The organism is Mucilaginibacter koreensis, assembly GCF_054783355.1.
Genome location: NZ_BAAGQS010000002.1, coordinates 276791 through 334461 on the forward strand (window position 1 = coordinate 276791; position 57671 = coordinate 334461).

Consider the following 57671-nt stretch of genomic DNA (forward strand, 5'->3'; position numbering starts at 1 on the left):
CTAATGAACTAATGAACTAATGAACTAATGAACTAATGAACTAATGAACTAATGAACTAATGAACTAATGAACTAATGAACTAATGAACTAATGAACTAATGAACTTTTCTTGCCCGAAAGCAGGTGTATTGTTAAGGCGATTAGAGAGAGTATGATTCCGATACCGCATACGCCATACCATTGATAATTGGTCCAAAGTTGAGTGGCCAAAAAGGTTCCTGCCGAACCGCCAACAAAGTAGGAAACCATATACACCGTATTGATACGGTTACGGGCCTCGGGTTGTAATGAAAAGATAAGCGCCTGGTTGGCAATATGAGTAGCTTGTACACCCATGTCCAATATAATTACACCTATTACCAGCAGGATAAGGCTTTGGCTCGAAAAGATAAAGATGACAAAGGAAAGCGGTATCAGTAATAATGTATAAATAATGAGGCGATAGCTATCCATCTTGTCGCTCAGTCGCCCAATGGCTGATGCGGCCAGTGCACCTGCTGCACCTACTAACCCGAAGGTTCCGGCTTCGGCGCTACCCATATTGAATTGAGGTTGTTTGAGTAAAAACACCAACGTAGCCCAGAAAGCACTAAAGCAGGCAAAGCACATAGCGCCCCTGAATGCAGCCAAGCGTAATACCGGTTCTGTTTTTACCAATTGAATTAATGAGGTAAACAAGGTTTTGTAATTGCCCTTGTATTCCGGCTCTATTTCGGGTAGTAACATAGAGGCCAGCAACCATAGTACACCCATCAGGCCGGCTGCTATATAAAACATGGCGCGCCAGCCCAGGTGTTCGCCTATAAACCCGCTGAGTGTGCGTGAGAGCAAAATGCCAATCAGTAATCCACTCATGACTACGCCAATCTTCTTGCCCCGTTCTTCGGGTTTCGCTAAATGTGCCACCATAGGAATTAATACTTGTGGAATAACAGAAGACAGCCCTACAAAAAAACTGGCTATAGTCAGAATTAAAATATTAGGTGCCCAAGCTGTGACCAGTAACGACGCTATGATGAAAGCAAAATCAATCAGAATAAGTCGCTTACGCTTAAACATATCAGCCAGCGGTACTATCAATAACAGTCCGGCAGCGTAACCTAACTGTGTGAACATGGCAATTTGCCCGGCCCTGGCGTTGTTTACTTTATAAGTATTTGCAATATCACTCAGTAAAGGTTGGGCATAATATATATTGGCCACTACCAAACCGGTGGTAATGGTCATTACCCATAAAATAGAAGAGGTAAGTTGTGGGGCAGCCTTAGCTGATAAATTGTTCGACATGGCTTGTAAGTATACGCCTGCAAAATTGAGCAAAGCTGTGCGATATACATTACAAGTTGTGTGTTATTTAGTTTACTGTATTTGTTAAATGAGTAGTTAACTGTTTTTTAGACACTTAAAATTGTTTTGGTATAAATTTTGTTAAAGATGGTTGAATATTTATTGTATTTGCGTTCTTTTAGATTTGAAGTGGCATTTTTAGGGTGAAATTCCTTACAAATAGTATCTAATCGCATTTTGTACAGATATATTGTATAGTTTGGGGTTAAAAGTTTGTAAGTTTTGGATTAATCTTCAAAAGATGTTTCAGTAATTAAGGTTAATTGCAAGAAATACGAAGAGGTGTAAATTAATCTGCATATTTAATTATAAGTTGAATTGTCATGATTAAGTACTTTGTAAACTTTTTTGAAAATAATTTGTATTAATTCAAAACTTAGTGTTACTTTTACACCATATTAAAAAAGACACAAGATCTCTTCTCATAATTTAGGTTTATAATTGGTTAGTAAAGGCCTCCTGCCCATCAGGAGGCTTTACTTTTTTAAAGATTTTTGCTAATCGGTTTTGGAGTTGAGAAAATGAAATAAAAGTTTGGCGGTATATAAGTTCTTTATATATTTGCCCTCCGCAACGGGGGATTAGCTCAGCTGGCTAGAGCGCTTGCATGGCATGCAAGAGGTCATCGGTTCGACTCCGATATTCTCCACTTCAAAAAGCCGCTTACATTTTTTGTAAGCGGCTTTTTTATTTCCAGTCTGTATTTGGCTGATGTATTCACTTATCTTACTCAAACTAAAGCTGCCCTTCTAAGTTTGAATAGCGTATTAATCAGCCTACATGGAATATACTTGTAACGTTATTGGTATTGGTTTATCAGCGGGCGGAATGCAGCCCCTGCTCGAAATTGTGGCTGACCTTCCTGAAAACCTTAATGCAGCTTTAGTGATCATTATGCACCTGCCTATTGATGCGCATAGCAATCTTAATATTATTCTTTCAAAGAAAACGCCTCTTGATATTGTGCCGGTAAGTACAATTGAGTACCTCGAATGCGGGAAAATTTATGTGATGGCAGAGGGTAAGGAAATGATACTAAGCAATGGTTTTCTGCAAATCAGAGACAGAAACAGTGAAGAGAAAATCAATAATACAATTAACACCTTTTTTAAATCACTGGCTATAGATGCCGGAGAGAAAGGCATGGGCATTGTTTTATCGGGCGCAGGTTATGATGGTATTGAAGGGGCTAAATTAATTGAAGATTACCATGGCTTGGTCATCGTTCAGGATCCGGACAGTGCCCAGTTCCCGCTTATGCCCGCTAATCTTATTGCTAATGATCATCCTGATTACATACTTACGCCTAATGAAATCGCAAAAAAGATTGTTGCTAAAGTTCAATAAACCTTAACACCAATCTTTTAACTGTGTGATAGACTTGGATTAAAGAAAAGCAATAAGAAGCTGCGTATTCAATTTAATAGTAAATTATCCCTTCAATACAGGCAACGAAAAACTAAAAGTGCTGCCCTCGCCTATAGCACTTTCTACCCATATTTTGCCATTTTGTGCTTCAATAAAATCTCGGGAAATAGCCAGTCCCAATCCTGAACCTGATTTATTTTGCCCATCGGTAGGGACCTGAAAGTAGCGGTCAAACAATCGTTTTTGGTATTGTTCATCAATACCCTTACCCTGATCTTTAACAGAGAAGGTAACCTGTCCGTTAATGGCCTTTGTACTGATGAATAATTTTGATTTTTCCGGACTGTAGCGTAAAGCATTAGATAAGAAGTTAACCAGTACCCAAGCCGTTTTTTCTACATCTGCATGCACTTGCGACAGGCCATGCTCTGGTATAAACTCCAGTTGCACACCTTTCTGCTCCGCTTGGAAACGTACAGGCGTAAGCGCATAATCCACAATCTGTGCCGGGTCTACATTTACAAAATTTAATTGAATGTTACCGGTTTCCACCTGTGAAAGGTCCAGTAGTTCGCTGGTAATTTTAAGCAGGCGGCTGTTGTCTTCCTGTATATGCTCAAGTAATTGCTGTTGCTCCGTGTTCAGGGTGCCCACACGTTCATCTTTTAGCAGTCTTAAGCTCATTTTAATAGAAGAAATCGGGGTTTTCAGTTCGTGCGAAATGGTGGCAATAAAGTTGGTCTTGGCCTCGTCCCGCTCCTTATATTCAGTAACATTTTTAAGAATAAACACCCGGCCGGCAGACATACCCGCAATGCGCAACGTGTCTTGCGATTGGTCTGTTAGGTTGGGAATGGTAATCTCCCGGTTTTCCAGTTGAAAATAAGCTTCTTTATGTTCTATAACAATTTTAAAGGGTTTGCCTGATGCTTTATTGGTTAAAATGTATTGAAGTAAATCGTTTCCCTGGCTCAAATCATTAATGTTTTGGCCAATGATATTGTCCCTATTTAAACTGAGCAAATTGCGGGCTACATTATTAATAAACAGCACTTCTTGCTTTTCATTTACCCCAATAATGGCATCCTGCATTTTTTCAATAATGGTTTCAATGCGCCTTTTCTCCGAAAGTGCAGTGGCCAGATTGCTGTTTTCCCATTCATTGAGTCGCAGTGCCATGTTGTTAAAAGCTTTGGCTACCTCCCCAAATTCATCATCCTGGCTAAAATTAAGGCGCTGACTATAGTTTTTATGGCTGATTTCTTGTATACCTTCTAAAAGCGCACGCAGCGGGCCTGCTACTACGTCCGGAAAGTTCACGCTAAAGCTAAAAAGTACCAGGAAGGTGAAAGTACCTGTTAAGCCCAGCAACAGGGTAGCCCGGTTTACGGCTGCATGTGCGCGGTCGTTTTTGCGTACAATGGCCTGCATATTCAGGGTTTCAATCTGGCGAAGGTGCTTACGCATTTGCCGTTCTGTTTGGGCCAGGGTGGTTACGTTGGTACTCTGCGCCATGCGGTTGAAAGCAACACGTAACTGTTGGGTAGCTTGTTTTTCGCCGGGCTCTGTAATGTTTTGTTCCTGCCTGTTCAGTTGCTGATTGAACTCATTGGTGCTTGCGGCGCTGAGTGGGAGGACATTTTCATCCAATACCGTGCGCATATCCTTGGTGAAATTCAAAGTTTCATAGTTGTTTTTCAGAATAACTTTGGCGCTTTTTGAAATTTCCTGGATATAAAACAGCGACAAACCGCCGTAAAACAGAATAACCACAAACAGAAAGCCGAAGCCTAAGCGAAGTTTATGTTTTATTTTCATGAGAGTATAACTAAATCGGTTTCGGTAGCTGCCATACTTTTTAGCAGCTGGTTAAATACGGTTGTTTTTACGATGACCTGAAACAGGCTCAGGTGTGGTTTGCCGATGCAAATGGTAGTAATTTCGCGCTCGCGGGTTACCTGCATAATGGTTTGTGTTATCTGGTTGCTTCTCAATCGCAGCACTTCGGCTCCAAGCTCGGTAGCCAGTTTCAGGTTGTTAATCAGAAAGCGCTGCTTGTCCAACCTGATGCGGTCACTGCTTTCTTCGCCGGTTTGCACATACAATACAATCCAGGGCGAACGGTAGTAAGAAGCCAGCCGGGCCGTTTTACGGATAACAATTTTAGCCGTTTCTGCATTGGATGAAATGCAAGCCAGAAAGCGCTCAGGGCGCAGTTTTACCTGCTTAGGCACCTCCACATCAATTTTTCGTTCTAAATGATGAGCTACTTCTTTCAGAGCCAATTCACGCAACTGCAAAATCTTTTCACTCCTGAAAAAGTTTTGCAGGGCCAAAGCTACTTTACTTTTATCGTATATTTTACCCTCGTTCAGGCGCTCAATCAACTCATCGGCCGTTAGGTCGATGTTTACAATTTCATCAGCCTGCTGGAGTATTTTATCGGGTATGCGCTCGGTGATAGCTATACCGGTAATGTTTTCTACTTCTTCATTCAGGCTTTCCAGGTGCTGTATATTTACAGCGGTAATAACACTGATGCCGGCTTCCAGCAAATCAAATACGTCCTGCCAGCGCTTGTCATTCTTGCTGCCTTCAATATTGGTGTGTGCCAACTCATCCACAATTACTACTTCGGGGTGCCGGTTCAGTATAGCTTGTAAATCCATCTCGTCCAACTCTTTTCCTTTATAAAAAGTTGTTCGCCTTGGTATAACAGGCAGACCCGCCAGCAGGGCATGCGTTTCGGCCCGGTAATGAGTCTCAATATAGCCTATTTGTATATCAATACCATTTTTAAGCAGGGCGTGGGCTTCCTGCAACATCCGGTAAGTTTTGCCCACACCTGCACTCATGCCAATATATACCTTCAGCTTTCCGCGCCTGGACTTTTTTACCAGTTCCAAAAAGCTTTTTACTGATGGATCTTTATGTTCCTGTTCTGCCGGCATCACCATGTGTTAAAACGAAACGGCAAATGCTGCAGTAATTACCGGGTTGGTACCTACATAGCTGCCATTTTTTAGAAAGATATCGTCTTTACTGTCATATATTTTGCCTTCCAGTCTTATGAGGGCATTGCTCATCGGTGCATAATCTAAGTTAACAGAGTAGCCGGTAGTTTTAAAGCCATTAGGTGTACCGGTAGCAATGATAACCCCATGCTGATCGCGATAGTATTCTGCCCTTGCAGCAGCAGCCCACTTGTCAGCCAATTGATACCGAACTACTGCCACGGGTGCAATAATATGATAGTACCCGTTGCTGTTATGGTCTTTTTGCTGTATGCCATAGTCAAACCCGGCAGTTAAACCCAGCGCTTTGGTAAGCTGGAAAATACCATAAAAGTTGTTATAGAAACGGCGTACGCCTACTGAATCTGCACCTTCTGAGCCTAAATAATTGCTATAATTCAAAGTGATTTTTGACGATGGTGTATAATACAATTCAATGCCTCCGGCGGGTTTGTTACTTCCATCGGGTCGGTAAATGCGCTGCCAGCCATTGAGGTATAGGGCAGTTAATATCCATCTGTTATCGGCTGTGGTATAAGTTAGCTTTGCCCCTGTTTCGTAATAAGGGGTGTTGTCTGATGCAATGTTGCGGGTTAAAGTCCAGCAGTTTTTGCCGATAGCACTTTCATAGCCAATGTGCGAGGCGAATATACCGGCATCCAGCCACAGGTTAGCAGTTTTGCTCAGTTTTATACCGGCATTGGCTTCAAATATATTTTTTAACACACCAGGTTCTGCAGCCAGGTTAGCATTGGCATACGAACCCGCCATAAGGGCCAGATTGGCCCTTAAGTTGCCATTGTCATACGCGGCTTTGATAAATCCCAGGTTCAGGTTTACTTCGTTGTGGCGATTGTAAGCATATATAAATGATGGCCGGTTATGGTCGGCTGGCTTGTTAAAATCAAAACCGTAGTAAATTTCCGCGTAGCCGCTAATAGTAAGCGGACTGTGTGTTTTAGTAGTGTCCTGTGCATTTGCCATAACTGTACTTAGTGCAGCAATGGCAGTAGCTATGATGAATTTAAATTTCATGTTGGAGTAAATGAAGATAGTTATTTCAGGTGTTCGAGTGCCAGGTTAAGTTTGAGTACATTTACTTTAACCGGGCCAAACATAGGTTTTTCGGTATGCTGAGCCACTAAGTTGGCTACCATATTAGGGTTAAGGTGACGGTTTTGGGCCACACGGTTAATTTGTATTTGAGCGCCCTGGGCAGAAATATCAGGATCCAAACCGCTGCCTGATGCAGTAACCATATCTGCAGGAATTTCGCTGCGTTTGAGGTTAGGGTGATATTTCAATAAAGTATCAATCCGGTTGTTCACCTCTTTTAGATAATCAGCATTGCTGGGGCCTTTGTTGGAGCCTGCAGAACCGGCAGCATTATAACCCACCGCTGATGGGCGGCCCCAGAAATATTGAGGCTGATCAAACTTTTGACCAATGTTGGCATAACCTACCGTTTTGCCGTTTGCAGTTATAGTTTCGCCGTTTCCACCCCCGGTTGAAAATTTACCCAGGCCGGTAATCAGCAGCGGGTAAGCAACACACAACATTAAAGTGAGCACTAAAGTGAGCCTGATGGCAGGCATGATGTACGATTTCATATCGAAAAGTATTTTAATCTGAATGATTTTGATTTTTACTATACCAGCAGGCCTACTACCAAGTCAATTAGCTTGATGCCAATAAAAGGTGCAATTATACCGCCTAACCCATACAGCAGCAAGTTTCGGCGTAACAGGGCGCTGGCACCAATAGGCTTGTATTCCACGCCTTTTAATGCCAGCGGAATCAGCATCGGAATAATGATAGCATTAAAGATGACAGCCGACAGAATAGCCGACTCCGGGCTGTGTAGCCGCATGATATTCAAGCTTTGCAGAGCCGGGATAGAGGCAATAAATAAGGCCGGTACAATGGCAAAATACTTGGCCACGTCATTGGCAATAGAGAAGGTAGTCAACGTGCCACGGGTAATTAATAACTGTTTGCCGATTTCTACAATTTCAATCAGTTTAGTCGGGTCATTATCCAAATCCACCATATTGCCGGCTTCTTTGGCGGCTTGGGTGCCGCTGTTCATGGCTACGCCTACATCGGCCTGGGCCAGGGCAGGGGCATCGTTGGTGCCGTCGCCCATCATGGCAACCAATTTACCTTGTGTTTGCTCATGTTTAATGTAATTCATTTTATCTTCGGGCTTGGCTTCAGCAATAAAGTCATCTACCCCGGCCTTTTGGGCAATGTATTTAGCCGTAAGCGGATTATCGCCGGTTACCATCACCGTTTTTACACCCATTTTGCGCAGGCGCTCAAATCGTTCAGATATGCCGGGTTTGATGATGTCCTGTAACTCCACCACACCCAATACCTGTTCGTTTTGCGATACCACCAGCGGCGTACCACCATTAGATGAGATCGCCTTAACACGCTCTTCTACTTCTGTTGGAAAAGTATGCCCGGCATTTTTGGCAATATTACGAATGGCATCGGTAGCACCTTTCCTGATGCGGATACCATCAGGCGTATTGATACCGCTGGAACGTGTTTCAGCGGTAAACTTTACAAATTCCGCACCTGCTGGTGTAGCAGGTATTTTGTAGTTGGCACTTGCCAGTTCTATAATGGATTTACCTTCGGGTGTCTCATCAGCCAATGAAGACAGTACCGCAGCCATAACCAGGTTACCGGCATCTACATTGGGTGCAGGCCAAAACTGGGTAGCCTTGCGATTACCTATGGTAATGGTACCTGTTTTATCCAATAACAATACATCAATATCGCCCGCAGTTTCAACAGCCTTACCCGATTTGGTAATTACGTTGGCACGCAATGCCCTGTCCATACCAGCAATACCAATGGCAGATAGCAGTCCGCCTATGGTAGTAGGAATGAGGCAAACGAACAGTGAAATTAAAGCTGCAATAGTAATGGGTGTATTGGCATAATCAGCAAAGGGCTTTAGCGTAACGCATACAATAATAAAAATGATAGTAAAGCTGGCCAGTAAAATGGTAAGCGCAATTTCATTTGGTGTTTTTTGGCGTGAGGCACCTTCTACAAGTGCAATCATTTTGTCCAGAAAGCTTTCGCCGGGCTGGGTAGTTACCTCTACCGTGATCTTATCTGATAACACTTTAGTGCCACCGGTAACTGATGATTTATCGCCGCCTGCTTCACGTATCACCGGGGCAGATTCACCGGTAATAGCCGACTCATCAATAGTGGCAATGCCTTGTATAATCTCACCATCGGTTGGGATCGTATCGCCGGGTTCGCAGATGAACACATCGCCTTTGCGCAAATCGCTTGATGATTTGGTGCTGATGGTACCATCGGCTGCCAGTACTTTAGCCGGTGTTTCTTCGCGGGTTTTGCGCAGGCTGTCGGCTTGTGCCTTACCGCGTGCTTCGGCAATCGCTTCTGCAAAGTTGGCAAATAACACTGTAAGCAGCAGAATAACGAAAATGCCCAGGTTATAGGCAAATGAACCCTGCCCCTGGTGGGTTAAGCTGTAGATGGTAACATACAACATAACTACGGTACCAATCTCCACAGTAAACATTACCGGGTTGCGTACCATTACGCGCGGGTCAAGTTTTATAAAAGACTCCTTTAATGCGGTTTGCACTAAAGCAGGTTCAAATAATTTATTGGATTGAGTTTTCACGATGCAATTATTTAATCATAGAAAAATATTCGGCCAGCGGGCCCAGTGCCAGGGCAGGGAAGTAAGAAAGGGCGTTAAGTACCAGTATTACAGCCAGGGTCATGAAACCGAAAGTCAGGGTATCGGTACGCAATGTGCCGGCCGATTCAGGTATATACTTCTTTTTGGCGAGCAGTCCGGCAATGGCTACAGGGCCAATGATGGGCAGGAAGCGACCCAAAATGAGCACAAAGCCGGTAGTTACATTCCAAAAGATATTGTTATCACCCAAGCCTTCAAAACCGGAGCCGTTATTAGCGTTGGCCGAAGTCATCTCATACAACATTTCTGAAAAGCCATGAAAGCCGGGGTTGTTAAGCCAAGCTGATGGTTTAACTGCCCAGTTGGCATTGCCATGTGCTGTGAAAACATAGCTGGCCAGGGCGGTGCCCGCCATAATCAGAAAGGGGCTGAGCAGGGTAATCAGCGCCGCAATTTTTACTTCGCGGGCTTCCACCTTATGACCTAAAAATTCAGGGGTACGGCCTACCATCAAGCCAGAAATAAATACCGCAATAATGAGGTAGATAAAGTAATTGAGTATTCCTACACCGCAACCCCCGAAAAAGCCGTTAATCATCATACCCAGTAATTGCCATGCACCGGTAAGCGGCATAGTGCTATCGTGCATTCCGTTAACTGAGCCGGTTGACACAATGGTGGTCAGTGTGCTCCAGTAGCCTGTAGCCATCGGGCCAATGCGTACCTCTTTACCTTCCATGGCACCGGTAGCTTGGCTGATACCCATTTTGGCAATAGCCGGATTGCCGCCCAACTCGCTGCTAATGGTCGGAATCATGAGCATCAACATACCCACCATCATCATGCTGAATATTACCCACCCTAATTTTTTACGGCGGATAAAGTAACCGAAAGCTATAATCATGGCCATAGGAATAATCATTTGTGCAACGATCTCTACCATGTTAGTTACGTAGCTCGGGTTTTCGAGCGGGTGAGTTGAGTTGGCACCGAACCAACCTCCACCGTTAGTTCCCAGGTGCTTTATAGCAATCATTTGCGCTGCAGGCCCACGTGATACATTTACAGTATCGCCCTGTATCGATATAAACTGGTCTTTACCGGCATAGCTGCTTGGTATGCCATTAAAAGTGAGAATCAAAGCCATCACGATTGACAAAGGCAACAGCAGGCGGGTGATTGATTTGATAAAGAAATCCCAAAAATTACCGATATTATCAGTGGTTTTATCCCTGAAAGCTTTAAATAAACCTACCGCAGCAGCAATGCCGGTTGCAGCGCTGGTAAACATCAAAAACATGACGATAAATTGCTGAGTGAGGTAAGTAAGGCCGCTTTCGCCGGAGTAATGTTGCAAATTACAATTGACCACAAAGCTGATAATGGTATTGAAAGCCAAGTCTGGTGTCATACCCGGGTTACCGTCGGGGTTGAGTGGAAGTTTATCCTGAAAAATAAGTACGAAGAAACCATAAACCAGCCAGAGCACATTGATGGTAAGCATGGCTTTTAAAAACTGCTTCCAATTCATCGGCTCATTATTGTTAATGCCGGATAATTTGAAAATGCCGTTTTCGAGCGGCTTCATAAAGTCGGTCCACACGCGCTCACCAGCAAACATTTTGGCCAGGTAATTACCCAGCGGAATGGCAATGAGCAGTGTAATCAGGAACGAGGCAAGTATGCCTAAAAGTTCAGTGTTCATTTCAATAGTGAATTAGAATTTTTCTGGTTTGAGCAGTACATACACCATGTAGATGAATACCGCGATGGAAATAATGAATAATGCAATCATGGGGAATCAGATTTTTTCGAACCAGTCAACAGATTTAAAAATCACCCAGCAGCAAATGAGCAGTGCCAGGACTAAAAGAAGTGTGAGCATAGTGTGTAAATTTTAACCGCTTGTGGCAAAGGAGGTGCCTTTATTAAGGGGTAGATGGTAATTTATTGTGAATCAGTATTTTATTTACTGATATAATAAATTTAAAACAGGTTATAAAAAACAAACCCTTCCAAAATGGAAGGGTTTGTTTTTCAAAAGGGGAGAATAAGCTTAGAAAATGGTTAATATATTTCTACTGAACTTCATTGCAAGGAACGAAGCAATGAAGCTTTACCAAAAGCTGTATCTTTTTACTTTTAATTAATCAGAATACTTTCACTAAACTTTTGCGAAACGGTGATTTCTGTCTGATTATCAATGCTAATGACTAAGGAGTGGTCGAAAGAAATCTTTTCGAGCACCTGCAGCTTGGTACCAATGCTGATGTTAAGTTTCTTCAGGTATTGCAAAAACTCAGAGCCGGTATCCTTTACGGCAGCCACACGGCAAATGGCACCAATTTTAGATTCTGCCAAAGTAACCGAATGGATAGCCGGCATCTTACCGTTAGCTTTCGGAATAGGATCGCCATGCGGATCGTATTCGGGGAAGCCCAGAAATTTATCCAGCCGGTCGGCCAGGGTGGCATCGCTGATGTGCTCCAGGTCTTCTGCAATGTTATGGATCTCATCCCAACTGTACCCCAGCTTTTCTAACAGGAAAACCTCCCAAAGGCGATGTTTGCGCACAATCAATGTTGCATCGCGCAGGCCGGTTGCAGTAAGTTTTACGCCCTTGCGTTTGTCATATTCAATCAGCTGCTTATCTGTCAGCTTTTTGATCATGTCCACAACCGAAGCGGGATTATTACCCAGCATTTCGGCAACTGCCGTGGGCGTAATTTTTTCGCCCGCACGCTGTGCAAGCCGATAAATGGCTTTGAGGTAGTTTTCTTCGGTAAGCGTATGCATCCGGTTATAATTTTTAATGAAACAAACATAAATAAAAATTGTCCCTTTATTTCAAAATTAGGTTAGTCTAATTTTAATAATTAGAATTGTTGATAATTAATAATATGTTTGCTGTAATATGGAAGGATATATCTACTTGTTGCTTATGCTTTTATTAGTTAATAGTGCCAAGGCGCAAACGCATTTAATAACAGGGACTGTTAAAAATATTGAAACCGGTCAGCCCGTGCTGCATGGAAGCATATGCATAATACCGACGGGCGCAGGAGCAAAAATTAGTGTCGACGGAAGATTTAGTTTAGCCGGCCCTGCACAGGTGTCAGGTTTAGCTTTGCGAGTTTCTTGTGTGGGTTATCAAACCGATACTGTGCAGTTACAGGCCGGGCAACATCTATATCATATTTTATTAAAGCCAATAAGCGCTAATCTCAATGAAGTGGTAGTCACCGGTGTATCTCGGGCTACGCAGGTGCGTGAAAATCCCATTCCTATAGTAGGGGTATCAACCAAAAAGATTGAGCAAAGCAGCCAGAATAATTTGATTGATGTGCTGGTAAAAAGTGTACCAGGACTGAATGCCGTGAAAACCGGGCCTAATATATCAAAGCCGTTCATTCGTGGATTAGGTTATAACCGGGTGCTTACCTTATATGACGGCATCAGGCAGGAGGATCAGCAATGGGGCGATGAGCACGGGCTGGAAGTAGACGCCTATAACATCAGCAGGGCTGAAGTTGTAAAGGGGCCATCAAGTTTAATTTATGGCTCAGATGCGCTGGCTGGCGTTGTTGGGCTCATCCCTGCCATGTCGACAGAACGGGACAGCACCATACACGGCAAATACTTTACTGAATATCAGTCCAATAATCAGCTTATAGGTAATGGCCTGCGTTTAACTTATGGAACTGCGCACTGGCTTTATATCATTAGGGGTTCTTACCGTTTGGCAAAAAACTACAGTAACCCTACAGATGGACGGGTATATAATACCGGCTTTAGGGAAACGAATGCTTCGGCTACTGTAAAGTATACTACGGATAAAGGTTATTCCTCTTTAAATTTTACATTATACGATAACCAGCAGGGTATACCGGATGGCAGCCGTGATTCATTGTCGCGCAGGTTTACTTATCAAGTAAACGAGGGTGATGCCGATGATGTAAAAAAGCGGCCTGTAGTTACTGATGCCATGCTGAATACTTACCAACTAACTCCGTTGGTACAGCACATACAGCATTATTGTTTGTATACCAAAAATCATTACCAATTGGGTAAGGGTGATATTGATGCATTACTTGCATTTCAGCAAAACATCAGGCGGGAGTATAATCACCCTACTCAGCCAGACCAGGCCGGTATGTATGTGCGGTTGAATACCATTAATTATGGTCTTAACTACAATGCACCTGTACTTGCTAACACCGAACTGTCTTTTGGGGTAAACGGCATGTATCAAAACAATAAAAGTTTAGATGCAACTGATTTTCCAATACCGGATTATCAATCATTTGATGCCGGTTTATATGGCTTTGCCAAATGGAAATACCAGTACTTAACCGTGAGCGGCGGCTTACGCTATGATACGCGCTCTTTGCATGGCAGTGATTTTTATACCAATATTGATCCTTCTAACGGTTTTAGCAGGAGGGTAACTGGTGACAAGATACCAGGTGCTTATTTACAGTTCCCGGCTTTTCATCAAACGTTTAACGGCTTGTCGTTAAGCTTGGGAGCCACTTATGCGTTGAACGGGCAAATCAGTGTGAAAGCCAACATTGCACGCGGTTACCGGGCGCCCAGTATCACCGAATATGCTTCCAACGGTTTAGATCCCGGTGCTCACATTATTTATTTAGGGAACCGTGGCTTTAAACCGGAATTTTCCTTACAACAGGATTTAGGGCTGGATGTAACTCTTACTGATTTTTCTTTTACCCTGAGCTTGTTCAATAACAACTTATCAAATTTTATTTACCTCGCCCAATTGGTTGATGGTGCAGGTAACTCCATCAGCAATGCACAAGGCAATAAAACTTATCAGTACCAGCAAGCCAAAGCGCAGCTGTATGGTTTGGAAACCACGTTTAGTTTGCACCCCCAAGCATGGAAAGGATTTGCTTTTGACAACGCGCTTTCACTCACTTATGGTTTTAACCGAAGCCAAGCATTTCAACATGCTGGTTTGCAAGGCGAATATTTACCACTGATTCCGCCCCTGCATGTATTGAGCAGCTTGAACCAAGAAGTAAAGTTGAAGTCGGCTATTTTTAAATCTATTAACTTTAAAGCTGAAGCTGATATCAACGCCGCCCAAAACCGTTACCTGGCGTCAAATAATACAGAAACCTACACGCACGGCTATACGCTTTTTGATATGGGTGCAGGCGCTGAAATACAATACAGTAAAAAGTGTGCCTTGCAGGTACAATTGCAAATCAATAACTTGTTTAATACGGTCTATCAGTCGCACCTTAACCGGTTAAAATATTTTGAATATTACGCCGCTTCTTCTGGCGGTCGAACAGGAATTTACAATATGGGAAGGAATATTTGTGTAAAGGTAGTAGTGCCGTTTTAATGAATAATTTATAAGGGTTTGTTATTGCGAGCGGTAATGTGGCAACCGCTTACTGTACAGAAGCGCTGATGCCTCCGTATGGTTGCCACGCTACAGCTCACAATAATAACCTTAAAACAACAAGAGCCAAGAATCTTTTATCTTGATTCTTGGCTCTTGTTTCTTGATTCTAATAACTTATCCCACCAGTTTTTTATACTTAATACGGTGAGGCGTATGATCGCCTAAGCGTTTTTTGCGGTTCTCTTCGTACTCGGAATAGTTGCCTTCAAAGAAGTACACCTGAGATTCACCTTCGAAGGCGAGGATATGGGTACAAATACGATCCAGGAACCAGCGGTCGTGACTGATGATTACTGCACAGCCGCCAAAGTTGTCTAAGGCTTCTTCCAGGGCACGTAGGGTGTTTACGTCAATATCGTTGGTTGGCTCATCCAGCAGCAATACGTTGGATCCCTTTTTCAGTGTAATGGCCAAGTGTACCCGGTTGCGTTCACCACCCGAAAGTACATTTACCTTCTTCTGCTGATCGCCGCCGTTGAAGTTGAAACGTGATACATAGGCGCGTGAATTTACCGGGCGGTTGCCCAGCATTATAGTTTCCTGCCCGTCAGTAATGTTTTCCCAAACAGTTTTGTTGGCATCCAAATCATCATGCATCTGGTCAACGTAACCCAGTGCTACGGTTTCGCCTACGCGAAAAGTACCTGCATCCGGCTGCTCCTGCCCGGTAATGAGGCGGAACAAAGTGGTTTTACCCGCGCCGTTAGGGCCAATGATACCCACAATACCAGCAGGTGGAAGCGAGAAAGTCAGATTTTCGAATAATACTTTATCGCCATAAGTTTTACTTACATTGTTCACCTCAATTACCACATTACCCAAACGAGGACCGGGGGGGATGAACAACTCCAGCTTTTCTTCGCGCTCTTTGGTTTCCTCAGAGGCCAGTTTTTCATAGTTAGCTAAACGGGCCTTGCCTTTGGCATGGCGGGCTTTGGGAGCCATCTTCACCCATTCCAGTTCGCGCTCTAAAGTTTTCTGGCGCTTGCTTTCGGTCTTTTCTTCCTGAGCTAAACGCTTGGCTTTTTGGTCCAGCCATGAAGAGTAATTACCTTTCCATGGTATACCTTCGCCACGGTCCAGTTCCAGAATCCAACCCGCTACATTATCCAGGAAGTAGCGGTCGTGTGTTACGGCAATTACGGTACCCTTATATTGTTTCAGGTGCTGTTCCAGCCAGTCAATAGATTCAGCATCCAAGTGGTTGGTCGGCTCATCTAAAAGTAGTACGTCCGGTTCCTGCAATAGCAGGCGGCACATAGCCACGCGGCGGCGTTCACCGCCCGAAAGTACTGCAATTTTAGCATCCGGGTCGGGGCAGCGCAGGGCATCCATAGCGCGTTCCAATTTGGTATCCAGTTCCCAGGCGTTGGTAGCGTCTATTTTGTCTTGTAGCTCGCCTTGTCGGGCCAGCAGTTTATCCATCGCATCGGCATCCTCATAGTATTCAGGTAAACCGAATTTTTCGTTTATTTCTTCGTATTCTTTTAAAATGGCGGTAGTTTCGGCTACGCCTTCTTCTACTACTTCTTTTACCGTTTTATTTGGGTCCAGTTCCGGCTCCTGCGCCAGGTAACCCACCGAGTAACCCGGCGAAAACACCACTTCGCCCTGGTAAGATTTATCCAGCCCGGCTATAATTTTAAGCAATGATGATTTACCTGAACCGTTTAAACCGATAACGCCAATCTTAGCGCCATAAAAAAACGACAGGTAGATGTTTTTTAACACCTGTTTTTGAGGCGGGTAAATTTTGTTCACCCCCGCCATGGAGAATATGATCTTTTCGTCGGCCATGCAGATTTGTAATTAGTGTGAGCAAATATCAGGTAAAAACTGTGGGTTTACAAAGGAGTGCTGTTGGCTGGTTGAAATATTTGTGGCGTTGGCAGGTTGAAATATTTGTGGCGTTGGCAGGATAGTACGTGGCGTTAATTAGGAAGCGGAAATTTAAATTAATTCATAATGAAGTGGATGTACAATTTATGATATAGGGGTAAGGGTTAGAGAAATGATTGAAAGTCTTAAATTGTATTAATCGTAGTATTTCATATCATTGGGCGTTGCCTTCGGCCCGGGCTATTCACTCCAAGTCCTCGCTATCGCTGTGGGCTTTACGCTGCTATACCTAACGCAAGAAGCAGAACGGCAATGGTTTTTTAGTCTATTGTCCTTCGTCTCAATATCTTTTATCCCTCTACAAATAAGTTTGTATTCCAAAAGCTTCTTCGGCCAACACCGGCTTCCACTCCTCGATCAGTTTTTTATAGGCCTGGCCAACGGGGCGTATTTTGCGGTTGAGGTCATATAGCCCCAAAGTATTTACATTGCCGGCCGGGTCGCGCAGTGCAGAATCCCAGTCTACCTGGTCTAACAGGCTAAACCAGGTGAAGCCCACAATCGGGAAGCCATCCTGCTTAAAGCGATATAAATTAGCCCATTCCTTTTTAAGCCACATTACAGCGTTAGGTTCGGCAATGTTAGTTTCAGTATGCATTACCGGCAGGCGGTAGCGGTCGTAATATTGCTTGGTAATTACGTAATAGCCAAAAATCTCTCCAGATGCAGAAGTACTGCCATCAGGATGAACCATATGCTCATTGGTTACATAATAATCGGTGCCCATAATACACTTGGCTTTTACCTGATGATCATGAAACCAGGTGTATTCTTCATCTGTCATCCCATTATCCAGTAAGTATTTATACATGCGCACACTTACTGGGTGCCCATAGGAAAGATCGAGCGACAAAAAACGCTTCTCGTTCAGGAAATGAGCCATATGCCGGCAGTCAGGATTTTCGGGGTGAAAGTATTCCGATGATTCGCTTTGTATAAAGCTGGCATTAGGCTGTATCTCCAGTATGGCATGCATGGCCATTACATTGGCTTTGCACAAATGCTTAAGTGCAGTAACATAGGCTTTATCACTGCTTAGGCACTCATTCCACCAGCCATACTGGCCAGAGAACATAGCGGTAATAAAAATTTCGTTAATGGGCGTATATAAAGCGGCATGCGGATAACGGCTGGCAAAAGCTTTGGCATATTCCGCAAAAAGTTGCGGAAATTCGGGGTTTTGAAAATCGCCTATCCAATCCGGAACGCCGAAGTGGCACAGGTCGACAATAGGGCAGATATCCAGCCGCTTTAACTCGGCCATGGTTTGATCAGTAAAATCCCATTCGTACTGGCCCGGGCCGGTATGCACCTTATAGTAAGGCGGACCATAGCGTAAAAATTCAATTCCCATCTCCTTTACTAAAGCGAAATCTTCTTTCCAGCGTTCGTAATGACCGGTCTTTTCAAGTTCATCCACCCTTTGTTTTTGGCCATTTACCATAATGGTGGGATAGCTGTTTTCAATACCGGTGCTGAACATGAACTTGCTTTTCATAAATAGATTTATTGGAATAGTTAACGGAGGCTACTGCTCCTTTATTTAATGTTTATTAACGGAAATAAATGGGATGTATATACTTACAAAATATCAAGGCGACCACCATCTACTACTAAGGTAGTGCCATTAATATATGCGGCATCATCAGAAGCCAGGAAACAAATGGCTGCAGCCAGGTTTTCCGGCTTGCCAATAGCACCCTGAATTTTTTCTTTACCGTCTTTAATATTGGGGTTGTCCCATAACATGGGGGTATCTACGGCACCAGGTGCTACGCAGTTAAAGCGTGCTTGGGTGGAAGGATACTCCAGGCATAAACCACGGGTAAATGCTTCAATGGCACCTTTAGTTGCAGCGTAGGGCAGCACATTTGGTGTAGTTTGGTGGGCGTGTACCGAGCTTAAATTTACAATAGCCCCTCCATGCATATGAGGCAGAGCGTATTTGCAGAATAAAAATATAGAACGCAGGTTCACATGCATTACTTTATCCCAATCTTCAATGCTTAAGTCTACAATAGGGGTAAAGGTCATCATGGCAGCATCATTTACAACTATGTCAATGCGGCCATATTTATCAATTATGGTTTTTACGCATTGTTCAATCTGGGCCGGATCACCAATATCAGTTTGAATAAACAAGGCTTCTGCACCGGCAGCCTCGATAGTTTTAACAACAGCATCGCCTTCTTCGGGCTTGCGGCCTACCACAATCACAGTTCCGCCTTCGCGGCCAAACTGCTCGGCCGCTGCCCGCCCGATGCCGGATGTACCGCCGCTAACCAAACAGATTTTATTCTTGAATCTCATCACACTAAATTTCATCAAACAACCAACGTGTGCTTGTTAGGTTTGATATACCACGTATCATTATTGTGGCTGACGGGATGGCAGGATGTGGAGCAAGTAACTGCAATAATTGCAGTGTAGAAAATTAATGACAGTGAGGCATTAAACTTGTAATCAAAATATCTATCAAACTGCTATACATTAAGATACGTAAGTGTGTTAAAAAGGCGTTAAGTAATTTTATTTCGCCCCAAATATTTGAAATTTCGCAATGTTTAATAGATTGCAAAATAATTACTGCGTTTGAGGCAGCAAGTGCCCACATTGGCAGTATTGTTGTTAATACTTGTATACCATCTGTAAACTGCCACAAGCCGTAAGCAGAAACTCACCAAATTTTTGAAAGGTATTATATGGAAGCTAAATTTTCGCCACGAGTAAAAGATGTCATTTCCTACAGCAGGGAAGAGGCATTGCGCCTCGGACATGACTACATTGGTACGGAACACCTGCTGCTGGGTTTGATCCGTGATGGCGATGGTATAGCAATTAAGTTATTAAAAGGCTTAAATGTTGATACAGCCAAATTGCGCCGCGCTGTTGAGGATGCTGTAAAAGGCACCAGCGGCACTAATGTTCATATTGGCAGTATACCACTGACCAAACAAGCAGAAAAAGTATTAAAGATTACTTACCTGGAAGCAAAAATATTTAAAAGCGATATTATTGGCACCGAGCACTTGCTGCTGTCTATTTTACGCGATGAGGATAACATTGCCTCTCAATTATTGATGCAGTTCAACGTTAACTACGATGTGTTTAAACACGAAGTTGAATCGCACAAGAACAATATTACCGACGAGATGCCGGGATCATCAACCGGAGGAGAGGACGACTACAAGGAGGACGATTCTTTCAGCCAGCCTAAAAAGGTATCTGACATCAAATCGAAAACTCCGGTATTAGACAACTTTGGCCGCGATTTAACCAAAGCTGCCGAAGAGGGCAAACTTGACCCGATTGTAGGCCGCGAAAAAGAAATTGAGCGTGTGTCTCAAATCCTGTCTCGCCGTAAAAAGAACAATCCGATTCTGATTGGTGAGCCGGGTGTGGGTAAATCAGCCATTGCTGAAGGTTTGGCACTGCGCATTGTGCAGCGCAAGGTATCGCGCGTATTGTTCAACAAACGTGTAGTTACTTTAGACCTGGCTTCACTGGTGGCCGGTACCAAATACCGCGGTCAGTTTGAAGAGCGAATGAAGGCTGTAATGAATGAGCTGGAAAAATCTCCGGATGTAATTCTGTTCATTGATGAGATTCATACCATTGTAGGCGCTGGCGGTGCATCAGGTTCACTGGATGCTTCAAACATGTTTAAACCTGCTTTGGCCCGTGGAGAAATTCAGTGCATTGGCGCTACTACTTTAGACGAGTATCGTCAGTATATTGAAAAAGATGGCGCTTTAGACCGTCGTTTCCAAAAGGTAATGGTAGAGCCGGCCTCTATTGACGAAACTATTGAGATTTTAAACCGCATCAAAGAAAAATATGAGGAGCACCACGGTGTTACTTATACCGAAGAAGCGATTAAGGCCTGCGTAAACTTAACCTCTCGTTATATTACCGATCGCTTTTTACCAGATAAGGCTATTGATGCTTTAGACGAAGCCGGTTCGCGCGTTCACTTAACCAATATTCATGTGCCTCAAAACATTTTGGATATTGAACAAAAGATTGAGCAGATTAAGATTGAAAAGAACCGTGTAGTGCGCAGCCAGAAATACGAAGAAGCTGCCAAGCTGCGTGATACTGAAAAGCACCTGTTAGAAGAACTGGAGCAAGCCAAGGCCAGCTGGGAAGCTGAAACCAAATCGAAACGTTATACGGTATCAGAAGATAACGTTGCCGAGGTAGTAGCCATGATGACCGGTATACCGGTACAGAAAGTAGGCCAGGCCGACAGCCAGAAGCTGCTGAACATGGGCGAAAAGATCAAAGGCAAAATCATTGGTCAGGATGATGCGGTGAAGAAATTAGCGAAAGCTATACAACGTACCCGTGCCGGCTTGAAAGATCCTAAAAAGCCAATTGGTTCGTTCATCTTCTTAGGCCCTACCGGTGTAGGTAAAACAGAGTTAGCTAAAGAATTAGCCCGCTTTATGTTTGATACAGAGGATGCCTTGATCCAGATTGATATGAGCGAGTACATGGAGAAATTTGCTGTGTCTCGTTTAGTAGGTGCGCCTCCGGGCTACGTAGGTTACGAAGAAGGCGGACAGCTGACTGAGAAAGTGCGTCGTAAGCCATATGCTGTAGTATTGCTGGATGAGATTGAAAAAGCTCACCCGGATGTATTCAACATCCTGCTGCAGGTATTGGATGAAGGTCAGTTAACCGATTCATTGGGCCGCAAGGTAGATTTCAGGAACACCATCATCATCATGACCTCTAACATTGGTGCACGCCAGTTGAAAGATTTTGGTCAGGGTGTAGGGTTCAATACTGCTGCCAAACTGAATCAGGCTGATGCGCACTCCAGAGGCGTGATTGAAAATGCATTGAAACGTGCTTTTGCTCCTGAATTTTTGAACCGTGTGGATGATGTGATTGTGTTTAACTCTTTAACCAAAGAGGACATTTTCCAAATTATCGATATCGAGCTGAAATCACTGTTTGGCCGTATCAATTCACTGGGTTATTCTATCGAGCTGACTGATAATGCCAAGGAAGTAATTGCCGAGCGTGGTTACGACCAAAACTTCGGTGCCCGTCCACTGAAACGCGCTATCCAGAAATACCTGGAAGATCCGATTGCAGAAGAAATTCTGAAAGGTGAACTGGCAGAAGGTGACATTATGGAAGTAGACTTTGATAAAGAAGCCAACGAAATGAAAGTAACTGCCCGTAAACGCGAAGGTGAAGACAAAGCACCGGAGGAAAAGGAAGCGAAATAATTTCACTGACAAATAAATTGAAAAAGGCTGCATGTAACATGCAGCCTTTTTTCGTTTGGTATCGTCTTAATAAAAATGCAGCAGGCGTTAAACCTTTAGGTGCTTACTGCAATCATACAAAAACAAAACTTTATAAACGTGAAAAGAATTTTATCTATCCTATGTTGTGCTGTACTGATGTTTGCAGCCTCATCTTGCGTTAAAAAAGAGTATTACGATACCAATAACAATAAAACGCTGCAATTCACTACCACCAATAGCAGTTGGGTAACCAGTGACGCTGGGAAAAATTTTGCTACCACATTAAAAATACCAGAAATAGACAACTATTTCAATTCTCATGGCGGAGTACTTGTTTATATCTCTTATGATAACGGTGCTACCTTTGAGCAACTCCCCGAAGTATATCAGGGAGTATCTTATAGCTACGAACATACTGTAGGGAAATTGATTATTGGTGCGCAAAGTTATAGTGGTAATGGAACCATCGATAACCCTGGAAATACAACCATTAAAGTGGTACTGATTGACTCTAATGAGTAATAGAAACGATCAACTATATTTTAAAAAGGAGCTGTTAAAATAAGATAGCTCCTTTTTTTATGGCTTTTCTGTTGGCGCATAATTTACCGGCAACAGTGCTGCTACGCCTGTTCTGCCCCATACGCCTTCAAATAGCAGGGTACGGGGAGTCATGATAATGCCGTTACTGTCAAACAAGGTATGGTCATCAGTGAAGTTAATGATGGTTACCGGGTGGTTAGCGTCTTTTTGATCATCGCTTATTTTATAAGCATTATTGTAATCATGCTTTTTAGTGTACATAATGTACAGGTAATCTTTAAACTTTAATGCAAAAATTCCCCTTTGGTCGGTACGCCTGGTATAATCGTTTACATCCAGCGGAGTACTTACCAGCATCTGTGTAGGGCGCGGAACTTCGGGCGTAGCTGCCGGCCTGATGAGGCGCATTACTCTGAATCCTTCCACATCGGGCTGCGCAGCAATAACACTTCTCAAAAAATGCATACTTGAACCCAGGTAAGCTTTTAAGCGGTTCTTTTCCCACCTGCGCTTTTGCGGAGCAGTGCCCGTTAGTTCTTCGAAGAGGGCTGTGCCTTCGTAGTACACAATATGGGTTTTGTATTCTCTGCCATAGCTGCTTACCTGGTAACGCAGGCGATACCCTAACGCTTTATTTTCAACAATCAAGTAATCGGGGGAAGAGCCGGTAAGTTCCCGTTTGGCAGCGTCATAATCAAAACTTAAAATATCAGGGTTGAGTATCCTGCAATCTTTTGCTTCGTCACTGCTGCCCAAAAAATCTTGCTTAAATATGGCGTAGTACCTTTCCCAATTGGCATCCGGCTTGATAGTTACCACCGCTAACTCGGTTGTTTTTTCGGTAAGTAGAATAGGGGCTAATGTAGTATTTTGGGTAACTATAAAGGTGCCCGAATACCGCTCAAAACCTATAGCCGATATAATAATTTCATACTGGCCGGGCTGATTAAGCTTTAATTCGAAGTTGCCGTTAGTATTGGTTTTTGTTCCTAAAGTTGTGTTGTTAATATAAATGCTTACATCACTAACGGGAGAGTTATCTTTACTATTAATTACCTTGCCTGACAACATAATTTGGCCCAAACCAGCAAATGGTAATAATAGGAACAAAAGCAGGTATTTAATCATAGTTCAAATATATAACTAAGTAATTAGTTAATTTAATGGCATGATCAATTAAATTGTGATGAATTAAAAAGGCCCTTCAGTTTGAAGGGCCTGTATGTTAAAATTCTGCGTTCTTAGGAAACCTCGGGAAGGGTATCACATCCCTGATATTCCCCATGCCCGTTACAAAAAGGACTAAGCGTTCAAACCCTAAACCAAAACCGGCGTGCGGACAAGCACCGAAGCGGCGGGTATCCAAATACCACCATAATTCCTCTTTCGGTATACCCATTTCATCCATACGCTGCTCTAATCTATCCAGGCGTTCCTCGCGCTGCGAACCGCCCACAATTTCGCCAATGCCGGGGAATAGAATATCCATAGCTCGTACGGTTTTTCCGTCATCATTCTGGCGCATGTAAAAGGCTTTGATGTCTTTTGGATAATCGGTTAAAATTACCGGCTTTTTAAAATGCTTCTCTACCAGGTAACGCTCGTGCTCCGATTGCAAATCGGCACCCCAGCCTTCAATCAGGTACTGGAATTTCTTCTTTTTATTCGGTGTTGAATCTTTTAATACCTCAATAGCCTGGGTATAAGTTAAACGTTCAAAATCATTGTTGAGGCAAAACTGCAGTTTTTCCAGCAGGCTCATCTCTGAGCGCTCGTTCTGCGGTTTGCTTTTTTCTTCTTCCTGCAAACGCTGGCTAAGGAAAGCCAGATCATCAACATTTTTTTCTAAGGCGTAATTGATGGTGTACTTTAGCAAAGCCTCAGCTAAATCCATGTTATCATCCAGGTCATAGAACGCCATTTCCGGCTCAATCATCCAAAACTCAGCCAGGTGGCGGGTAGTGTTGGAGTTTTCTGCTCGGAAGGTAGGGCCGAATGTGTAAATATCGCTCAAGGCCATCGCACCCAGTTCGCCCTCTAACTGGCCGGATACGGTAAGGTTGGTGGCTTTGCCAAAAAAGTCTTGCTTATAATCAATCTCGCCGGTTTCTGTTTTGGGCGGGTTGGCCAAATCAAAGTTGGTTACTTTAAACGCTTCGCCTGCGCCTTCTGCATCAGAAGCCGTAATTACCGGTGTATGTAAATATACAAAGCCGCGTTCCTGAAAAAACTGGTGTACCGCAAACGCCAAGCTGTTGCGCACCCTAAAGATGGCGCCAAAGGTTTGCGTACGAAAACGAAGGTGTGCAATTTCGCGTAAAAACTCCAGACTATGCTTTTTAGGCTGCAACGGATATTTTTCGGGGTCGCTATCGCCTAATACTTCAATTGCAGTGGCTTTAACCTCAACGCTTTGGCCTTTGCCCAGCGAGGCCACCAGCATACCAGTTGCGCTAATGGCTGCGCCGGTAGTAATGCGTTTCAGTAATTCAGCATCGGTATTTTCGAAGTCAACTACTACCTGTAAGTTCTGATTGGTTGAGCCATCATTTAAAGCAATAAACTGGTTGTTCCTAAAAGTGCGTACCCAGCCCTTAACCGTTACTTGTGTATCGGTCGGCGTATTGTCCAAAATTGCCTTAATTTTTGTGCGCTGACTCATAATGTAATGTTCTGTACTTTATGTAAAAAAATGTTGAACGGCAAAAATACAATTATTTAGGAGTATAGAAATAAGGGTTTTGTTGCTATTGGTTTTATATAAAAAGGAATAAATACCTATGTTGCAGCAACGTAATGATCAGCTGCACATTATTTAAAAACTTTTTCAGAATCAAAAACTTATGTTTACCTTTGACGTCCCTGAAAGGAGGTATGTAAATAAGGTATGATTATCATTAACGTAAAAGAAGGCGAATCATTAGACAAAGCGTTAAAACGCTTCAAAAAGAAATTTGAAAAAACCGGTGTGTTAAGAGAACTCCGTAGCCGTCAGGCTTTCGAGAAAAAGTCAGTGGCCCGCCGCAATGTGGTGAAACACGCCATTTACAAACAGACTTTGAACCAGGACACCCTGTAAGCTGAAAGTTTTTTATTTTCTATTTATATAATAAAACTATTTGTAACTTCATCCTCCCGGTTGATTTTACAAATAGTTTTTTATGTTTATAGCGCGTTTTACACAGTACCTCAAATTCGAAAAACGCTCGTCTGCTCATACCGTTTCTGCCTATGAGTCTGACCTTCTGCAATTTTATTCTTTTCTCGAAACCGCTTATCCAGAGAGGATAGCCACTGAAGAAGTTACACATCATCACATTCGTGGTTGGATGGTGACATTAATGGATAAGCAGGTAACCGCACGTACCGTTGCCCGTAAGCTGGCAACCCTCCGCAAGTATTTTAAATTTCTGGTGCAGGAGCAACTACTGCCTGCCAACCCGGCGGCCAAAGTACAAGCCCCCAAATTGAGTAAGCAGCTGCCAACCGTGGTTGATACCGAGCCGCTAACACAGATGCTGGATAGCGCTGCCATATTCACACCTGATTTTGCAGGGCAGCGTGATAAACTCATTATTGAGCTTCTGTTTGGTACCGGTATACGCCTGGCGGAACTGGTGGGCCTTCAGGAAGCTGATTATAATGCCTACGAGCAAACCATTAAAGTGTTGGGCAAGCGCAATAAGCAGCGCATCATTCCGCTTAACAAAGAGTTAATTGCCACCCTGCAAAACTATCTGTTGTTAAAAAGAAATGAAATTTTTGATAACAAATCATTAAGCCTCATCGTTACAAATAAAGGAGCTGTTACTTATTCAAAATTTATTTATCTGATTGTGCATAAATATTTGTCATATATATCAACCCAGGATAAAAAAAGCCCGCATGTGCTAAGGCATACCTTCGCTACTGCACTGCTGAATAAGGGCGCCGACCTGAATGCCATCAAAGACCTGCTGGGCCATGCCAATTTGAGCGCTACCCAGATTTATACCCATAATTCAGTTGAGCGATTAAAGTCTATTTATAAACAAGCCCACCCAAAGGCTTAAAAAAAGGAGTACTCATGAAAATCACAGTTCAATCAATCCATTTCGATGCAGACCGTAAGTTGTTAGATTTTATTCAAAAAAAAGCCGATAAGCTGGATCTGTTTTATGACAAGATTATTAGCGGCGAGGTGTACCTGAAAGTTGAAAACGTAGAAGATGAAGCCAACAAAAGGGCAGAAATTAAATTAAATTTACCCGGCACACAATTATTTGCCAAGCACCAGTGCAAAACATTTGAAGAGTGTATTGATATGGCCCTTGAAGGACTGAGAAAGCAAATTGCCAAGTACAAGCAAAAGCAAAACGCTGGTATTGAGGCAGCTAAAAAGGCAGACGTGGCGCTGCTTACTGATGACGAATTCTAAGAGAAATTAAATTAATAAATCGCTGAAATGGACGGGGCAGAGGCTCCGTCCATTTTTTTTTAAAAATATTTTGCAAGGGATGTTTTTTGTGTACATTTGCAAACCCTTTCGGAAAGGCGCTTACATAAGCAAACCACCTAAAGGAACGGTTCTTTAAAAAGATAAAATTAGCCTCCTTAGCTCAGCTGGTAGAGCAACTGACTTGTAATCAGTAGGTCATTGGTTCGATCCCGATAGGAGGCTCAGGGTAAATTTCGGATGTCGGAATTTTGATTTGGGAAATATGTTAAATTAAATCCGAAATTGAATATTCGAAATCCGAAATCCCGATGGGGAGATTCCAGAGCGGCCAAATGGATCAGACTGTAAATCTGCTGTCTTACGACTTCGGAGGTTCGAATCCTCCTCTCCCCACAACGCAGCAATGAGTGAATTGTTGAGTGAGTTAATGAGTGATTAAATGTTCACTGATTGTTTCATTCACCAATTCACTCGTTTTGCAAAAAAGCGGAAGTAGCTCAGTTGGTAGAGCGATAGCCTTCCAAGCTATAGGTCGCGAGTTCGAACCTCGTCTTCCGCTCAATATAAGCCGGATTTCGAATGTTCGATTTCGGATTTATAAAAAGAATAAAGGGTAGCTGGTTGTTGGTTTCGGAAACACCCGAAATTAAACATCTGACATCCGAAATGAAAGTAATAAGCCGACGTAGCTCAGGGGTAGAGCACTTCCTTGGTAAGGAAGAGGCCAAGGGTTCAAATCCCTTCGTTGGCTCTCGTTTTTTAAGCGAACATTAAAGAGTAAATTAACCTACAAACATTAAATAAATCATGGCAAAAGAAAAGTTTGACCGCAGTAAGCCGCACTTAAACATCGGTACTATCGGTCACGTTGACCACGGTAAAACAACCCTGACCGCAGCCATCACCAAAGTATTGGCTGATAAAGGTTTATCTGAAGCTCGTTCTTTCGATTCAATCGACTCAGCTCCTGAAGAAAAAGAGCGTGGTATCACCATCAACACTGCACACGTTGAGTATTCAACTGCTAACCGTCACTACGCTCACGTTGACTGTCCAGGTCACGCTGACTACGTAAAGAACATGGTTACTGGTGCTGCACAAATGGACGGTGCTATCCTGGTAGTTGCTGCTACCGATGGTCCAATGCCACAAACTCGTGAGCACATCCTGTTAGCTCGTCAGGTAGGTGTACCTGCTTTGACTGTTTTCATGAACAAAGTTGACATGGTTGATGATCCTGAGCTGTTAGAATTAGTTGAAATGGAAATTCGTGAATTATTATCATTCTATGAATTCCCTGGCGACGATATCCCAGTTATCCAAGGTTCAGCTTTAGGTGGCCTGAATGGCGAGCCTAAATGGGTTGACAAGATTATGGAACTGATGGACAATGTAGATAACTACATTCCAATCCCTCCACGTCTGACTGATCTTCCTTTCCTGATGCCAGTAGAAGACGTATTCTCAATCACTGGTCGTGGTACTGTAGCTACCGGTCGTATTGAGCGTGGTGTAATCAACTCTGGTGATCCGGTTGATATCCTGGGTATGGGTGCTGAAAACCTGAAATCTACTGTTACAGGTGTGGAAATGTTCCGCAAAATCCTTGACCGTGGTGAAGCTGGTGACAACGTAGGTTTATTGTTACGTGGTATTGAGAAAACTGATATCCGCCGTGGTATGGTTATCTGTAAACCAGGTTCAGTAACTCCTCACACCGATTTCAAAGCCGAAGTTTACGTATTATCAAAAGCTGAAGGTGGTCGTCACACTCCATTCTTCAACAAATACCGTCCTCAATTCTATTTCCGTACCACTGACGTAACTGGTGAGATTTCACTGGCCGAAGGTGTAGAAATGGTTATGCCTGGTGATAACGTTACTATCACTGTGTCATTAATCAACCCTATCGCGATGGAAAAAGGCTTACGTTTCGCTATCCGTGAAGGTGGTCGTACCGTAGGTGCAGGTCAGGTAACTGAAATTTTAAAATAACCTGCCTCAATCCCGCAAGGGAAAAAAGGATAGGTTAATTATACAAAACAAAGTACTCAGCATCAGCTGAGTGCTTTGTTTTAAATTACACACGGGAATAGTTCAACGGTAGAATAGAGGTCTCCAAAACCTTTGATCAGGGTTCGAATCCTTGTTCCCGTGCTCTTAATTAATTTGCAAAATGGCTTCAGTAGCACAATACATCAGAGAGTCGTATGTTGAAATGACCGAGAAGGTAACCTGGCCAACCTGGCGCGAGCTGCAAAGCAGTGCGTTGCTGGTATTGGTAGCTGCCATTATCATCGCTTTGGTTATTTTCGGTATGGACCAGGTAATTGGCTATGTGTTGAGGTTGTTTTACAATTCACTTACCTAATTTAACAGTATAAGATACACAATGGCTGATCAGTTAAAATGGTATGTGGTAAGGGCCGTAAGCGGTAAAGAAAAAAAAGTAAAGCAATATATTGATGCCGAAATTAACCGTTTGGGCATTTCTAATTTAGTACCGCAGGTACTTATCCCTACTGAGAAATACTATCAAATGCGCGATGGCAAGAAGATTGCCAAAGAGCGTAACTACTTTCCGGGCTATGTGCTGATGGAAGCAGCGCTTGACGGAGAGCTGGAACACGTGATAAAAAACATCAACAGTGTAATTGGTTTTTTGGGCGATAAAGCCGGGAATGCCATCCCACTGCGCCAGGCCGAAGTGAACCGCATTTTAGGCAAGGTTGATGAAATGGCCGAACAAGGCGAAACCATGAACGTGCCTTATTACGTTGGCGAAAACGTAAAAGTAATGGATGGTCCCTTCAATGGTTTCAGCGGCGTGATAGAAGAAGTAAACGAGGAAAAGAAGAAGCTGAAGGTAATGGTAAAGATATTCGGCCGACGAACGCCCCTCGAACTCAACTACATGCAGGTAGAAAAGGAATAAAAAATAAATTTAAAATTCAGCCCGCAAATATCAAATTAAATAACGATATTTGCGGGCTGAATTTTTATAGTTCAGTACAAAAAAATGTTACGATAGCTTCCACTTACTAACATTAATACAATTAATTAATTAACAATGGCAAAAGAAGTCGGTGCGTTAGTAAAACTACAAGTTAAAGGCGGCGCTGCAAATCCATCTCCTCCAATTGGCCCTGCATTGGGTGCAAAAGGTGTGAACATCATGGAGTTTTGCAAGCAGTTTAATGCACGTACTCAGGATAAACCAGGTAAAGTATTACCTGTGGTTATTACCGTGTACACAGACAAGTCATTTGATTTTATCATTAAAACCCCTCCGGTAGCTATCCAGCTGTTAGAGGCCTCAGGTTTAAAAGGTGGTTCTGCTGAGCCCAACCGTAAAAAGGTAGCCAATGTAAATTGGGAGCAGGTAGAAACCATTGCTAAAGATAAAATGCCTGACTTAAATGCATTTACTGTAGAATCAGCTATGAAAATGGTAGCTGGTACTGCCCGCAGTATGGGGATTACCGTTTCTGGTACTGCTCCCTGGAACCAATAATTAACTCAAATCAGTTTAAGACAGTGGCTAGATTAACAAAAAATCAAAAAGCAGTACTCTCCAAAATTGAGGCGAACAAAGCGTACACACTGCAGGATGCATCTGCCTTAGTGAAGGAAATTACCACCACTAAATTTGATGCCTCGGTAGATATTGATGTTCGTTTGGGTGTTGATCCGCGTAAAGCCAATCAAATGGTGCGTGGTATCGCTACTCTGCCTCATGGAACCGGTAAGACTGTACGCGTGCTGGTACTTTGTACGCCTGACAAAGAGCAGGAAGCAAAGGACGCAGGTGCAGACTACGTAGGTTTGGACGATTATATTGCGAAAATAGAAGGCGGATGGACTGATGTTGACATTATCATCACTATGCCAAGCGTAATGGCTAAGGTAGGTCGTTTGGGTCGTATTTTAGGCCCGCGTAACCTGATGCCTAACCCTAAATCTGGTACAGTAACTCCTGAAGTAGGTAAAGCTGTAAAAGAGGTTAAAGCTGGTAAAATTGATTTTAAGGTTGACAAAACCGGTATCATTCATGCTTCAATAGGTAAAGTATCTTTCCCTCCTGAGCAAATTTATGAAAACGCTTTAGAGGTGTTGCAAACACTTTCAAAGTTAAAACCATCAGCAGCTAAGGGTACATATTTCAAAAGCATTCACGTTTCTTCAACCATGTCTCCGGGCATCGAGGTAGAAACCAAATCAGTAGCGGGGATCTAATCATGAATAAAGAAGAAAAATACGAACTGGTTAGTGCTCTTACCGAGCAGATCAACGAGTATGGTAATTTCTATATTACTGATACTGCAGACCTTTCTGTTGAAAAGGTGAACAACATTCGCCGTAAATGCTTTGAAAGCGATATCACCATGCAGGTGGCTAAAAACAGCTTAATTGAAAAAGCTTTAGAAGCCGCAGAAGGTGATTTCAGTGCCATATACGATACACTTAAAGGTACTTCAACTATCCTGTTCTCTAGGTCAGCAAAAGCTCCGGCTAAGTTGATTAAAGAGCTGAGAAAGAAAGGCGACAAGCCAGTACTTAAAGCTGCGTATGTATATTCATCAGCATTTGTTGGCGACAGCCAGCTGGATGCATTACTGACCCTGAAATCGAAAGAAGAATTGGTTGGCGATATCATCGGCTTGCTGCAATCTCCTGCTAAAAACGTACTTTCTGCTTTACAATCAGGCGGAACTACAATTGCAGGTTTGGTAAAAACATTACAAGAAAGAGAAGGTTAATTCCGGCACCTTAAAGCTCGGAGAATTAAACAACAACACGCAAAGTAAAAAATTAAAATACAATGGCGGATTTAAAAGCATTTGCTGAACAGTTAGTAAACTTAACAGTAAAAGAAGTTAACGAATTAGCTCAAATTCTGAAAGATGAGTATGGTATTGAACCAGCTGCTGCAGCTGTAGCTGTTGCTGCTCCTGCCGCTGGCGGTGATGCTCCTGCTGCTGAAGCAGTTCAAACTGCATTTGACGTTATCCTGAAAGAAGCAGGTGGCGCTAAATTACAAGTAGTTAAATTAGTAAAAGATTTAACCGGCTTAGGTTTGAAAGAAGCTAAAGATTTAGTTGACGGTGCACCAAAAGAATTAAAAGCTGGTGTTACTAAAGAAGAAGCTGAATCATTGAAAAAACAATTAGAAGAAGCAGGAGCTGTTGTTGAGATTAAATAATTTATCTCAATAACGCCCATCACATAAGACTCCGACCCGTAAAAAGGTCGGGGTCTATTGTCGTTTATATAGGCTTGTAGCCTTCGGAAGATTTGAGACGTTAGATATGAGATATGAGATTGAGGCAACATTATCCAGTTGTTTTACTCATAAATTTGTAAATCTTAAATCTAATATCTCACTTCTCATATCTACCAATAAGTTTGTTCATACAATTAAAACTATATTCCCTTGGCAAACAAAAATGATCAAAGAGTAAACTTTGCAACCAGCAGGCACGTCATTGACTATCCTGACTTTCTGGATGTACAGTTGCAATCTTTCCAGGAATTTTTTCAATTAGAAACCACTTCAGACAACCGCCACAAAGAGGGTTTGTTTAAAGTATTCGCCGAGAACTTTCCGATATCCGACTCAAGGAACATCTTTGTTCTGGAGTTTCTGGATTACTTTATTGACCCGCCGCGTTATGATATACAGGAATGTATTGAGCGTGGGTTAACTTACAGTGTGCCATTAAAAGCAAAGCTTCGCCTCTCTTGTAACGATGAGGAGCACGAAGACTTTGAAACCATCGTACAGGACGTGTACTTGGGTACCATCCCTTACATGACCCCTAAAGGTACTTTTGTGATTAATGGCGCCGAGCGTGTTATTGTATCGCAATTGCACCGCTCACCTGGTGTATTCTTTGGCCAAAGCCGCCACACCAACGGTACTAAATTGTACTCAGCCCGTGTTATTCCTTTCAAAGGTTCGTGGATTGAGTTTGCTACAGACGTAAACAACGTAATGTACGCTTACATTGACCGTAAAAAGAAATTCCCGGTTACTACCTTGCTGCGTGCCATCGGTTATGATTCTGACAAAGACATTTTGGAGCTTTTCGAATTGGCTGATGAAGTAAAGGTAAGCAAATCTGGCCTGAAGAAATTTATTGGCCGTAAGCTTGCTGCAAGGGTGCTTAAAAAATGGGTGGAAGATTTTGTGGACGAAGATACCGGTGAAGTGGTATCTATTGACCGTAATGAAATCATCCTGGAGCGCGAAACCGTTTTGGAAGATGACCATATTGACATGATCATTGACGCCGGTGTGAAAACCATCATTCTGAACAAGGAAGATGCATCTACCAGCGGTGATTATACCATTATATATAATACCTTACAAAAAGATACTTCAAACTCAGAGAAAGAAGCGGTAGAGCACATCTATCGTCAGTTACGTAATGCTGAACCACCGGATGAGGAAACTGCCCGTGGTATCATCGACCGTTTGTTCTTCTCTGATAAGAGATATGACTTGGGTGATGTGGGTCGTTACCGCATCAACCGTAAGCTGAAGATGGATACTTCGGATGATACCAAGGTGTTAACCAAGGCCGATATTATTGCCATCGTAAAGTACTTAATCAAGTTGATTAACTCTAAGGCCGAGGTGGATGATATCGACCACTTGTCAAACCGTCGTGTACGTACGGTAGGCGAGCAGTTGTATGCACAGTTCGGTGTAGGTTTAGCCCGTATGGCCCGTACCATTCGCGAGCGTATGAACATCCGCGACAACGAGGTGTTCACGCCAACCGATTTGATCAATGCCCGTACGCTGTCTTCAGTAATCAACTCGTTCTTCGGTACCAATCAGCTGTCTCAGTTTATGGACCAAACCAACCCACTGGCCGAGATTACGCACAAGCGTCGTTTATCAGCCCTGGGCCCTGGTGGTCTGTCGCGCGAGCGTGCAGGTTTCGAGGTTCGTGACGTTCACTACACTCACTACGGTCGTTTGTGTACCATCGAAACTCCCGAAGGTCCGAACATTGGTTTGATCTCATCACTGTGTGTTCATGCTAAGATTAACAATTTAGGCTTTATCGAAACCCCATACAAACGGGTGGTTGAAGGTAAAGTAGCTGTCGACGAGCCGGTAATCTACCTGTCTGCAGAAGATGAAGACGGTAAAACCATTGCACAGGCTAACGCTATGTATGATGACAATGGCCAGTTTGATACTGCACGTGTGAAAGCACGTTTCGAAGGTGACTTCCCGGTTATTGAACCAGAGCGTTTGGATTATATGGACGTTGCCCCGAACCAGATTACCTCTATTGCGGCTTCGCTGATTCCGTTCCTGGAGCATGATGATGCTAACCGTGCCTTGATGGGTTCGAACATGCAACGCCAGGCGGTACCACTGCTGCGCCCTGAAGCGCCGATTGTAGGTACCGGTTTGGAAGGCCGTGTAGCAAAAGATTCTCGTACCCTGATCAACGCTGAAGGCGATGGGGTTGTAGAGTATGTAGATGCTAACGAAATCCATATCCGTTATGACCGTAACGAAGATGATCGTTTGATCTCTTTTGACGAGGATACCAAGAAATACCGCCTGACTAAGTTTAAGAAAACTAACCAGAGCACCACTATGAACCTGAAACCAATCGTGATTAAAGGCGAGCGTGTTTCTAAAGGTCAGGTACTGTGCGAGGGTTATGCTACTCAAAATGGTGAGCTGGCTTTAGGCCGTAACCTGAAAGTTGCGTTCATGCCTTGGCAGGGATATAATTTTGAGGATGCGATTGTAATTTCTGAGCGCGTAGTATCTCAGGATATCTTTACTTCACTGCACGTTGAAGAGTTCGAACTTGAAGTTCGTGACACTAAACGTGGTGAGGAGGAACTGACTCCGGATATCCCTAACGTATCTGAAGAAGCTACTAAAGACTTGGACGAAGACGGTATCATCCGTGTAGGTGCCGAGGTTAAGGAAGGCGACATCCTGATTGGTAAGATTACCCCTAAAGGTGAGTCTGACCCTTCACCGGAAGAGAAGCTGTTACGTGCCATCTTTGGTGACAAAGCCGGCGACGTGAAAGACGCTTCATTGAAAACTCCACCGTCTATCAGCGGTGTAGTAATTGATACCAAATTATTCTCTCGTGCTAAAAAGACTTCAAAAGCTGAAGAAAAAGCACAGTTAGAGAAACTGGATACCCGCCACGAAAAAGCCAACCGCGACCTGAAAAATCGTTTGGTTGATAAGCTTTTCGAAATTGTGAATGGTAAAACTTCACAAGGTATCTACAATGTTTACAAAGAGCTGCTGGTACCAAAAGGTGTGAAATTCACGCAGAAAACTTTGGCTGAGTTGAACTACGAAAACATCAACCCAACCAAGTGGACTACTGATGATGACAAGAACGATCAGATTAAGACTACCCTGCACAACTACAACATTAAGTTGAACGAAGAACTGGGTGCTTACCGCCGTGATAAATTTGCTATCAGTGTGGGTGATGAGCTGCCATCGGGTATCGTACAAATGGCTAAGGTTTACATTGCTAAAAAGCGTAAACTGAAAGTGGGTGATAAAATGGCCGGCCGTCACGGTAATAAAGGTATTGTTGCCCGCATCGTTCGCGATGAGGACATGCCATTCTTGGAGGACGGAACACCGGTTGATATTGTGTTGAACCCACTGGGTGTACCTTCACGTATGAACCTGGGCCAGATTTACGAAACCGTATTGGGTTGGGCCGGTAAAGAATTGGGCTTAAAATTTGCAACCCCGATTTTTGATGGTGCTACTTATGACGAGGTAGAAGAGTGGATTGCGAAAGCAGGTCTGCCGGCTACCGGTCGTACTTACCTATATAACGGCTTAACCGGTGAGCGCTTTGACCAGCCAACCACAGTAGGTATTATCTATATGCTGAAACTGGGTCACATGGTTGATGATAAGATGCACGCCCGTTCAATCGGCCCGTACTCACTGATTACACAACAACCATTGGGTGGTAAAGCTCAATTCGGTGGTCAGCGTTTTGGTGAGATGGAAGTTTGGGCACTGGAAGCATTCGGTGCAGCTAACATCCTTCAGGAAATCCTGACTGTGAAATCGGATGACGTTATTGGTCGTGCCAAAACTTACGAGGCTATCGTTAAAGGTGAAAACCTGCCAACACCATCAGTACCAGAATCATTCAACGTATTGGTTCATGAGTTACGCGGCTTAGGCTTGGATATCACTTTAGAATAATAAAAATTGATTAGTGAGGGATTGAATGCTCCGGCATTCAATCCTTTGTTAACTTCTATGTGCAAGGAGAGTAAATGGAAAATATCTGTTACTCATTCACTAAATCATTTAAAAAAGAACTATGTCTTACAAAAAGGATAATAAAATCAAAAGTAACTTTACCACCATTACCATCAGTTTGGCCTCACCTGAGTCCATTCTGGAGCGTTCAAGTGGCGAAGTATTAAAACCCGAAACCATCAACTACCGGACATACAAACCCGAGCGTGATGGTTTATTCTGCGAGCGTATTTTCGGTCCGGTTAAGGATTACGAATGCCATTGCGGTAAATACAAACGTATTCGTTACAAAGGTATCGTGTGCGACCGTTGCGGTGTTGAAGTAACCGAGAAGAAAGTACGTCGTGAGCGTATGGGCCACATCAATCTGGTGGTTCCGGTAGCACACATCTGGTATTTCCGTTCTTTGCCAAACAAAATCGGTTACCTGCTGGGCTTACCTACCAAAAAGCTCGACCTGATTATTTATTATGAAAGATATGTAGTTATTCAGCCTGGTATTAAGGAAGCTGACGGAATTTCAAAAATGGATTTCCTGACAGAAGAAGAATACCTGGATGTGTTGGATACTTTACCAAAAGAAAACCAATACCTGGATGACAAAGATCCACAAAAATTTGTGGCTAAAATGGGTGCTGAGGCACTTGAAGAATTATTAAAACGCCTGCAGTTAGACCAGTTATCTTACGATCTACGTCACCAGGCGGCTAACGAAACTTCGCAGCAACGTAAAAACGAAGCGCTGAAACGCCTGCAGGTAGTTGAAGCCTTCCGCGATGCGCAAGGCCATATTGATAACAACCCGGAGTGGATGATTGTAAAGATCGTTCCAGTTATTCCGCCAGAGTTGCGTCCGTTAGTGCCATTGGAAGGTGGCCGTTTTGCAACTTCGGATTTGAATGACTTATACCGTCGTGTAATTATCCGTAACAACCGTTTAAAACGCTTAATTGAAATCAAAGCTCCTGAAGTAATCTTACGTAACGAAAAACGTATGTTACAAGAAGCGGTAGATTCATTATTTGATAACTCACGTAAAGTTAACGCCGTTAAAACTGAAGGTAACCGCGCCCTGAAATCACTTTCTGATATCTTGAAAGGTAAACAAGGCCGTTTCCGTCAAAACTTGTTAGGTAAACGTGTGGATTATTCAGCGCGTTCAGTAATTGTTGTTGGCCCTAACCTGAAACTGCACGAGTGTGGTTTACCAAAGGATATGGCTGCCGAGTTGTTCAAACCGTTCATTATTCGTAAAATGATTGAACGTGGTGTGGTAAAAACGGTAAAATCGGCTAAAAAGATTGTTGACCGTAAAGACCCACTGGTTTGGGACATTCTGGAAAACGTACTGAAAGGTCATCCTGTATTATTGAACCGTGCACCTACGCTGCACCGTTTAGGTATTCAGGCTTTCCAGCCTAAACTGGTTGAAGGTAAAGCGATTCAATTGCACCCCTTAACCTGTACCGCATTCAACGCCGACTTTGACGGTGACCAGATGGCGGTGCACGTACCACTGGGTAATGCTGCTATTCTGGAAGCCCAAATTCTGATGTTGGCTTCACACAACATCTTAAACCCTGCCAATGGTACGCCTATTACAGTACCATCTCAGGATATGGTGTTGGGTCTTTACTATATCACTAAAGGCCGCAAGACTGATGAAACCCGTGTGGTAAAAGGCGAAGGCCTGTCTTTCTATTCTCCAGAGGAAGTAACTATTGCTTACAACGAGAAGAAAGTTGACCTGCATGCGTTCATCAAAGTAAAAGTAAACGTTAAAGAGCGCGATGGCTCTATTGTAAATAAACTGACCGAAACTACTGTAGGCCGCGTACTGTTTAACCAGCACGTACCTGAAGAAGTAGGTTACATTAACGAGTTGCTGACCAAAAAATCACTGCGCGACATTATTGGCGAGGTAGTTAAAACTACCGGTATGGCCCGTGCCGCACAGTTTTTGGATGACATTAAGGAATTAGGTTTCCAAATGGCATTCCGTGGTGGTCTGTCATTCAACCTGCAAGACGTAAACATTCCTGCACAAAAGGTAGATTTGATTCAGCAGGCATCTAACGAAGTTGAAGAAGTAATGAACAACTACAACATGGGTTTCATTACCAACAACGAGCGTTACAACCAGATCATTGATATCTGGACCCGTATCAACAACCGTTTAACAGCCAACGTAATGGACATTCTGTCTAACGATAACCAAGGCTTTAACTCGGTTTACATGATGCTGGATTCAGGTGCCCGTGGTTCTAAAGAGCAGATTCGTCAGCTGGCCGGTATGCGTGGTCTGATGGCGAAACCTCAAAAATCAGGTTCAGGCGGTGAAATTATCGAGAACCCGATTCTGTCTAACTTTAAAGAAGGTCTGTCGGTATTAGAGTATTTCATCTCTACCCACGGTGCCCGTAAAGGTTTGGCGGATACGGCTTTGAAAACAGCTGATGCTGGTTACCTGACCCGTCGTTTACATGACGTTGCCCAGGATATGATTGTAGGAGAAGAAGATTGCGGTACTTTACGCGGTATCTTTACTACAGCATTGAAAGACAACGAGGATATTGTAGAGCCATTGTACGACCGTATTTTGGGCCGTACTTCGCTGCACGATGTGCATGACCCTATCACCAATGAACTGCTGGTATCTGCCGGACAGGACATTACTGAAGACATTGGTAAAGCGATTGAGAACTCTCCATTAGAAGGTATCGAAATTCGTTCGGTGTTAACTTGCGAAAGCAAGCGCGGTGTATGTGCCATGTGTTATGGCCGTAACCTGGCCAGTGGCAAGCGTGTTCAGCGTGGTGAGGCAGTAGGTGTAATTGCAGCACAGTCTATCGGTGAGCCGGGTACACAGTTAACCCTGCGTACATTCCACGTGGGTGGTACTGCATCAAACATTGCGGCTGAGTCACAAATCAGTGCCCGTTATAATGGTATCATCGAGTTTGAAAACGTACGTACTGTACCTTTTGAAACGGCTGAAGACGGTACTTTAGACGTAGTGCTGGGTCGTTCAGGTGAGTTCCGCATTTTAGAAGAAGGCAGCAACAAGGTAATCATGACCAATAATATTCCATACGGTTCATACCTGTATGTGAAAGATGGTAGCAAGATTACCAAAGGCGACCGTATCTGTTCATGGGATCCGTACAACGCGGTAATAATTTCAGAGTTTGCCGGTGTTGCTCAATTCGAAGCGGTATTGGAAGGCATCACTTTCCGTGAGGAATCTGATGAGCAAACCGGTCACCGCGAAAAAGTAATTATTGATACCCGCGATAAAACCAAGAACCCGGTAATTCAAATTGCCGACCGTACCGGTGTAATCAAAGGTTACAATATCCCGGTAGGGGCACACATCGCGGTAGATGAAGGTGAGAAAATTCAAACCGGACAGGTAATTGCCAAGATTCCTCGTTCAACCGGTAAAACTCGGGATATCACCGGTGGTCTGCCACGTGTAACTGAGTTATTCGAAGCACGTAACCCATCAAACCCTGCGGTAGTAACCGAAATTGATGGTGTGGTAACTTTAGGTGGTGTAAAACGTGGTAACCGCGAAATTACTATCGAAAGCCGCGACGGACAAGTGAAGAAATACTTGGTGCCATTATCTAAACACATCCTGGTACAGGATAACGACTTTATCCGTGCCGGTATGCCATTGTCTGACGGTTCAATCTCTCCTGCCGATATCCTGGCCATTAAAGGCCCGGCTGCGGTACAAGAGTATCTGGTAAATGGTATTCAGGAAGTTTACCGTTTACAAGGTGTGAAAATCAACGACAAGCACTTCGAAGTGATTGTTCACCAGATGATGCAGAAAGTATCTATCGAGGATCCGGGCGATACCCGCTTCCTGGAAAGAGAAGCTGTTGACAGCTGGGATTTCATGATGGAGAATGACGAAATATTCGATAAGAAAGTAGTTGTTGATCCGGGAGATTCTAATAACCTGAAAGCAGGCCAGATTGTATCACTGCGTAAACTGCGCGATGAGAACTCTATGCTGCGCCGTAAGGATCAGAAAACAGTGGAAGTGAGAGATGCCATTGCGGCTACCTCAAGCCCGATGTTGCAGGGTATTACCCGTGCATCGTTAGGTACCAAATCGTTCATCTCGGCGGCATCCTTCCAGGAAACCACCAAAGTGTTGAACGAGGCTGCCATTGCCGGTAAGAAAGACAATATGCTGGGTCTGAAAGAGAACGTAATTGTAGGTCACTTGATTCCTTCAGGTACTGGTTTACGTATCTATGATAACATCCGTGTAGGCTCACAAGAAGAGTTCGACCGTTTGATGGCGTCTAAAACAGAAGAAGCAGCAGTTTAGTTTTAATAATTTCTGTAATTTCGTAAAGCCTTCCGTAATATACGGAAGGCTTTACTTATTTTAGTAGGATGAAAGAACAGAATGAAAATCAACTGGATATTGAACTTTCGGAAGAAATAGCCGAAGGAATTTATTCAAACCTGGCCATCATCACTCACTCCAACACCGAGTTCGTATTGGATTTCATCCGCATTATGCCCGGTGTTCCTAAAGCAAAGGTTAAATCCCGTGTTATCCTTACCCCTGAACACGCAAAACGCTTATTGGCAGCCTTAGCAGATAATATTGAAAAATACGAAGCCATAAGCGGTCATATCAAAGTTCAGAACGAAAACCCCGGCTTCCCTATGAATTTTGGGGGAACGATGGGGCAAGCCTAAATGACTTTCTTATAGTTGTATACGTTATAAATGTAATTAATACTTTAATTATATTTATATTTACAGCGTGAATTATTGATTATACCTTAATAAATAAAACAAAGCGTTGCTTTAATGGCAATACTGCAACTTTTTTTGCATGCAAAGAGTTTCACTCATAAAGTTTGGATTGCTCAGTTTGATGCTATCCTTAATGATTTCAACCTTATTTTCCTGTTCATCAGCAAAACGTGTTAAATATTTTAAAGATATACCCGACTCGGGCGCATTGAGTTCAATTACCAATGCTGAATATATCGAGCCTAAAATACAGGTTGATGATATTATTACCATCATCGTTCAAACTGTTGATCCTAAAGCAACAGAGGCGATTAATTTGGGTAATGTGGCCAGTGCCAGTACCAGTACAACTATTGGTGTTAACAATTACAACCAGCAGATAAGCGCAGGTTATTTGGTTGATAAAGCCGGTGATATTGAAATGCCAATAATAGGCAAAATAAAAGTGGCCGGTTATACTACCCGCGAGGCTACTGATGTAATCCGTACAGCGGTATCAAAAGATTTAAAGAACCCTACAGTAATTGTAAGATATGCCAATTTCAGGGTAAACGTTACGGGCGAAGTAGCAAGGCCGGGCGCTTATATTATGCCCAACGAAAAGGTAAGTATACTTGATGCAATTGCTGTAGCCGGCGATTTAACTATTTATGGCAAGAGAGAAAATGTACTGGTGCTGCGCCAGAACCCCGATGGTACCAAAATGCCTTACCGGCTTAATTTACAAAACAGTAAGGTAATGTCATCTCCTGCGTTTTACCTTCACCAAAATGATGTGGTTTACGTTGAGCCAACTAAAGCTAAAGCCGCGGCTAATGATGTAACACAGGCACGTACTTATACCATTATCGGTTCCCTGTTGTCAGTACTGATAGTGTTGTTTTCAAGAATTAATTAATTTATGGCAAACCATAACGAAAATTCCATACAAGAAAAGGGCGATCAGGAAAGTAGCTTTGATATTAAAAGCGTAATTGTAAAATTTTATAATTATAAGTTTGTATTTGCGCTAAGTGTAATTGTGTGTATGGCTATAGCTTTTTTGTACGCCCGCTATGCCAGACCAACCTACCTTATTCAGAGTAAGATCATTGTTGATGATCAGAGCTCAAATCCGTTGAGCAAATCAACAAGCATGCTTGACTTTTCGGACATTTTCGCTATGCCGAATAATGTTAATAACGAAATTGAAATCATTAGCTCAAGAAGCGTGATGGCAAAAGTAGTAAGTGACATGCAGCTGAATGTGACTTCTTACCGCAAGGGCCTCATCGGTTCTGTTGAACTTACTGACGAGCAACCTTATACCATTAGCGTTACAGCTAAAAAAGATACCATTTTACCACGTTCTTATGATTTGGAAATCAAAGGCAATGCCTTACACCTCACCAACCGTAAGGATGGAGTCGACCTTGAGAACATCAAGTTTGGGCAGCCTATCCATTTAGAACAATATGATATTGTGTTTATGCCTAAGCCGGGTAAGCCAATAGAGTCCCGCGGTTATGTGATTGACATCGAATCATTAGACAATAAAGTGGAGGCTTTGTCTAAGCAACTGCTGGCTGAGCTATCCGATAAAAAAAGTACCACCATTAATTTAAGTCTGCAATATTCTAACCCTAAAAAAGGAGAGTTGATATTACAGCGACTGATGAACTATTATATCCGGTTAAATAAAGAGAATAAAGTTCAGATTGCTGACAGCACTTTAGCTTTTATTGATAAAAGGCTGGCAGGTGTTGAAAAAGACCTCTCAGGCATCGAAGGTAAGTTTGAGCAGTTTAAAGAGCAGAACAATCTGGCAGATGTAAGCGAGCAGTCAAAGCAACTGGTACAAAGTTCATCAGACTACGAAAAGAAGTTAAGTGAGCAGGAAGTATTGTTAAGTGTTATTGACGATATTCAAAAGATTGTACAAAACCCGGCCAGTAAGCGCATTATTCCGAGTTCATTAACGGTTCAGGATCCGGTATTTGCCGAAGCAATTGGTAAATACAATGAGCTTTTATTGCAGCGCGATCAGTTGAGTTTATCATATAAAGATGCAAACCCTGTATTGCAAAATCTGGATAGCCAGATAGAAGCAGCCCGTCAGAGCTTACTGAAAAGCTTTCAGCTTTACAAAAAAAGTGTTGAAGTTACCCGTAACGAACTGCGCAGCCGGAACTCGAACTTTACAGGCAAATTAAAATCAGTGCCTAAAGTAGAGCGCATTTTCCTGGATTACCAACGCCAGCAAAATTTGAAAGAGCAGCTTTATTTATTCCTGTTACAAAAAAGGGAAGAAACAGCTATTTCAAAAACATCAACACTTTCAACAGCACGTATAGTTGATCCCGCAAAAAGTAATTTCTTTCCTGAAAAACCTAAAAAATCAATTGTTTATTTAATGGGCTTGTTGGCAGGTATAGCTTTGCCATGGGCATTTTTAAGTTTACTAGAAGCATTGAATATCAAAATTTCCAATAAATCGGATATCGAGAAAAGAACTTCGGTACCAGTTGTTGGCGAAATTGGGAATAATAGCAGCATGGAGTCCTTGGTAGTTACTAACAACTCCCGCAATGTGCTGTCTGAACAGTTCAGGTCTTTGCGTACCAATATGCAGTTCCTGCTCAATATGGGTAAACAAAATACAGTGCTTTTAACCTCAAGCATGAGTGGTGAAGGTAAGTCCTTTATATCGCTTAATGTGGGTAGTGCGCTTGCTTTGGGTGGTAAAAAAGTATTGTTAATGGAATTGGATTTAAGAAAGCCAAAACTTTCTCAAAGCATTGGTGCAGACCCCAACCATGGCTTTACCAATTATTTGATTTCTGATAACATTCAATTAGACGATATTATTAAACCTACCTTTTTTAACGAAAACTGCTTCTTAATTTCTGCAGGTCCTATTCCGCCTAACCCATCCGAATTGCTGATGGGAGAAAAGGTAGACCGTATGTTTGAGGAGCTGAAAAAGCGCTTTGACTACATTATTATTGATAGTGCGCCGGTAGGTTTGGTATCAGATGCCCTATTGCTGCAAAAGTATGTAGACTTATCACTGTATGTAGTTAGGCAGTCATATACCTATAAGTCACAACTTAATATCATTAATGATTTAAAAGCATCAAACAAGATTAACAAGGTTTACCTGGTTGTAAACGATATTGAGACCAAAAAGGGTGGGTATTACGGCTATGGATACGGCTACGGTTATGGCTACGGTTATGGCTACGGTTATGGCTATGGCAACGAAAAGCCGGCAAATAAAAGTTGGTGGGATAAAATAAGGAATAAGTAAGATTAACGCTAAGCCGAACGATAACAAAGAAAAGCATGTTTAATAAAATTTGGAATTCGCCTACAATCACAACCTGGATGAGTTACTCCACCAAAGCGTTGTCTTTGTTTGTAGTTCTTCCGTTAATATTAAAAAACTTTCCGTTAGGCGATGTAAGTTTATGGTACCTGTTCTTCACCATCATCATTTCATCTCAAAACATATCGGAATTCGGCTTCAGGCAAACCTTCTCGCGCATTATATCTTACGCTTACGTAGGTGCTGAAGACATTGGTCAGTTTAAGAATGATACGAGTGTAAAAGCCGGTATTGAAAAAGAGCAGCCTAATGTGGCACTGCTGAGTGATGTAGTATCAACAATGAAATACATCTATGCACGGCTCACCATTTTGTTTTTTGTGCTTATGGTTGGTTTCGGTACCTGGTCGTTGATTACGCCGGTTAAGCAAGCCAGTAACATTACACAAACGTGGTGGGCATGGGCTGTAGTAGTGGTAGCATCATGTATTAATTTTTACGGTAAAATATATGTCAATTACTTAGAGGGCCTGTTTAAGGTTGCAGTAGTGCGCCGCATTGAAACACTTACCTCTTTAGGGGCAATTATTTCGAGCATTTCTATACTGATCATATCACCTTCGCTGCTGCACTTAATTATTGCAAACCAGTTTTGGATTTTAGTTAACACGGTAAGAGACATTTACTTGTGCTATACTTTAGAAGGAGGCTTGTATAAAAGCGTATCAAAGCAGCAACCCTTTAATAAAAGCATATTCAAAAAAATATGGGAGCCTACCTGGAAAAACGGGATATCGGGTTTTGTAGCTATCGGCGTAACTAACTTAAATGGTGTCTTTTTTGCACAAGTAGGTTCTCCAGCCGAAGTTGCGGGTTATTTGCTGGCGCTGCGCATCATCAACCAAATTAAAGATATCTCAATGGCGCCTTTCTACAGTAAACTGCCCTTAATGGCAATGCTGAGAGTGAAAAACAATTTGCAGGAGCTGATCAAGATATCTAAGAGAGGTATGTTTTTGAGCCATTTAACCTTTATTATAGGTGTCGTTGGCGTAGGCGTGTTCAGTAATTACTTGCTTCATTTTTTAGGCTCACATGTAAACTTCGTTGCCCCTAAATTATGGTTGCTGATATCGTTGGGTTTCTTTTTCCAGCGTTTTGGGGCAATGCACATGCAGGTGTACATATCAACTAACCATGTTATCATACACGTGGCTGATATTGTTTCGGGTACTATTTATGTATTAGTTACTTTATTGCTGTTTAAGTTTATAGGTGTTTATGCATTGGCAGTAGCCATGATTGCCGGTTATTTAGGATTTTATTCATGGTACGCAGCAAAAAATTCATACCGTTCGCTCGGTTTGGGTTTCGGAAGTTTTGAGCGGAGTACGCTTGCTATGCCATTGCTTATTTTGTTGCCTTACTTATATGTTGTTGTATTTACCAACTATCTAAAGTAATATGGATATAGTAAAAATACTTATATTCATAATCATGTTTCTGGTTGGGCATAGCAATGTGCTATATTCAGTAAACAAGAAAGCGCAAATTGCCACCACCATGCTGTTCTTTGCATTATTGTTGAATGCAGCATCTGAACAACAGGCCATACTACAGGTAGCTACTTTGCTAAGTATAACTGCAATCTCAATTATGTTAGGTGTAGTTGCCAGGCAATATCATAATAAAAAGGTGAGATATACGCTTTCTTTTCTGCTGTTTGCCATTTTCATTATTATTCAGCTGATTCATAATATTGTAGATTCTCTGTATGGGGTGAGTTTGAGCAAAGCTGATGCCGTGAGTTTGGCCAACCCATGGGGACTGGTAAGTTCGTTTGCATTGATATACTGCTGTAATTTTAATGGATATGATTTAAGCTACTTTAAGAGCTATAAATTTATCAGACTAATTAAAATTGCAAGTATGGTGTTGTGCCTGGTGATGATTGGCGTTGCAACCGGTTTAATTAGCGGGAACACTTCCAAGGTAGCAGAAGATTTAGGCGGAATTGGCTTAAAAGGAGCTTCAACCAATGAAACAGCTTTGTTTGCCGTTTGCTTATCTATCCATCTTTTGGTTTATGCCCGCAAAACTAAATTCGATGTGTTTACTATTATATGCTTAGTGGCTAACCTTTTTGTGGTTGTACTTACACAAAGCCGTACAGGGTTGTTTGCGGTTGTGTTTTTGCTGTCCATGTACTTTTTAGCCGGTTTGCGTCGTAACCTGGGAGCGTCAATAGCTATTGCTTTTTTGGCTGCTATCATAGTCATTCCATCTTATGATTATATTGCCAATGTTATTTCTACCAGATTTCAACACGATGAGAATAATGCCAACTTTGTTACTGTTTCTGATAACTTGGGGTTCACCTTATCTGGCAGAACGTTGATTTGGGAAGGTTACCTTGACGAGTTTTTCAAATCATTGGAGCATAATGCAGAATACTTATATGTGGGAAGCGGTTTCAACAAGTTGGTTGATCTTTATAATCAGTCTTTCATTCCCTTGCTGAATTTGGGTAACCTGAAAGTTAATTTCTACCCATTGCATAGTGATTTGCTGCTGATATTCATTACAGGAGGTATTATTGGACTGCTTGCATGGGCTTTTCAACTTTACACAGTAATTAAAAATTTAATAAGAGAGCCTAAATTCATTTTTGGCGCTTTCCTGATGTTATTAATTGTCTACACTGCAATCGATATGTTAAACTATTCGCCTTTAAGCTCTTTGCTGATAGGTGTCGGGTTATCACAAAAATCAAATTTTGCTTAAAAATTATGTTTTCACGAGCCAAGGATAAAATTACCGCTGTAAGCAATGCTGCAAAATACGATTTATGGCAGCTTACCAAAGCAGGCAAGCAAAACCACCAGTCTTTACAGCAGCTAAAAGATAAATACGCAGGTAAAAGGTGCTTTGTAATGGGTAATGGCCCCAGCCTGGTTAAATGTGATTTGAGTAAATTGAAGGGCGAAGTTACCATTGGCAGCAATAATCATTTTTTGCTTTGGGAGCAAATGGGGTATAAGCCTACATTTCTTACGCTTGAAGATGAGTTAGTAGCCAAAGGCAGGAGCAGCGAACTTAGTGCTTTGACAGGTACAACAAAGATATTTCCATACGATTTAGTAAACACCCTGATTCCTAACAGCGATACGCTTTATGTAAATTTTGTACGCAAGTACAAGCCGTTTCCGCTTTTTACCGAGCAGTTTGCTGATAAAGTATACTGGGGCGGCACAGTGAGTTACCTGAACTTGCAATTGGCCTACTACCTGGGATGCAAAGAGGTTTACCTGATAGGTTTCGATCATTCATTCAAACTTCCTAAAATGGAAGGTACCACTGTAATTACAGCTGATGCACCCGATAGTAACCATTTCCATCCTGATTATTATTTGAAAGGGCATAAATGGTATGACCCCAACGTGGAGCGTATGGAAAGCGCCTATATTTATGCCAAAGATTACCTGCAGCAGCATGGTGTAAAGGTATATAACGCAACTGTAGGCGGTAAGCTTGAAGTATTTGAACGAATTGACTTTGATAAATTGTTTTAACTATATCTTATGACAAAATCACTTGGCATCATTGGTTGTGGTGCAGTAATCCAAAATCAATACATTAAGGTTTTGAGCATGTATCATGATGTAAAAACCAAATTTGTATTTGACTTGAATGAAGACCTCGCCAGGCAAGTTGCCGGCCAGTTAGGTGCACAGGTAACCAGTAAAGAAGCCCTGATTAATAATAGTGATATTATTGTTATTGCAACGCCGCCTTCATCCCATTATCAATTAATTACCGAGGCCCTCCAACCTGGTAAAAAAGTAATATGCGAAAAGCCGTTTGTTGGAACATTAAAAGAGTGTAATGAATTGATTGCACTTGCTACATCAAGAAATGCTGAACTTTTCGTAGCTCACTTCAGGCGTACATTTCCATCGGTTAAGCTGGCTCAATCTATTGTTCAGAGCGGCCTGCTGGGAGACATCACCAGTATTGAAGTTTACGAAGGCGGCAAGTTTTCATGGCAAACCAAGTCGGGTTATGTTTATCAGGATCCTTACGGCGGCGTTCTGTTCGATACCGGCTCACACACCATTGATATGGCTTTGTTTATGGCAAATCTGGATGATAAGCCTGTTGAAATATCATCGGTGGATGTAAAAAAAGACAAGCCAGAGCCTGCACATGAAATACAAGCTGCTTTAAAATTACAACCTGCCTTAGGGCAAGAGGTTACACTTAAGGTGAAGCTAAGTCGCAGATTATTATTGTCAAACAAAGTAAAAATTACAGGCACCCAGGGGTGGATAGATGTACCTATCGGGGTGGCAAATTATATACGCTTAGGCGGACCAAAATCTTCTACTGTAGTTTATGCTGATATCAAGTATGATGAACTCATGGAAGCTTTTGCAATGCAGTTTAAAGATATGTTTTACGATGTAAAAAATTCGCCTTATAAAGCCGGCAGGTTTGCCAACTTAACACACATTTTAGAAACAATTGCCAACAGCTAAATCATATTAAAATGCAAAACAAAAAAGTAGTTATAGTTGGTGCCGCGGGGTTTGTAGGTATTGAATTGGTAAGCCAATTACAAAATATAGAAGGATACGACCTGTATGCATATACGCGCGACAACGGTAATTTCCTGCTACAGGGAAAAAATATCAAAAACCTCACGGATAAAGAAATTAGCGAAAACGGGCCATTTGATATTGTAGTCAACTTGGCTTACCCTACGGTAAGTATGGCATATGAATTTCCGGCAGTAAATCAAAAAATATTAGGAACGCTTAAGAAGCTGGTAAGCGCCAATACGCGACTTATTCATGTAAGTACACAGGCTGTGTTCGGCTTCAGTATGGATCGCCCGGTGGTGGCCGATTTTATTGCCAACCGTCGTGATCAGGCTTATATTGAGGCAAAGCTGTCAATGGAGAATTTCATTAAACGCGATTTTCCAAATCATAATGTGAGTATAGTACGTTTGGGAAACGTTTGGGGGCCAGGTGCAGGTACATGGACAGGCTCTGTTGCTAACAGGCTTACTTTCGGCCAGTTTGTGGCTGTTGAGAATATTGACGGATATGCCAATATCACTGACGTGAAAAATGTAGTATCATATCTGATACATTTAATAAAAACAGATAAGCTGAGTGGCTTTAATATGTTTCACTTAAGTGAGTTCAGCAATAAAAAATGGTCTGAAATAATCCGTTTGATGGCTGAAGCGCTTAACGTAGAGCCGGTATACAGTACCGTTAAGCCTGTAGATACGGCGTCTGCTGTACAGGATTTTAAGAAAGTAGTTAAAAAACCAGCCATTGGCGAATTATACCGTGGCTTAATACGTGAACGTTTTACCGGGTCATACCTGCGAAGCCTGATCAGGTTTATGGGAGTTGGCCGTTATCAGAAAGCTAAAAAGATTGAAACCCGTACATTACCGGCCATACATACTTTGGGCATGGAAGACGGAGTATATCTTAATGTGGTGAGTTCGCCTGTTGAGTTCAAAAGTGTAGTGATGAGCGATTGGACGCCCCAACTAAACTTTGAGCAATCATGGCAATTGGTTAAGGACTGGATGACCGAGGTGGGATACCTAACAGGAACGGAAGCATGATAAATGTTTTTATATGTACTTATAATCCTAACCCCCAATTTTTGCGGGAAACGATTGAAAGTATACAAAAGCAGGATTTGCCACAGGATTTATGGAACCTGACCGTTATTGATAATAACAGTACCAGCCCTGTAGCCGAACTGGCGGTAATAAAGGAGTTAAAAGTTAAAACTGTAGTAGAGAAAACACAGGGACTTACTGCCGCCCGCAAGTGTGCAACCTTGATGGCTAACGGAGATTTGCTGGTTTTTATTGATGATGACAATATACTGGAGCCTAACTATCTTTCAACAGCAAAACAACTTTTTACTCAACAACACATCGGTATATTAAGCGGGCACATTGCACCGCGTTATGAAATTCAGCCCGGGGCCTGGTTTAAACCGTTCGAGCCCATGCTGGCCATCCGGCTGTTTGAAGCAGATCAGGATGTAATGCTTAATGAAAGCAGCCATTACAACTCGCGGTTTCCTGTAGGCGCCGGTATGATAGTTCGCAAAGAACTCATCAGTGAGTATTACAATGAGCATTTATCGGCAGATAATTACATTGAGGGCCGTAAGGGAGATGATTTAACTTCATCGGAGGACATTGACCTGGATTTGTATGCCTTAAGCAAAGGCTACAAAATAGGTGTAAGTCCAAAGCTTAGAATGCTTCATATTATTCCTCCACGCCGCATTGAGGCTGATTACATCATTAAAATGGCCGAGGGTAATTTAAAAAGCGGGATGACTGTCAACAAGAAATGGAATCCTGTTTTTAAGCATAATATTTTTAATTTATTTGATGTGGCCTACCCTAAAATATTTGCTGCGTTAACAATATACGGTCTGCTTAGCTTTAGGCCGGCCTTCCGTATCAAGTATGCTATTTTTAAACAGATATTTAACTATAAAACAAAGTACAGAGAGAGTGCAGGTTTTTAACTGGCTTTTGAATCTGGTACTTAAAAATTTTGTATAGCACAATGGATCAATCAAACAACACTATACCGGTAAAAATATCTCTTTGTATCGCTACTTGCAGACGGGTACCTTATCTAACTATATTATTAGATAGGTTAAGTGAAATCAACCTACCTGAATATATTACACTGAAAATAGTTATTGTAGATAATGATGCCGAAAAAAGTGCTGAAACTTATGTAACAGGCAGAGCTGTAAGTTATCGTTTCCCGCTTTTATACGGTTCTGAAAAACAAAGGGGGATTCCTTTTACACGTAACAAAGCGGTAAGCTTGGTAGATAAGGATACTGATTTTGTTGCTTTTATAGATGATGATGAGTACCCTGATAAAGATTGGATTGTTAAATTATATGAAATACAGCAAAAAGCCAATGCCGATTTAGTGATTGGCCCATCATACCCTGAGTTCGTGGATACTCCACCAGATTGGGTAGTAAAAGGTGAGTTCTTTTTGTTTTCGTATTTTAAACAAAAAACCGGAGATGAGCATCCTGCCGGTAGCGTGGTAACTAACAATCTGTTAGTTAGGTACAGTGCCCTGATGCAATTAAAAGGCCCGTTTGACGAAACTATGGGCCTGGTAGGCTGTGATGATAATGCATTAGGCATCAGTTTGCATAAACTGGGGTGTAAATTTGTATATACCAATGAGGCGATTACTTATGAGTTTGTCCCAAAATCCAGAACTAATTTTAAATGGCTTATGCAACGCGCTTACCGGTCGGCCAATACGTTTTGGCTACTTACACAGGATAAAAATATATTTAAATTACTTAAACTGTTAGCCGGTGCATTAGCACGCATTATTATTGGGTTTGTATTACTGTTACCAACATTACTGATTAGTCCGATTGTTGGTAAACACCACTTTGTAAGAGCTATTATGTTAATGGTAAGGGGGTATGCTATTATTGCAGGTATTTTTGGTAAAAATTACGAAGAGTACCGGCATGCCTATACTATACCTACAACTGCAAACAGTTAATCGTATTCTTATAATAGCCCGGCCATCCTAAATAACCCCTGCCATCACTAATGAAAAAGAATATATTATGCATTCTGCACCTGCCGCCCCCCGTGCATGGCGCTGCAATGATGGGGAGTTACTTTAAAGAAAGCACTGAAATTAACGCAGCGTTTAACTGTACTTATGTTAACCTTTCTACTTCGGATTCTGTAGAAAGCGTTGGTAAAAACAGCGTTAAAAAGTACATAGCACTGCTGAAAATAGTGAGTAAGGTAATGGGCTTACTCATCAGGAATAAATATGACTTCTGTTATATGACGCCTTCAGCCCGCACACCTGCTTTTTATAAAGATTTTGTGATTATCAGTATACTTAAGCTATTCGGCATGAAAATGCTTTACCATTTTCATAACCGTGGAGTAGCTGATTGTGCAAAAGGCAAATTAGCCGCCGGTGTTTATAAAAGCGCCTTTAAAAACTCAAAAGTTATTTTAATATCCGAGTTATTATTTAAAGATGTGGCTGGTTTCGTGCCTCGTAATGATGTGCATATATTATGGTGTGGCATCCCTGTAACCCCGCTTGCTGCAACTGAGCATTTCAAGTTTGAAAAGGTTTCAACCGGGCGCTGCAAAATACTTTTTGTTTCTAACATGATTGTTGAAAAGGGGGTATATGTGTTATTGAATGCCTGTGAAATTTTGCAGCAAAAAGGCCTTGATTTTGAGTGTCACTTTATTGGCGACTGGTTTAATATTACCGAAGATACATTTGGCAAAGAAATAGAACAGCGCGGTTTAGCAGGCCGCATATTCGCTCATGGCAAGCAATACGGCGAACAAAAGTTTAAACACTTTCAGGATGCAGATATTTTTGCATTTCCTACTTATTATGAAAATGAGACTTTTGGTTTGGTAAACCTTGAGGCTATGCAGTTTGCATTACCTGTAATTTCTACTCCGGTTGGTGGTATACCCGACATCATTAGGGATAACAAAACCGGTTTTATTGTGCCTTGTAACGATGCAGCCGCAGTAGCAGGTAAATTGGAGTTGTTAATAGCAAACCCCGAACTACGGAAAAGATTAGGCCATGCGGGGCGTGAACGATTCTTTAAAGATTTTACTATTGGCACATATGAACATCGTTTAACTAATATATTAACCGAAGTAAGTCAATTATAACTTTAATAAGTATATAATATAAATATTTAGAAAATTTAACTATATGATTGATGATATTTTAATAAAAAATCAATATTTTTATATTTTCTTTAAGAAATAGATTTTAACGAAGAGTCAAATGTTAAGTTTTAATAAGGTATCTGTTTTTGGTGTAAATTATGCAGTGGTTGATTATGCCTCAACAACGGATATTTTAATTGAGAATGCTAAAGCTGGCAACAGCTTTGGCATGTCGGCTTTAGCAGTTCACGGTTTAATAGAAGCCGTAAATGATCCTGCCTTTATGGAAATGGTGAACCGCATTGATTTGGTTGCACCAGATGGCCAGCCGGTGAAATGGGCCATGAACCATTTTTATAAACTGCGCCTGCTCGACCGGGTAAGTGGCCCCGCTTTATCACTTATGGTATTAAAAAAGGCTAACGAAGTGGGCGGCGTTAACCTTTATCTGTACGGAAGCAAGAAAGAAGTGTTGGACAAACTTGTGGATCGTTTTAACCGCGACTATCCTAATGTAAAAATTGTCGGCATCCACCCCGATCGCTTTAGAGAAGCCACACCAGAAGAAGATCAGGAAGACATTGACAAAATTAATGCTTCGGGTGCCAATATGGTGTGGGTAGGCAGGGGATGCCCACGGCAGGAAAAATGGGTGGCTAACCATTTGGGTAAAGTAAATGCGGTAATGATGGCTATTGGAGCCGCATTTGATTTTCATGCAGGTACCTTGAAGCAAGCGCCTTTATGGATGCAAAGCAACGGCTTGGAATGGCTGTACAGGTTGTATGCAGAACCCGGCCGCCTCTGGAAGAGATACTTATTCACCAATAGTAAGTTTATATATTTATTTATTAAGAAATCATTTAATTCAAAAAAGATATGAAAGTTCTTGTTACCGGGGCCGGCGGCTTAATCGGCAGTGAGGTTGTGCAGTTTTTTGCCAACGAAGGCTGGGATGTAGTTGGTGTGGACAACAATATGCGTGCTGATTTTTTTGGTGAAAAAGGTGATACTACCTGGAACATTCAAAGATTAGAGAGCAGGTTGGAAAGATTCAAAAACCAATACCTGGATATCAGAAACAGAAATGAAGTGAAGGAATTCATCATGTCGGTAAAGCCTGATGCCATTGTGCATACTGCAGCTCAACCCAGCCATGATCTGGCCGCTTCACGTCCGTTCGATGATTTTGACGTAAATGCCGTAGGTACATTAAACCTGTTGGAGGCCACTCGCCAATATAATCCTGAAACACCTTTTGCCCATATGTCAACCAATAAGGTATACGGCGATGCGCCTAATTACCTGAATTTGGTTGAGCAGGAAACCCGGTATGATTATGCCGATGCAGAATATGCAAATGGTATAAAGGAAACTTTCAGCATCGATCAATCTAAACATTCACTTTTTGGTGCGTCGAAAGTAGCAGCCGATGTAATGGTGCAGGAATACGGAAGATATTTTGGTATGCCTACCTGCTGTTTGCGCGGGGGCTGCTTAACCGGACCTAACCACAGTGGCGTTGAGTTGCACGGTTTCTTAAGCTACCTGATTAAATGCAACCTTGAAGAAAGAAAATATAACATCTTTGGTTATAAAGGCAAGCAAGTAAGAGATAATATCCACTCGCTGGACGTTGCCAGATTCATTTATGAATTTATCAAAGCACCACGCGTTGCTGAAGTGTATAACTTAGGTGGAGGCCGTGCAAATTCTATATCTATTCTGGAAGCATTTTCATTGATTGAGAGTATATCAGGCAAGAAAATGATCTATGAATACTCAGAGCAGAACCGCATTGGTGACCACATGTGCTATATCTCTAATTTGGATAAAATGAAAGCGCATTACCCGAACTGGGATATCACCAAAGATTTAGCCACTACTTTCCAGGAGATTTATGAATCTTGGTGCAACCGTGAAAATTTAGCCTAAATCAAGAAACAGCGGTGCAAAGTTAACTTTGCACCGCTGTTTTACTAAGTTTCTGATCCGTACAACAGATTCAGTATATTAAAAAGCATACCTCATTAACCCAGTTTTGCTATCCGGCAGGACAGGACTAATGAGGTATATTTATTTATAAGCTATTTTTAAAATATCATATAAATCCAGCTTATCAATCGATACATTAATTGCGGAGCCATTCCATTGAAAAGGAATTTGCTTATGCTGAGGTTCTAAGGTAACCGTAGTAGGCTTTTGTGCTAATTTAACGCTCAGATTTAATGTTGTTATTGGTGCTACTGAATTATAAACACTGGTGGGGACATTCACTTTTTGCCCTGTTGCATTCACCAGCTGAATTAAAATATCATTTCCTTTCTTTCGCGTACTGATATGTACGTTTTCTGAGTTTTTAACAACTACCATCTTATTTGGCATCAGCGCATCAATTATCCGGCTGACATCAGATTTGACATCAGGCGATAAATTACCAAGGTAGGTAGCCGAAACATCATTGTTTAACACGGCTAAAAGCCCTTTACCATATTTTTTTACAGATAATTCACCAGCCGTACTACCCGGCGTGATGCCTGGTACTTGTACCAGGGTAGCAATATTATTGAGTGCGGCAAATGCATTTGCCATTTGTTTACCGGTAACCAAAACTTTTCCACCTTGTGTAATATATTGTTTAATCTGAGCTATGGTGGTAGCAGGCAGGTAATCCCAATCGGCAATAACTATTACCGGGTAAGAGTTTAGTTGGCTGGCTTGAAAATCCTGTATAATATCAACAGAATACTGGGCATTAAGCAGCAGGTTGAGCATGCCCTTTACATTATCAGTAGCCGTATTGAGCGTACTGAAGATGTTATGAGTATTCATACGTTCATACCCGCTATTAGAAAAAAATAAGCCTACCTGTGGGATGGAAGTAGTTTTAAAACAGTAAGGTTTACGATCAACACAAAACTGTTTTATAGCTTTAAGCTCCTGTACATTACCCAAAGGTAAAGCAGCATCTCGTTTTTGAAAAGTATAAACACCAACCCCACCACCTTCAGCTAAAACAGGAGAAATTTCTTGTTTGATCTGTATAAGCGACTTGCTCTGATAGGTTTTATAAGTACTGGCCCAAACTATCAAATCCCAGGGTTTGTGATAGCCGCTCATAAAGTGCGATTCTAATTCAGCCTCAGTAAAGCTGCTTGAAGATAAGTCACCACTTAAAAAATCAACGCGAGCATCAAGAGGGCCTGGCATGTAAGCAGAGAAGGCCCAGTTGCTTGCCACTTTAAAAGTTGGTTTATAGTTGTGCAATTGATTTACATAATCAGCCAGGTATTTATGGTAAGATTGCCTTAAAAAGCTGGTATAACGATTATGCTGACCATAAGAAAACGTAGAATCGTTCTTGAAAGTACGATTATTCAATTTCATAAAACTGGCTATGGCTGCTTTTGAGTAATCCTGTTGCACAGCCCAGCATTCACCATCTACCCAAACGCCGTCTATATGATAATTATCAATCAGTTCTTTAATCTGGGGTATAAAGTAGGTGTTTTTATAACTGCTAAAGAGGGAAGTAGCTTGTGAGTTGGGATGCCCTCTTTCATCCAAACTTGCCCACTGCGGGTGGTCTTTAACCGCCTCTGCATCTACTACGCCCGAAAAATGCGAGTAAAGAGCCGTATGGTATTTATAAGTTTCTGCCCTGAAAATCTTTAGAGGATCAACTAAAATGTTGGGTGCACTCACTCCAATTTTAGTAGGATAGCTGGAGATGCCCGGATGACCTTTAGTGTCTACTTGTATGTAATCGGGCCTGATAGCGGACAGCACGCTATCTACATCCTGGGCTGTTAACGTTCTGCCAATACCCCTGTCATTAAGTGTAGCATGAAAATCATAATGGAGCCCAAAGAAGCGCTCGGTTGAAACACTTTTGGCCGTTTGTGCCTCACACGTACCACAGATACAAACTAAACAGAAAGCTGTACCCAAAAATGAACTCAGAAATTTAACCATTGTACCCAAATTAATTTATTTGAATAACGCTAACATACAAAAGTCTATTATAGATTACTATAATAGACTTTTGTTAAAAAATTTATGGTAAAAATCCGAACCTTATAAAGGTATGCCTTGAGAAGTTATTTACTGCTGATGACAGTCGGGGTTGTATTTAGCTTGCCATTCATAATATCTTGCTCCGTAAACTTAATAAAGTTTATCTCTTGATCGCTGGTGCGGTTTCTGTCGTAAACCAAGCAAATTTCTTCTTGGTCGTTTTGCATCACGTCTGGATAGGATACTGCAGATCTGGAATCTATTAATAACTTATAAGCCCAGGTCTTACCATTATCTGTTGATAAAAATGCGGTCAAATTAGTTCGTGTTGTGGCACTGTTTGTAACGAATAGCAAGTTACCTGATTTTAATCTGGCGTAAAATGATCTTGTTCCAGTTGTACTACCTAAATCTTTGTATATACTCGGATAGGTCCATTTTACTCCTGCATCTGTACTATTAGACATATAAATTCCTAACTCC

45 protein-coding genes and 6 tRNA genes (1 of these 51 cut by a window edge) are annotated in these 57671 nt (G+C 42.2%); 35 read left to right on the forward strand and 16 right to left on the reverse strand.

Going from position 1 to position 57671, the window contains the following annotated elements:
- Nucleotides 1-88: 88 nt before the first annotated feature.
- Nucleotides 89-1288 (reverse strand): MFS transporter, encoded by a 1200-nt coding sequence (locus ACYVNW_RS17870; protein ID WP_460681281.1) that lies wholly within the window; start codon nucleotides 1286-1288, stop codon nucleotides 89-91.
- 635 nt (nucleotides 1289-1923) lie between these two features.
- Here ACYVNW_RS17870 and ACYVNW_RS17875 point away from each other — a divergent pair.
- A tRNA-Ala gene (locus ACYVNW_RS17875) sits at nucleotides 1924-1997 on the forward strand.
- Between the two features lie 131 nt (nucleotides 1998-2128).
- Nucleotides 2129-2695, forward strand: coding sequence for a chemotaxis protein CheB (locus tag ACYVNW_RS17880; protein ID WP_460681282.1), 567 nt, complete (start codon nucleotides 2129-2131; stop codon nucleotides 2693-2695).
- 84 nt (nucleotides 2696-2779) lie between these two features.
- Here the strand turns inward: ACYVNW_RS17880 and ACYVNW_RS17885 are convergent, their stop codons facing one another.
- The 8 genes from ACYVNW_RS17885 to ACYVNW_RS17920 form a co-directional block, all read right to left on the reverse strand.
- Complete coding sequence (locus tag ACYVNW_RS17885) at nucleotides 2780-4534, reverse strand: HAMP domain-containing sensor histidine kinase (RefSeq protein WP_460681283.1); 1755 nt, start codon at nucleotides 4532-4534, stop codon at nucleotides 2780-2782.
- Nucleotides 4531-5667 carry a sensor protein KdpD gene (locus ACYVNW_RS17890; RefSeq protein ID WP_460681284.1) on the reverse strand — a complete coding sequence of 379 codons (1137 nt, stop codon included), beginning with the start codon at nucleotides 5665-5667 and terminating at the stop codon, nucleotides 4531-4533. The genes ACYVNW_RS17885 and ACYVNW_RS17890 overlap by 4 nt, the downstream gene beginning before the upstream one ends.
- A gap of 9 nt (nucleotides 5668-5676) precedes the next feature.
- Nucleotides 5677-6765, reverse strand: a complete 1089-nt coding sequence (locus ACYVNW_RS17895) for a porin (RefSeq protein WP_460681285.1) — start codon at nucleotides 6763-6765, stop codon at nucleotides 5677-5679.
- A gap of 20 nt (nucleotides 6766-6785) precedes the next feature.
- On the reverse strand, nucleotides 6786-7340 hold the full coding sequence (locus ACYVNW_RS17900) for a K(+)-transporting ATPase subunit C (protein ID WP_460681286.1): 555 nt from the start codon (nucleotides 7338-7340) through the stop codon (nucleotides 6786-6788).
- Between the two features lie 38 nt (nucleotides 7341-7378).
- A complete protein-coding gene (gene kdpB / locus ACYVNW_RS17905) occupies nucleotides 7379-9406 on the reverse strand; it encodes a potassium-transporting ATPase subunit KdpB (RefSeq protein WP_460681287.1) in 2028 nt (675 codons plus the stop codon).
- Between the two features lie 7 nt (nucleotides 9407-9413).
- A complete protein-coding gene (gene kdpA / locus ACYVNW_RS17910; RefSeq protein ID WP_460681288.1) occupies nucleotides 9414-11132 on the reverse strand; it encodes a potassium-transporting ATPase subunit KdpA in 1719 nt (572 codons plus the stop codon).
- Nucleotides 11133-11144: 12 nt separating this feature from the next.
- Nucleotides 11145-11222, reverse strand: coding sequence for a K(+)-transporting ATPase subunit F (kdpF, locus tag ACYVNW_RS17915; protein WP_377145610.1), 78 nt, complete (start codon nucleotides 11220-11222; stop codon nucleotides 11145-11147).
- Nucleotides 11223-11569: 347 nt separating this feature from the next.
- The gene (locus tag ACYVNW_RS17920; protein ID WP_460681289.1) at nucleotides 11570-12223 is read right to left on the reverse strand and encodes a metal-dependent transcriptional regulator; all 654 of its coding nucleotides are present in this window, start codon (nucleotides 12221-12223) and stop codon (nucleotides 11570-11572) included.
- 145 nt (nucleotides 12224-12368) lie between these two features.
- Here ACYVNW_RS17920 and ACYVNW_RS17925 point away from each other — a divergent pair, with 145 nt between their 5' ends.
- Nucleotides 12369-14801 carry a TonB-dependent receptor gene (locus ACYVNW_RS17925; RefSeq protein ID WP_460681290.1) on the forward strand — a complete coding sequence of 811 codons (2433 nt, stop codon included), beginning with the start codon at nucleotides 12369-12371 and terminating at the stop codon, nucleotides 14799-14801.
- Between the two features lie 177 nt (nucleotides 14802-14978).
- Here ACYVNW_RS17925 and ettA read toward each other — a convergent pair whose 3' ends face one another.
- From ettA to ACYVNW_RS17940, 3 genes are all read right to left on the reverse strand, one after another.
- Complete coding sequence (gene ettA / locus ACYVNW_RS17930) at nucleotides 14979-16661, reverse strand: energy-dependent translational throttle protein EttA (protein ID WP_460681291.1); 1683 nt, start codon at nucleotides 16659-16661, stop codon at nucleotides 14979-14981.
- A gap of 400 nt (nucleotides 16662-17061) precedes the next feature.
- A complete protein-coding gene (locus ACYVNW_RS17935) occupies nucleotides 17062-18261 on the reverse strand; it encodes a family 1 glycosylhydrolase (protein ID WP_460681292.1) in 1200 nt (399 codons plus the stop codon).
- Between the two features lie 83 nt (nucleotides 18262-18344).
- Nucleotides 18345-19073 carry an SDR family NAD(P)-dependent oxidoreductase gene (locus ACYVNW_RS17940; RefSeq protein ID WP_460681293.1) on the reverse strand — a complete coding sequence of 243 codons (729 nt, stop codon included), beginning with the start codon at nucleotides 19071-19073 and terminating at the stop codon, nucleotides 18345-18347.
- Between the two features lie 392 nt (nucleotides 19074-19465).
- Between ACYVNW_RS17940 and ACYVNW_RS17945 the strand changes: the two genes are divergently transcribed.
- Both ACYVNW_RS17945 and ACYVNW_RS17950 read left to right on the forward strand, forming a co-directional pair.
- Entirely contained in the window at nucleotides 19466-22006 is a 2541-nt protein-coding gene (locus ACYVNW_RS17945) for an ATP-dependent Clp protease ATP-binding subunit (protein ID WP_460681294.1), read from the forward strand.
- A 138-nt stretch (nucleotides 22007-22144) separates the two neighbouring features.
- Nucleotides 22145-22549 (forward strand): hypothetical protein, encoded by a 405-nt coding sequence (locus ACYVNW_RS17950; protein WP_460681295.1) that lies wholly within the window; start codon nucleotides 22145-22147, stop codon nucleotides 22547-22549.
- Nucleotides 22550-22606: 57 nt separating this feature from the next.
- Here ACYVNW_RS17950 and ACYVNW_RS17955 read toward each other — a convergent pair whose 3' ends face one another.
- Together ACYVNW_RS17955 and asnS are read right to left on the reverse strand one after the other, a co-directional pair.
- A complete protein-coding gene (locus tag ACYVNW_RS17955) occupies nucleotides 22607-23698 on the reverse strand; it encodes a carboxypeptidase-like regulatory domain-containing protein (protein WP_460681296.1) in 1092 nt (363 codons plus the stop codon).
- A 97-nt stretch (nucleotides 23699-23795) separates the two neighbouring features.
- Entirely contained in the window at nucleotides 23796-25232 is a 1437-nt protein-coding gene (gene asnS, locus ACYVNW_RS17960) for an asparagine--tRNA ligase (RefSeq protein WP_460681297.1), read from the reverse strand.
- Between the two features lie 225 nt (nucleotides 25233-25457).
- Here asnS and rpsU point away from each other — a divergent pair, with 225 nt between their 5' ends.
- From rpsU to ACYVNW_RS18110, 30 genes are all read left to right on the forward strand, one after another.
- Nucleotides 25458-25649, forward strand: coding sequence for a 30S ribosomal protein S21 (gene rpsU, locus ACYVNW_RS17965; RefSeq protein WP_460681298.1), 192 nt, complete (start codon nucleotides 25458-25460; stop codon nucleotides 25647-25649).
- Between the two features lie 82 nt (nucleotides 25650-25731).
- Nucleotides 25732-26622 carry a tyrosine-type recombinase/integrase gene (locus ACYVNW_RS17970; RefSeq protein ID WP_460681299.1) on the forward strand — a complete coding sequence of 297 codons (891 nt, stop codon included), beginning with the start codon at nucleotides 25732-25734 and terminating at the stop codon, nucleotides 26620-26622.
- A 14-nt stretch (nucleotides 26623-26636) separates the two neighbouring features.
- Nucleotides 26637-26987 carry a ribosome hibernation-promoting factor, HPF/YfiA family gene (hpf, locus tag ACYVNW_RS17975; protein ID WP_460681300.1) on the forward strand — a complete coding sequence of 117 codons (351 nt, stop codon included), beginning with the start codon at nucleotides 26637-26639 and terminating at the stop codon, nucleotides 26985-26987.
- 170 nt (nucleotides 26988-27157) lie between these two features.
- A tRNA-Thr gene (locus ACYVNW_RS17980) sits at nucleotides 27158-27230 on the forward strand.
- An 88-nt stretch (nucleotides 27231-27318) separates the two neighbouring features.
- Nucleotides 27319-27401, forward strand: a tRNA-Tyr gene (locus ACYVNW_RS17985).
- A gap of 93 nt (nucleotides 27402-27494) precedes the next feature.
- Nucleotides 27495-27567: transfer RNA gene (locus ACYVNW_RS17990), tRNA-Gly, on the forward strand.
- Between the two features lie 120 nt (nucleotides 27568-27687).
- Nucleotides 27688-27759 (forward strand) — tRNA-Thr (locus ACYVNW_RS17995).
- Nucleotides 27760-27815: 56 nt separating this feature from the next.
- Entirely contained in the window at nucleotides 27816-29003 is a 1188-nt protein-coding gene (gene tuf, locus ACYVNW_RS18000; RefSeq protein ID WP_460681301.1) for an elongation factor Tu, read from the forward strand.
- 91 nt (nucleotides 29004-29094) lie between these two features.
- A tRNA-Trp gene (locus tag ACYVNW_RS18005) sits at nucleotides 29095-29165 on the forward strand.
- 19 nt (nucleotides 29166-29184) lie between these two features.
- Nucleotides 29185-29379, forward strand: a complete 195-nt coding sequence (gene secE, locus ACYVNW_RS18010; RefSeq protein WP_460681302.1) for a preprotein translocase subunit SecE — start codon at nucleotides 29185-29187, stop codon at nucleotides 29377-29379.
- Between the two features lie 21 nt (nucleotides 29380-29400).
- Nucleotides 29401-29943, forward strand: coding sequence for a transcription termination/antitermination protein NusG (nusG, locus tag ACYVNW_RS18015; protein WP_460681303.1), 543 nt, complete (start codon nucleotides 29401-29403; stop codon nucleotides 29941-29943).
- A 135-nt stretch (nucleotides 29944-30078) separates the two neighbouring features.
- The gene (rplK, locus tag ACYVNW_RS18020) at nucleotides 30079-30522 is read left to right on the forward strand and encodes a 50S ribosomal protein L11 (protein WP_158824924.1); all 444 of its coding nucleotides are present in this window, start codon (nucleotides 30079-30081) and stop codon (nucleotides 30520-30522) included.
- 23 nt (nucleotides 30523-30545) lie between these two features.
- The gene (rplA, locus tag ACYVNW_RS18025; RefSeq protein WP_460681304.1) at nucleotides 30546-31244 is read left to right on the forward strand and encodes a 50S ribosomal protein L1; all 699 of its coding nucleotides are present in this window, start codon (nucleotides 30546-30548) and stop codon (nucleotides 31242-31244) included.
- A gap of 2 nt (nucleotides 31245-31246) precedes the next feature.
- Complete coding sequence (rplJ, locus tag ACYVNW_RS18030) at nucleotides 31247-31768, forward strand: 50S ribosomal protein L10 (RefSeq protein ID WP_460681305.1); 522 nt, start codon at nucleotides 31247-31249, stop codon at nucleotides 31766-31768.
- A gap of 62 nt (nucleotides 31769-31830) precedes the next feature.
- The gene (gene rplL, locus ACYVNW_RS18035; protein WP_460681306.1) at nucleotides 31831-32211 is read left to right on the forward strand and encodes a 50S ribosomal protein L7/L12; all 381 of its coding nucleotides are present in this window, start codon (nucleotides 31831-31833) and stop codon (nucleotides 32209-32211) included.
- Between the two features lie 231 nt (nucleotides 32212-32442).
- A complete protein-coding gene (rpoB, locus tag ACYVNW_RS18040; protein WP_460681307.1) occupies nucleotides 32443-36246 on the forward strand; it encodes a DNA-directed RNA polymerase subunit beta in 3804 nt (1267 codons plus the stop codon).
- A 121-nt stretch (nucleotides 36247-36367) separates the two neighbouring features.
- The gene (rpoC, locus tag ACYVNW_RS18045) at nucleotides 36368-40654 is read left to right on the forward strand and encodes a DNA-directed RNA polymerase subunit beta' (protein WP_460681308.1); all 4287 of its coding nucleotides are present in this window, start codon (nucleotides 36368-36370) and stop codon (nucleotides 40652-40654) included.
- A gap of 68 nt (nucleotides 40655-40722) precedes the next feature.
- Nucleotides 40723-41034: a DUF3467 domain-containing protein gene (locus ACYVNW_RS18050; RefSeq protein ID WP_460681309.1), complete on the forward strand. Its 312-nt coding sequence runs from the start codon at nucleotides 40723-40725 to the stop codon at nucleotides 41032-41034.
- Between the two features lie 193 nt (nucleotides 41035-41227).
- Entirely contained in the window at nucleotides 41228-41992 is a 765-nt protein-coding gene (locus ACYVNW_RS18055; RefSeq protein WP_460681310.1) for a polysaccharide biosynthesis/export family protein, read from the forward strand.
- Nucleotides 41993-41995: 3 nt separating this feature from the next.
- A complete protein-coding gene (locus ACYVNW_RS18060; protein WP_460681311.1) occupies nucleotides 41996-44383 on the forward strand; it encodes a GumC family protein in 2388 nt (795 codons plus the stop codon).
- Nucleotides 44384-44460: 77 nt separating this feature from the next.
- Entirely contained in the window at nucleotides 44461-45864 is a 1404-nt protein-coding gene (locus tag ACYVNW_RS18065) for a lipopolysaccharide biosynthesis protein (protein ID WP_460681312.1), read from the forward strand.
- 34 nt (nucleotides 45865-45898) lie between these two features.
- Nucleotides 45899-47185: an O-antigen ligase family protein gene (locus tag ACYVNW_RS18070; protein ID WP_460681313.1), complete on the forward strand. Its 1287-nt coding sequence runs from the start codon at nucleotides 45899-45901 to the stop codon at nucleotides 47183-47185.
- 5 nt (nucleotides 47186-47190) lie between these two features.
- On the forward strand, nucleotides 47191-47973 hold the full coding sequence (locus tag ACYVNW_RS18075) for a 6-hydroxymethylpterin diphosphokinase MptE-like protein (protein WP_460681314.1): 783 nt from the start codon (nucleotides 47191-47193) through the stop codon (nucleotides 47971-47973).
- Nucleotides 47974-47982: 9 nt separating this feature from the next.
- A complete protein-coding gene (locus ACYVNW_RS18080; protein WP_460681315.1) occupies nucleotides 47983-48939 on the forward strand; it encodes a Gfo/Idh/MocA family protein in 957 nt (318 codons plus the stop codon).
- 11 nt (nucleotides 48940-48950) lie between these two features.
- Nucleotides 48951-50051 carry an NAD-dependent epimerase/dehydratase family protein gene (locus ACYVNW_RS18085; RefSeq protein ID WP_460681316.1) on the forward strand — a complete coding sequence of 367 codons (1101 nt, stop codon included), beginning with the start codon at nucleotides 48951-48953 and terminating at the stop codon, nucleotides 50049-50051.
- The gene (locus ACYVNW_RS18090) at nucleotides 50048-50980 is read left to right on the forward strand and encodes a glycosyltransferase (RefSeq protein WP_460681317.1); all 933 of its coding nucleotides are present in this window, start codon (nucleotides 50048-50050) and stop codon (nucleotides 50978-50980) included. The genes ACYVNW_RS18085 and ACYVNW_RS18090 overlap by 4 nt, the downstream gene beginning before the upstream one ends.
- A gap of 41 nt (nucleotides 50981-51021) precedes the next feature.
- On the forward strand, nucleotides 51022-52005 hold the full coding sequence (locus ACYVNW_RS18095; protein WP_460681318.1) for a glycosyltransferase family 2 protein: 984 nt from the start codon (nucleotides 51022-51024) through the stop codon (nucleotides 52003-52005).
- 50 nt (nucleotides 52006-52055) lie between these two features.
- Nucleotides 52056-53171, forward strand: a complete 1116-nt coding sequence (locus tag ACYVNW_RS18100; protein ID WP_460681319.1) for a glycosyltransferase family 4 protein — start codon at nucleotides 52056-52058, stop codon at nucleotides 53169-53171.
- A gap of 118 nt (nucleotides 53172-53289) precedes the next feature.
- Entirely contained in the window at nucleotides 53290-54054 is a 765-nt protein-coding gene (locus ACYVNW_RS18105; protein ID WP_460681320.1) for a WecB/TagA/CpsF family glycosyltransferase, read from the forward strand.
- Nucleotides 54051-55106: an NAD-dependent epimerase/dehydratase family protein gene (locus tag ACYVNW_RS18110; protein ID WP_460681321.1), complete on the forward strand. Its 1056-nt coding sequence runs from the start codon at nucleotides 54051-54053 to the stop codon at nucleotides 55104-55106. Before ACYVNW_RS18105 ends, ACYVNW_RS18110 begins: the two co-directional genes overlap by 4 nt.
- Nucleotides 55107-55247: 141 nt before the next feature.
- On the opposite strand, the gene ACYVNW_RS18115 is transcribed toward ACYVNW_RS18110, so the two are convergent.
- Both ACYVNW_RS18115 and ACYVNW_RS18120 read right to left on the reverse strand, forming a co-directional pair.
- A complete protein-coding gene (locus ACYVNW_RS18115; protein ID WP_460681322.1) occupies nucleotides 55248-57146 on the reverse strand; it encodes a hypothetical protein in 1899 nt (632 codons plus the stop codon).
- 125 nt (nucleotides 57147-57271) lie between these two features.
- Nucleotides 57272-57671: the final stretch of a sialidase family protein gene (locus tag ACYVNW_RS18120; protein WP_460681323.1), read on the reverse strand. The gene runs 845 nt beyond the window's last position; 400 of the gene's 1245 nt are visible here — the last part of the coding sequence; its start codon lies off the right edge, out of view — the gene reads right to left on this strand; the stop codon is at nucleotides 57272-57274.

Bases quoted from the DNA above. Each gene is read 5' to 3' on its own strand.
- ACYVNW_RS17870 (WP_460681281.1), bottom strand. From the start codon at position 1,288: ATGTCGAACAATTTATCAGCTAAGGCTGCCCCACAACTTACCTCTTCT.
- ACYVNW_RS17880 (WP_460681282.1), top strand. From the start codon at position 2,129: ATGGAATATACTTGTAACGTTATTGGTATTGGTTTATCAGCGGGCGGA.
- ACYVNW_RS17885 (WP_460681283.1), bottom strand. From the start codon at position 4,534: ATGAAAATAAAACATAAACTTCGCTTAGGCTTCGGCTTTCTGTTTGTG.
- ACYVNW_RS17890 (WP_460681284.1), bottom strand. From the start codon at position 5,667: ATGCCGGCAGAACAGGAACATAAAGATCCATCAGTAAAAAGCTTTTTG.
- ACYVNW_RS17895 (WP_460681285.1), bottom strand. From the start codon at position 6,765: ATGAAATTTAAATTCATCATAGCTACTGCCATTGCTGCACTAAGTACA.
- ACYVNW_RS17900 (WP_460681286.1), bottom strand. From the start codon at position 7,340: ATGAAATCGTACATCATGCCTGCCATCAGGCTCACTTTAGTGCTCACT.
- kdpA (WP_460681288.1), bottom strand. From the start codon at position 11,132: ATGAACACTGAACTTTTAGGCATACTTGCCTCGTTCCTGATTACACTG.
- kdpF (WP_377145610.1), bottom strand. From the start codon at position 11,222: ATGATTGCATTATTCATTATTTCCATCGCGGTATTCATCTACATGGTG.
- ACYVNW_RS17920 (WP_460681289.1), bottom strand. From the start codon at position 12,223: ATGCATACGCTTACCGAAGAAAACTACCTCAAAGCCATTTATCGGCTT.
- ACYVNW_RS17925 (WP_460681290.1), top strand. From the start codon at position 12,369: ATGCTTTTATTAGTTAATAGTGCCAAGGCGCAAACGCATTTAATAACA.
- ettA (WP_460681291.1), bottom strand. From the start codon at position 16,661: ATGGCCGACGAAAAGATCATATTCTCCATGGCGGGGGTGAACAAAATT.
- ACYVNW_RS17935 (WP_460681292.1), bottom strand. From the start codon at position 18,261: ATGAAAAGCAAGTTCATGTTCAGCACCGGTATTGAAAACAGCTATCCC.
- ACYVNW_RS17940 (WP_460681293.1), bottom strand. From the start codon at position 19,073: ATGAGATTCAAGAATAAAATCTGTTTGGTTAGCGGCGGTACATCCGGC.
- ACYVNW_RS17945 (WP_460681294.1), top strand. From the start codon at position 19,466: ATGGAAGCTAAATTTTCGCCACGAGTAAAAGATGTCATTTCCTACAGC.
- ACYVNW_RS17955 (WP_460681296.1), bottom strand. From the start codon at position 23,698: ATGATTAAATACCTGCTTTTGTTCCTATTATTACCATTTGCTGGTTTG.
- asnS (WP_460681297.1), bottom strand. From the start codon at position 25,232: ATGAGTCAGCGCACAAAAATTAAGGCAATTTTGGACAATACGCCGACC.
- rpsU (WP_460681298.1), top strand. From the start codon at position 25,458: ATGATTATCATTAACGTAAAAGAAGGCGAATCATTAGACAAAGCGTTA.
- ACYVNW_RS17970 (WP_460681299.1), top strand. From the start codon at position 25,732: ATGTTTATAGCGCGTTTTACACAGTACCTCAAATTCGAAAAACGCTCG.
- hpf (WP_460681300.1), top strand. From the start codon at position 26,637: ATGAAAATCACAGTTCAATCAATCCATTTCGATGCAGACCGTAAGTTG.
- tuf (WP_460681301.1), top strand. From the start codon at position 27,816: ATGGCAAAAGAAAAGTTTGACCGCAGTAAGCCGCACTTAAACATCGGT.
- secE (WP_460681302.1), top strand. From the start codon at position 29,185: ATGGCTTCAGTAGCACAATACATCAGAGAGTCGTATGTTGAAATGACC.
- nusG (WP_460681303.1), top strand. From the start codon at position 29,401: ATGGCTGATCAGTTAAAATGGTATGTGGTAAGGGCCGTAAGCGGTAAA.
- rplK (WP_158824924.1), top strand. From the start codon at position 30,079: ATGGCAAAAGAAGTCGGTGCGTTAGTAAAACTACAAGTTAAAGGCGGC.
- rplJ (WP_460681305.1), top strand. From the start codon at position 31,247: ATGAATAAAGAAGAAAAATACGAACTGGTTAGTGCTCTTACCGAGCAG.
- rplL (WP_460681306.1), top strand. From the start codon at position 31,831: ATGGCGGATTTAAAAGCATTTGCTGAACAGTTAGTAAACTTAACAGTA.
- rpoC (WP_460681308.1), top strand. From the start codon at position 36,368: ATGTCTTACAAAAAGGATAATAAAATCAAAAGTAACTTTACCACCATT.
- ACYVNW_RS18050 (WP_460681309.1), top strand. From the start codon at position 40,723: ATGAAAGAACAGAATGAAAATCAACTGGATATTGAACTTTCGGAAGAA.
- ACYVNW_RS18055 (WP_460681310.1), top strand. From the start codon at position 41,228: ATGATTTCAACCTTATTTTCCTGTTCATCAGCAAAACGTGTTAAATAT.
- ACYVNW_RS18060 (WP_460681311.1), top strand. From the start codon at position 41,996: ATGGCAAACCATAACGAAAATTCCATACAAGAAAAGGGCGATCAGGAA.
- ACYVNW_RS18065 (WP_460681312.1), top strand. From the start codon at position 44,461: ATGAGTTACTCCACCAAAGCGTTGTCTTTGTTTGTAGTTCTTCCGTTA.
- ACYVNW_RS18070 (WP_460681313.1), top strand. From the start codon at position 45,899: ATGTTTCTGGTTGGGCATAGCAATGTGCTATATTCAGTAAACAAGAAA.
- ACYVNW_RS18075 (WP_460681314.1), top strand. From the start codon at position 47,191: ATGTTTTCACGAGCCAAGGATAAAATTACCGCTGTAAGCAATGCTGCA.
- ACYVNW_RS18080 (WP_460681315.1), top strand. From the start codon at position 47,983: ATGACAAAATCACTTGGCATCATTGGTTGTGGTGCAGTAATCCAAAAT.
- ACYVNW_RS18085 (WP_460681316.1), top strand. From the start codon at position 48,951: ATGCAAAACAAAAAAGTAGTTATAGTTGGTGCCGCGGGGTTTGTAGGT.
- ACYVNW_RS18090 (WP_460681317.1), top strand. From the start codon at position 50,048: ATGATAAATGTTTTTATATGTACTTATAATCCTAACCCCCAATTTTTG.
- ACYVNW_RS18095 (WP_460681318.1), top strand. From the start codon at position 51,022: ATGGATCAATCAAACAACACTATACCGGTAAAAATATCTCTTTGTATC.
- ACYVNW_RS18100 (WP_460681319.1), top strand. From the start codon at position 52,056: ATGAAAAAGAATATATTATGCATTCTGCACCTGCCGCCCCCCGTGCAT.
- ACYVNW_RS18105 (WP_460681320.1), top strand. From the start codon at position 53,290: ATGTTAAGTTTTAATAAGGTATCTGTTTTTGGTGTAAATTATGCAGTG.
- ACYVNW_RS18110 (WP_460681321.1), top strand. From the start codon at position 54,051: ATGAAAGTTCTTGTTACCGGGGCCGGCGGCTTAATCGGCAGTGAGGTT.
- ACYVNW_RS18115 (WP_460681322.1), bottom strand. From the start codon at position 57,146: ATGGTTAAATTTCTGAGTTCATTTTTGGGTACAGCTTTCTGTTTAGTT.